General features: G+C 68.5%; 29 protein-coding genes and 1 pseudogene (1 of these 30 cut by a window edge). 18 read left to right on the top strand and 12 right to left on the bottom strand.

The window, feature by feature from the left end:
* Both TR33_RS26665 and rmuC read left to right on the top strand, forming a co-directional pair.
* A pseudogene (locus tag TR33_RS26665) lies at positions 1 to 538 on the top strand (IS5 family transposase); the annotation flags it as partial.
* A 23-nt stretch (positions 539 to 561) separates the two neighbouring features.
* Positions 562 to 2,253, top strand: coding sequence for a DNA recombination protein RmuC (rmuC, locus tag TR33_RS17815; RefSeq protein ID WP_042284259.1), 1,692 nt, complete (start codon positions 562 to 564; stop codon positions 2,251 to 2,253).
* Positions 2,254 to 2,449: 196 nt separating this feature from the next.
* Here rmuC and TR33_RS27270 read toward each other — a convergent pair whose 3' ends face one another.
* From TR33_RS27270 to TR33_RS17805, 3 genes are all read right to left on the bottom strand, one after another.
* Complete coding sequence (locus TR33_RS27270; protein WP_234305879.1) at positions 2,450 to 2,761, bottom strand: hypothetical protein; 312 nt, start codon at positions 2,759 to 2,761, stop codon at positions 2,450 to 2,452.
* 211 nt (positions 2,762 to 2,972) lie between these two features.
* Entirely contained in the window at positions 2,973 to 6,227 is a 3,255-nt protein-coding gene (locus tag TR33_RS17810) for a HelD family protein (RefSeq protein ID WP_042284257.1), read from the bottom strand.
* Positions 6,228 to 6,782: 555 nt separating this feature from the next.
* Positions 6,783 to 7,388, bottom strand: coding sequence for a hypothetical protein (locus TR33_RS17805; RefSeq protein WP_234305878.1), 606 nt, complete (start codon positions 7,386 to 7,388; stop codon positions 6,783 to 6,785).
* A 237-nt stretch (positions 7,389 to 7,625) separates the two neighbouring features.
* Here TR33_RS17805 and TR33_RS17800 point away from each other — a divergent pair, with 237 nt between their 5' ends.
* The 10 genes from TR33_RS17800 to TR33_RS17755 all read left to right on the top strand — a co-directional run bounded on the left by TR33_RS17800 (position 7,626) and on the right by TR33_RS17755 (position 28,133).
* Complete coding sequence (locus TR33_RS17800) at positions 7,626 to 9,692, top strand: hypothetical protein (protein ID WP_042284252.1); 2,067 nt, start codon at positions 7,626 to 7,628, stop codon at positions 9,690 to 9,692.
* A gap of 93 nt (positions 9,693 to 9,785) precedes the next feature.
* Positions 9,786 to 11,420 carry a class I SAM-dependent DNA methyltransferase gene (locus TR33_RS17795; protein WP_042284250.1) on the top strand — a complete coding sequence of 545 codons (1,635 nt, stop codon included), beginning with the start codon at positions 9,786 to 9,788 and terminating at the stop codon, positions 11,418 to 11,420.
* A complete protein-coding gene (locus TR33_RS26085; RefSeq protein ID WP_159068795.1) occupies positions 11,413 to 12,681 on the top strand; it encodes a restriction endonuclease subunit S in 1,269 nt (422 codons plus the stop codon). The genes TR33_RS17795 and TR33_RS26085 overlap by 8 nt, the downstream gene beginning before the upstream one ends.
* Complete coding sequence (locus TR33_RS17785) at positions 12,678 to 15,980, top strand: type I restriction endonuclease subunit R (protein ID WP_042284245.1); 3,303 nt, start codon at positions 12,678 to 12,680, stop codon at positions 15,978 to 15,980. The genes TR33_RS26085 and TR33_RS17785 overlap by 4 nt, the downstream gene beginning before the upstream one ends.
* 249 nt (positions 15,981 to 16,229) lie before the next feature.
* Positions 16,230 to 16,820, top strand: a complete 591-nt coding sequence (locus tag TR33_RS17780; protein WP_042284242.1) for a hypothetical protein — start codon at positions 16,230 to 16,232, stop codon at positions 16,818 to 16,820.
* Between the two features lie 134 nt (positions 16,821 to 16,954).
* Complete coding sequence (locus tag TR33_RS17775) at positions 16,955 to 18,607, top strand: DUF6119 family protein (RefSeq protein ID WP_052358184.1); 1,653 nt, start codon at positions 16,955 to 16,957, stop codon at positions 18,605 to 18,607.
* Positions 18,608 to 18,829: 222 nt separating this feature from the next.
* On the top strand, positions 18,830 to 20,968 hold the full coding sequence (locus tag TR33_RS17770; protein ID WP_042284241.1) for a UvrD-helicase domain-containing protein: 2,139 nt from the start codon (positions 18,830 to 18,832) through the stop codon (positions 20,966 to 20,968).
* A gap of 38 nt (positions 20,969 to 21,006) precedes the next feature.
* Positions 21,007 to 23,520, top strand: coding sequence for a DUF262 domain-containing protein (locus TR33_RS17765; RefSeq protein ID WP_042284238.1), 2,514 nt, complete (start codon positions 21,007 to 21,009; stop codon positions 23,518 to 23,520).
* Between the two features lie 576 nt (positions 23,521 to 24,096).
* Positions 24,097 to 26,196 carry a DUF262 and DUF1524 domain-containing protein gene (locus TR33_RS17760; protein ID WP_042284236.1) on the top strand — a complete coding sequence of 700 codons (2,100 nt, stop codon included), beginning with the start codon at positions 24,097 to 24,099 and terminating at the stop codon, positions 26,194 to 26,196.
* Between the two features lie 530 nt (positions 26,197 to 26,726).
* Positions 26,727 to 28,133, top strand: coding sequence for a GH1 family beta-glucosidase (locus TR33_RS17755; RefSeq protein ID WP_042284270.1), 1,407 nt, complete (start codon positions 26,727 to 26,729; stop codon positions 28,131 to 28,133).
* A gap of 423 nt (positions 28,134 to 28,556) precedes the next feature.
* Here TR33_RS17755 and TR33_RS17750 read toward each other — a convergent pair whose 3' ends face one another.
* Positions 28,557 to 29,702, bottom strand: a complete 1,146-nt coding sequence (locus tag TR33_RS17750; protein ID WP_042284233.1) for a DNRLRE domain-containing protein — start codon at positions 29,700 to 29,702, stop codon at positions 28,557 to 28,559.
* Between the two features lie 686 nt (positions 29,703 to 30,388).
* Between TR33_RS17750 and TR33_RS17745 the strand changes: the two genes are divergently transcribed.
* The 3 genes from TR33_RS17745 to TR33_RS17735 all read left to right on the top strand — a co-directional run bounded on the left by TR33_RS17745 (position 30,389) and on the right by TR33_RS17735 (position 33,778).
* Positions 30,389 to 30,994, top strand: coding sequence for a TetR/AcrR family transcriptional regulator (locus TR33_RS17745; RefSeq protein WP_017535652.1), 606 nt, complete (start codon positions 30,389 to 30,391; stop codon positions 30,992 to 30,994).
* Between the two features lie 130 nt (positions 30,995 to 31,124).
* On the top strand, positions 31,125 to 32,366 hold the full coding sequence (locus TR33_RS17740) for an MFS transporter (protein ID WP_234305877.1): 1,242 nt from the start codon (positions 31,125 to 31,127) through the stop codon (positions 32,364 to 32,366).
* A 146-nt stretch (positions 32,367 to 32,512) separates the two neighbouring features.
* Positions 32,513 to 33,778, top strand: coding sequence for a helix-turn-helix domain-containing protein (locus TR33_RS17735; protein ID WP_017535650.1), 1,266 nt, complete (start codon positions 32,513 to 32,515; stop codon positions 33,776 to 33,778).
* Between the two features lie 44 nt (positions 33,779 to 33,822).
* Here TR33_RS17735 and TR33_RS17730 read toward each other — a convergent pair whose 3' ends face one another.
* The 4 genes from TR33_RS17730 to TR33_RS17715 form a co-directional block, all read right to left on the bottom strand.
* On the bottom strand, positions 33,823 to 34,986 hold the full coding sequence (locus TR33_RS17730; protein WP_042284229.1) for a hypothetical protein: 1,164 nt from the start codon (positions 34,984 to 34,986) through the stop codon (positions 33,823 to 33,825).
* 14 nt (positions 34,987 to 35,000) lie between these two features.
* A complete protein-coding gene (locus TR33_RS17725) occupies positions 35,001 to 37,037 on the bottom strand; it encodes a hypothetical protein (protein WP_234305876.1) in 2,037 nt (678 codons plus the stop codon).
* Complete coding sequence (locus tag TR33_RS17720; RefSeq protein WP_017535647.1) at positions 37,034 to 37,870, bottom strand: TIR domain-containing protein; 837 nt, start codon at positions 37,868 to 37,870, stop codon at positions 37,034 to 37,036. Before TR33_RS17720 ends, TR33_RS17725 begins: the two co-directional genes overlap by 4 nt.
* A 578-nt stretch (positions 37,871 to 38,448) precedes the next feature.
* Complete coding sequence (locus TR33_RS17715; RefSeq protein WP_199806152.1) at positions 38,449 to 39,624, bottom strand: MFS transporter; 1,176 nt, start codon at positions 39,622 to 39,624, stop codon at positions 38,449 to 38,451.
* Between the two features lie 55 nt (positions 39,625 to 39,679).
* On the opposite strand from TR33_RS17715, the gene TR33_RS17710 reads away from it, so the two are divergent.
* On the top strand, positions 39,680 to 40,051 hold the full coding sequence (locus tag TR33_RS17710) for a MerR family transcriptional regulator (RefSeq protein WP_017535645.1): 372 nt from the start codon (positions 39,680 to 39,682) through the stop codon (positions 40,049 to 40,051).
* A gap of 51 nt (positions 40,052 to 40,102) precedes the next feature.
* On the opposite strand, the gene TR33_RS17705 is transcribed toward TR33_RS17710, so the two are convergent.
* Positions 40,103 to 40,984 (bottom strand): LysR family transcriptional regulator, encoded by an 882-nt coding sequence (locus tag TR33_RS17705; protein ID WP_234305875.1) that lies wholly within the window; start codon positions 40,982 to 40,984, stop codon positions 40,103 to 40,105.
* Between the two features lie 76 nt (positions 40,985 to 41,060).
* On the opposite strand from TR33_RS17705, the gene TR33_RS17700 reads away from it, so the two are divergent.
* A complete protein-coding gene (locus TR33_RS17700) occupies positions 41,061 to 42,032 on the top strand; it encodes a bile acid:sodium symporter family protein (RefSeq protein WP_017535643.1) in 972 nt (323 codons plus the stop codon).
* A gap of 72 nt (positions 42,033 to 42,104) precedes the next feature.
* Here TR33_RS17700 and TR33_RS17695 read toward each other — a convergent pair whose 3' ends face one another.
* Positions 42,105 to 43,172, bottom strand: coding sequence for an adenylate kinase family protein (locus tag TR33_RS17695; RefSeq protein ID WP_026125195.1), 1,068 nt, complete (start codon positions 43,170 to 43,172; stop codon positions 42,105 to 42,107).
* 176 nt (positions 43,173 to 43,348) lie between these two features.
* On the opposite strand from TR33_RS17695, the gene TR33_RS17690 reads away from it, so the two are divergent.
* A complete protein-coding gene (locus TR33_RS17690; protein ID WP_017535641.1) occupies positions 43,349 to 44,209 on the top strand; it encodes a DUF3592 domain-containing protein in 861 nt (286 codons plus the stop codon).
* A 120-nt stretch (positions 44,210 to 44,329) separates the two neighbouring features.
* Here the strand turns inward: TR33_RS17690 and TR33_RS17685 are convergent, their stop codons facing one another.
* Positions 44,330 to 45,295 (bottom strand): ornithine cyclodeaminase family protein, encoded by a 966-nt coding sequence (locus TR33_RS17685; RefSeq protein ID WP_017535640.1) that lies wholly within the window; start codon positions 45,293 to 45,295, stop codon positions 44,330 to 44,332.
* A protein-coding gene (locus tag TR33_RS17680) for an MFS transporter (RefSeq protein ID WP_017535639.1) crosses the window boundary here: on the bottom strand, positions 45,292 to 45,573 show its end. The gene runs 1,062 nt beyond the window's last position; 282 of the gene's 1,344 nt are visible here — the last part of the coding sequence; its start codon lies beyond the right edge, outside the window — the gene reads right to left on this strand; its stop codon occupies positions 45,292 to 45,294. The genes TR33_RS17685 and TR33_RS17680 overlap by 4 nt, the downstream gene beginning before the upstream one ends.

The raw sequence follows: 45,573 nt of genomic DNA, 5'->3' as shown, positions 1-45,573 counted from the left end.
AGAAGGGCCCTGCTGGACTGGTCCCGCGCCACCGTCGACTCCCAGTCGATCCGCGCCAAGAGAGGGGGAGAAGACAGGGCCAAACCCCACCGACCGGGGTAAACCCGGTTCCAAGCTCCATCTGCTGTGCGACAACCAAGGGCTGCCGCTGACCTGCGCGATCTCCGCGGCCAACGTCAACGACGGCGAAGCGCTCAAACCCCTGGTGCGAGGCATCCCCGCGGTGCGCTCACGCCGAGGACCCCGCAGGCGACGCCCCGCCAAGCTGCACGGCGACAAGGCCTACCACTCCCGCGACCGGCGCCGCTGGCTGCGCGAACGCCAGATCGGCGTGCGCATCGCCCGCCCCGGCGTCGAGTCGTCCCAGCGACTGGGCAGGCACCGGTACAAGGTCGAGCGCTCCATCGCCTGGCTGGGCTCTTACCGCAGACTGAACGTGCGCTGGGAACGCAAGGCCTCCAACTTCCTGGCCATGCTCGGCATCGCCTGCATCCTCATCTGCTACAAGCATCTGGCCAAGCACAGCGAGGACTTTTGAGATGAGCTCTTAGAGGAACCATCGTGAACACCTTTCTCATCATCGCTCTCCCCTTGGCGGCGGGTGCGGTCTGCGCCGTCCTGGGTTACCTGATCGCCCGGCACCGCGCCGGAGCCGAGAACCGCGGTCTCCGGGATGCGCAGATCCGCTCGGAGGCGGACCTGAGCATCGTCGAGGAACAGCGCGACCAGGCCCGCTCTCAATCCGAGAAGCTCCGCGAAGAGCGCGACGACGCCCGGCGGGCGCAGCGCGAGAGCGAGACCGCGGTGACCGAGCAGGCCACCCGGCTGAACACCGCGTCGGAACGGCTCGGGAGGTTGGAGGCCGAGCTGGAGTCGGCCCGCGGCGACCACCGGCGGATCGTCGGAGAGGCCGAGACCATGCGGGCCTCCCTGGACACCAGCGATCGGCGGACCCGCGACATGGAAGCCGCCCTGGCCAATACCGAAAAGGACAAGGCCGCCCTGGAGGCTCTGGTCGAGGAGCTGAAGCAGCGCTCCGGCACCTACGACGCCGAGCTCGCGAAGCTGCGCACCGAACGGGCGGAGTTGGAGAAGCGCCAGGCCGAGGTGGCCGCCGCGCAGAAGGAGCTGGACAAGGTCCGTGAGGAGCACAGTCGGCTCCAGACCGAGCAGGTCGAGGCGACTGTGGCCAAGATGCTGGAGTCCTCCCAGGAGAAGCTGACCGCCGCCGCGGACGAGAAGCTCGGGACGACCGCCAGGGCCGTGACCGAGAAACTCCAGGAGCTGGGCCTGCATCTGCGCGAGTTCGACGGCAGGCGAACCACGACCGAGGCCCGCCTGGACGAGCAGCTCAAGCACCTGACCCAGGAGAACGCCCGGGGTCGTGCGCAGACCGAGGCTCTGGTCAAGGCACTGCGCAAGCCCCAGGTCCGCGGGCAGTGGGGCGAGCTCCACCTCAAGAGGGCCGTCGAACTGGCGAACATGCGCGAGCGCTGCGACTTCGATACCCAGGTCACGGTCACGGACGAGGAGAGGACCCAGCGACCGGACATGGTCGTCAACCTCACCAGCGGCCGCCGGATCGTGGTGGACGCCAAGGTCTCCCTCGACGCGTTCATGAACGGCGTGGAGGCGGACGACGACGCCGGATACGAGCGCTTCATGGACGAGCACGCCGCGCAGATCCGCAAGCACGTGGACGCGCTCGCCACGAAGGAGTACTTCGTGAAGGTCGCGGGCAGCCCGGACTTCGTCCTGATGTTCCTGCCGAACGAGGCCCTGCTCCAGGCCGCTCTGGACCGGAAGCCGGACCTGTACGAGCACGCCCTCGCCAAGAAGATCATCATCGCGACCCCCACGGTGCTGATCCCCATGCTCCGTACCATCGCCCTGGCCTGGGACGAGAAGGCGATGCGGGAGAACACGGAGGTCATCCACGGGTTGGGCCGAGAGATCTACGACCGGCTCACCAAGGTGGGTGAGCACCTGGGAAGGCTGAGGAGTTCGCTGGACAAGTCGGTGGAGCACTACAACGCGGCGATCGGCTCGTTGGAGGCGCGTGTACTGCCGACCGCCCGTGAATTCCCCAAGCTCGGTATCCGCCCGAAGAAGGAACTGACCGGGTTGCACCCGGTGGAACGTCAGACTCGGGCGCTGGTCGCCCCGGAGCTGCTGGCCTCCACCACCGCAGAGGCCGGAACCGGTGCCCCTGAGACGGACCTGGTGGAGGTCGTCCCTGACCAGCTCGACTGAGGAGAGCACTTGATCTCCGCGCGGCCGTTCCCCGAAGACTCTTCGGAGAACGGCCGCATCGTGTACGGACCCCTGCCGGCGATCAGGCCAGGGCCGGTATGCGGGGGCTGCCCGGGTTCTGGGCCCAGGGGCGGGTGGTGGGTGGGTCGGTGTGCGGCCAGAGCAGGAACAGGAGGGCGTCGATGTCGGCGGCTTCCTACCGGCCGTTGGGGGTGGCGGCCCAGAAGGATCGGGTGGCCTCTCCCCACCAGATCACCAGGTGCCGGTAGCGGGCCTGGATGTGGGCGGCCTGGGTGTGCTCGCCGGCGTACTCGGAGCGGTGACAGCCCAGGCAGGGCAGGCGTTCGGCCCGGCGTTCCCGGCAGGAGGGTGCGTGCAGGTGGCGCAGGCGGGCCCGCCCATCGGCCGGCGGCGGGGCGAGGAGATGAGGTTCTGCATCAGATCCTCTTTTCCTTACATATGCGTTGTCGGGTTTTCGGGGGTTCAGGGCCCAGGGGAAGCGCTGCAACGCTTTCCTGGGCCCATCTCATGTCCTGGGTGACATGTCGGCCAGCGGTGCTGGTTGCTGGTGCTCCAGCGGCTGCCAGCCAGGTCGTAGGAAAGGTAGAACCAGACACTGCGGAAGCCGGCGCGGCCACAGTCTCGTACCGTGGCAGGGTGTGCGCGTGTGCTGAGGGCTCCGGCACGCACCGGCCCCGAAGCCCTCCGCAGCCACTCCCCTAGCCCTCGGTCCCCAGGGCCAGGTCCACCCGAGCCCCCTCCCAGGTGTCCCCGGACCGCCAGATCACCTCGGTTCCGAAGGCCTCGCTCACCATCGTGGCCGCTTCGGGAGGTTCCGGAGACTGTGGCAGCACCAAGAAGGCCCGATCAGCCTTCGTGCCGGTCGCGTACTCGACCTCCATGATCCGCAGGACGCCTTCACGCATCCGGGCGTACGTGTGTCCATTCACGCCCAGGACCTCGTACAGGTAACTGCCCTCGGGCCCATCGCACTGCACGTCGACGAACTCCGACGCCCCCGGTGTCCACTGCTTCTTGAATAGGTCCGCCATAAGCTGGTGTCGGAGGCTCTCGTGGCCATGGTCCTGTCTCTCCCGCTGCACCGCCGCACGGATGACGGTCAGGAATCCGTCTTCCACAGACTCACTCGTCTCGGACATGCTCTGCTCCCTCGTGTTCGGTTTCCGGGGTTGGGGAAGCGGGCCAGCGGGCGCCCCCGCCGGCTCCTGCGTCGAAGGATCCTCCTGCGGGTCGGTCCCCGACCCTTCCCCCGCACCCTCGGGGCGGTTCAGCCGGTACCTGGAAGGCACCCCCGCCAGGAACTGGGCGTAGCTCCGTTCCAGGTGGACGGTCTGGTAGTCCGTCACGGACCGGACGTCCGGGCTCAGCACCAGCCGGTATCCCCGATCCTCCAGCAGCCAATAACCATCCCTCTTCCGGGACCAGGTACCGCTGGTCCACAGGTGGGTCAGCATGTCGCGGAGCTCCACCTGAGCATCCCGCGCGCTGGCCCGGTGCCGCGCCGCGAACCGGGCCCGCGCCGCCGCGGAGACACGGACCGCCTCGGGCCCCTCCTCCGGCAGGTCCGGGACGGCCCCGCGGGTGGTGCCCACGGGGCGGGACAGAACCCCGGGCGCCTCCGAACGGGGAAGGGGAACTCGCGTCCGGTAACCCCCGCACCCCTCCTGACGGCACCACCTGTCAGCAGTGGTGGTGGAGTTGCGGCAGCGGTCGCCGTCGGTCCGGAACCGGGTGCACCGCACCAGTCCCCCGTGGTCCGCGCCGCTACCCGGAGTCTGCTCGGGGTCGACCAGGACATCGGGCAGCGGCCGCGCGTACACGATGCTCAGGGACTGGGTGCACCTGGTCAGGGCGACGTAGAGCTGGCCAACGCCGTTGGCGTCCGACGCGGTGATCTCGCCCGGCTCCACCAGGACGACGTGGTCGAACTCCAGACCGTTCACCCGGGACACCGGCAGGACCTGGACCTCCGGCCCCTCCTCGGCACCCCCCGATTCCTTTCGTTGTTCCCCCACCCGCTCCAGCAGGGACGAGTCGTCAGCGGTGATGACCGCGATCGACCGGCTCCGTCCGCCCGTCTCCCGCAGCCGGTCCACCTGTGCCGCCACCTCGGCCAGGAGGTCGTCGGGGACGGTCCAGCGCACCGTGACGTCCCCCTCCTCCGGGGGACGCACCGGGATCGGCTGGCGCACGGTCGGCGCCACCGCCACCGCGGCGGGCACGGAGACGTGCATGACCTCGTACGGCACCCGGTAGCCGACGGTGAGTTCGTGCAGGTGCCACCCGTCCCGCAGCGTCAGCAGCTCCACGAAGTCCGACCACTGCTCGTAGCGGTGCTCCCCGGTGGACTGGGCCAGGTCGCCCAGGACGGTGAGCGACCCGCTGGGACAGCGCCGGGCCAACCCGCGTACCTGCATCGGGGTGAGGTTCTGGGCCTCGTCCACCACGATGTGCCGGTAGCGCACCGGACCGTCGCCGGTGAGCAGGACCCGCAGTTCCTCCAGGCAGACCAGGTCGGCGCGGGTCCAGGGTTCGGCGGCCTCGGTCCGGGACCTGGCGCGGTTCAGGACCCGCTGCTCCTCCTCGGTCAGGATTCCCTCGGCCGCGGCGGCCAGCGCCTCGGGGTCGTTGAGCAGCCTGCGCATCAGCCGCTTCTCGGACAGCTGCGGGCACACGGCCGTGATCAGGCGGGTCACGGCACGGCTCTGCGAAAGCCTGCGGCGGACTCCCCCGTCCCGGCCCAGGTGACCACTCCGCTCGGCCAGCTCGGCGATCAGGTGGTCGAGGAGGGAGTCCAGGAAGTACTGCCGCCGGTCGGCGTGGGTGCCGGGGCGCTGTCGGGCCTGCTCGACCAGCCCCTCCAGGTCGTCCCCCGCCACGACGAGTTGGCGGCTCTCGTCCTGGAAGACGAGGCGCCCGTCCGTGAGGAGACCGGCCAGCCCCTCGGGTCGGATCAGCCCGCGGACCGCCCGCTCCAGCACCGCCGCCATCCTGGCGTCGGACTTGATCCGGGCCTGCTCGGGGTTGTCCTCGGCTCGGACCTGCCCCTCCCACAGCCCGTCCAGGGCCTGTGCCCGCACCCCGCGGGTGCCGAGCGAGGGCAGGACCTGGCTGACGTAGTTCAGGAACTCCGGGTGCGGCCCGACCACCAGGATCTGCTCGGCCTTGAAGTGGTCGTTGTCCAGCAGCCAGGTCACGCGGTGCAGCCCGACCGCGGTCTTGCCGGTTCCCGGTCCGCCCTGGATGACCAGGGTCCCGGGGCGCGCGTCGGAGACCAGTTCGAGCTGGTCGCGCTGGATGGTCTCGACGATGTCCCGCATCAGGCCCTTGCGGGCGCGGTTGAGTTCCTCCAGGAGGAAGGGGTCGACCGTCTCCCCCTGCTCCCGGGCCCTGCGGCGGGTGGCCAGGGCCGCGACCTTCTTGGGGGAGGGAACAGCGGGGCGGGCGGGGGCGGCGGGATCGGAGGTGTCGGAAGTGCCGGAGGTGTCGGAGGCGTCAACGGGGACGGCCGCGCTCTGGTCCGGCTCGCTGATCTCGTCGAAGTAGGAGAGGACCTTGCTGTCCTCGCACTTGAGCCTGCGGCGCAGGCGCACTGTCCCCGGGGAACTGGGGCTGGCCAGCCGCCACTCCCTGGCCAACGGCGCCGTCCACTTGATGACCAGGCGGTTGCCCTTCGCGTCCTTGACCCCCTCCCGCCCGACGTAGAAGGTCTCGCGTTCGCTGCGCTCCTCCACGTCGGCGCGCATGAACACCAGAGGTTTGCCGTCCAGTTGGAGGGCCTCCAACCTCTCCTCGGACTGCCGCTTCAGGTCAGCGTTGTCCTTCGTGCTCGCACCCAGCGGGTGTCGAGCGATCCTGCGGAGGTCGCCCTTCGCACGCTCGAAGTGGCGGTAGGCGCGGTCGACCGCTGCCTGCTCCTGCGCGATGACCGTGTCCCGGTCTCCTTGGTTCACGTCTACTCCGGCTGTTGTACTGCGGGGGTATGCACCTGTTACTGCGGGGGTGTGCACCGTCGGACGGGAGCCGTCGGGTGGTGCGGGGTGTCTGCCAGACACGGAAAAGGGGCCGCGTCCTGAGGGGGATGTCGGCTCTCGTCGGGGCCGGGAGAGGCACGGCCGAGAAGGAACCGACGGGGTGGTCGGTGCCGGGCGCCGTTCGGGGGAAGGCGGGGCCGCGGGCAGCGGTCGGGGGTGGTCGGGGTCCACCAGCGGGACCCGTCCCCGCTTCGTGGGCGCATCCGACCGGGGGTTACACCGGGGTTCGGGACGAACCTGCGAATTCCACGACCTCACTGCCCATGTCAGCCGAAAAACCCGTCCGTGATCATGACGCGGGGATTGGCACAGGGGTTGACGCAGAAACCGGCCCCTCAGCCTGCCCGCCGCCAGACCCGCCCGGAGCATCCGCCCCGGCCGAGCCCTCCGTCCCGGCCCGCCCTCGGCTGATACCCCGGACACCGCCCGGACCCGGCTGTTCTCAGCGCTGTCTCGTGCTGCCTCAGTGCTGCCTCAGTGCTGCTCGCTCCGGTGGTTGTCCTCCGAAGGAGGTCCCTCCGCGGTCCGGGGCGCCGCGGGCAGGAGGTGCGGGCTCGCGGGTTCCTCCCGCAGCCACCCCTGGTCCACCAGGTACCTGATGGCCAGCGCGCCCTCCCACTGGTTCCAGCCGAACACCGCCTCCAGCTCACGCCAGGTGGGGCCGCGCCCGTGCTCGGCGAGGTGCTCCTCCACGTGCGCGGCCACCCACGGCTCCAACCCCTGGACGACCCGCCAGGCGCGCATGGTCTGGCCGGTCCGCAACGCCCGCTGTTCTCCCGCTCGCCCGGGCTCGGCGCGTCGGGGCCGGGGAGCCCCGGGCCCCCTCCCCTGGACCGAGGACGTACCCGCGCTGCGGGTCCGCCCCTCCTGGGAGGTCAGGTGCCATCCCTTGCAAGCCGGGCACTCGTAGGCCCGGCGGGGCATCCGGTCCGAGCGGTCGGAGCCGTGGTGGCGGATGGCGGCCAGGGCCAGTTCAGCGCTGATGCTGTCCCTGAACCAGCGCTTGCCGCACCTGCGCGGGCGGGAGGCGTGCGGCGCTCGGGCGGGCTTCCGGCCGGAGTGAACGTGGTGTCGGCTCATGGGGGGCTCCTCGAGGTCGGCCGGTACCTGTGGGGTACCGGAGTGCGTGCTCCGGGAAGCGAGCGGCTGACCGCTCTGGATCATGCCGAGGACACTACCCAGAAACACTGACTCGATGAAGGTCAGACTTTGATAAGGGGAGTTATCAGATTTCCACTACCAAAAATCCTCGCCCTGCCCTACAGTGGCCTCACACCCGCACTCCCACCCCCGACGCAGAGAGCGAGGAAGCGGCCCATGTCTTCGTCACCCCTGCTGCTCTCCCTGTCCGACATCGCGGGGCTCGCCCGCGTCCAGCGCCCGGTCGTCTCCACCTGGCGTCGGCGTCACCCTGACTTCCCCTCCCCCATGGCGGAGAACGACAGCCGGTCATGGTTCGACGGCCACGCGGTCGCCGACTGGCTGACCAGCACCGGGCTGGGCAACACCCCGGCGGACGAGATCGGCCCGGAGCTGGTCGCGCACGGACTGGTCCGCGTGGCGGAGGGGGTAGGGGCGCAGCGCCTTGTCTCAGTACTCGGAGCGCTGCTGTGCCTCCAGTACATGGACGAGAAGCCCCTCGCCGACACCACGAAGGACGCTCTGCTCACCCGTGCGGAGCACATGGACCCCGACGACGAGTTCTTCCTGCGCGAGCTGAGCGCCGACCCCGGGCTCTCCGCCCGCCTCGCACCCCTGGCCGAGGACCTGGTCGAGGCCGCCTACACCCCCGGTGGCGCGCACGAACACCTCATGCGGCAGCGGCACCGCCTCGGGCTCGCCGACCCCGAGAGCGGTTCCCTCGCCCCCGAGCTGCGCCGCCTCATCGTGCAGGTGGCGGACCCGCACGAACGGGCCTCCGCCAACGACACGCTCACCGTCGCCGACCCGCACGCCCTGTACGGGGACCTGCTCCACGACATGGTGTGCGCCCTCGACGACCCCGCGGACAGCCGGACCCTGGCCGCCGAGCGGCGCCCCGACCTGGCCCGGCTCACCCGGCGCAGACTGCTGCTGACCGGGGTGCCCGAGCTCGACCTGGACGTGCAGGAGGGCACCGAACTGGAGGAGGGCATCGCCGACCCCGACCTGGTGGTCACCCTGCTGCCGTACCAGGCGGGCGAAAGCCGTTCCCAGGCTCGGGTGTTGGAGGAGATCGAGGCCATCGGCGACCTGCTCGGCCCCGGTTGCACGGCGGTCGTCATCGGCCCCGCCGACGCGCTGGTCGGTGCTCTGGACACCCGCGAGGCGCAGATCCGCTCCCGTCTGATCCGGAGCAAGCTGGTCGAGTCGGTCACCACCCTGCCCGGCGGGGCCGACCCCTCCCGCCCCGGGTACGAGTGCGCCATGTGGACCCTGCGCAGGGGCCAGGTCGCCAACACCGAGGGCCGGGTGCTGGTCAACGACATCAGCGCACGGCCCCTGGGCGACCAGGTGATGGGGACCCTGGCCGAGGACATCCTGCTCTGGCGGGCCGAGGGCCATCACCTGGGCGGGCACGACCCCCGGTACGGGATGTCGGTGACCATCAAGGACCTGGAGGACCGGTTCGGCGAGGCGCTCGTTCCACCGGGGCCGCCGGTGTCCCGGCTGCTGTCCCAGGCGGTCCGCGACCGCCCGGCCCTGATCGCCGAGGCCGAGACCCGCCTGACCGAGGCCGACAACCGGGCCCGTGCGCACACGGAGTCCGCCGGCCCTCTTCGCGGCGGTCTCCTCCGCCGGGTGGGGCCCACACCGGAGCGGGCCACCGTCAACACCCTGATCCGCCAGGACCGGCTCGTCCCGGTCAAGGGGCACCGGATCGCGGACGAACACATCGACCCGGCGGGCCAGCTGGACCTGATCGGCCCGGACGAGGTTCTGGGACGGTCCCCGCGTGGGAGTCGTCGCATCGACCGCCTGGTCCTGGCCGCGGAGTACCAGCACGCGGCCCTGACCGAACCCGGCGACGTGGTGTACACGACCGCCACGGGCTTCGGGGTGATGGTCGACCACGAAGGGGCCTCAGTGGTCTGCTACCCGGCCCGGGTCCTGCGGGTGAACCGCAAGGCGAGACGGGCGCTCACCCCCCGGGTTCTCGCACTGCTCCTGGAGGGTGCGGTCTCCACCAACAAACCGACGGGCTCGGTCCGCGCCCCCCGCGGCATCGGGGAGGCCTCCCTGCCCGACCTGAACCCGAAGGAGGTCGAGCGCCTGGACACCTTCCTGGCCGAGTCGGACCGAAGACGCGCGCTGCTGGACGCCCAGTACACCGAGCTCGACACCATACGACGGCTGAGCGCAGCTGGTTTCGGCGACGGGACCCTGGCTGTCCCCACCGACTGACAGACTTTCCCTACCTCTCCCCTCTTCCCGGTTCCGTTGTCCCTGGACAGCCGCGCTACCGGGTCATATCAACACCGAAGGAACACACCGCATATGCCGCCACGCAAACGCGCCAGCACCCAGCAGGGGGAGCTGTTCAACGCCTCCACCCCGCAGGAGATCCGGGCGATCCTCTGGAAGGCCGCCGACCAGCTGCGCGGCTCCATGGACGCCGCCCAGTACAAGGAGTTCGTGCTCGGGCTGGTCTTCCTCAAGTACGTGGCCGACGCCTTCGACGAGCGCCGCCGCGAGATCGTCGTCGAGCTTGAGGAGGACGGTGTCCCCGAGCACCGCTGGGACGCCTTCCTGGAGGACCAGGACTCCTACACCGAGGAGAACGTCTTCTGGGTGCCCGGAAAGGCTCGCTGGAAGCACATCGCCGAGAACGCTGCCAGCACCCCCGACGGGGTCGGCAAGCTCATCAACGACGCGATGGGCGAGATCATGGCGAACAACAAGGCGCTGACCGGTGTGCTGCCGCAGATCTTCAACCGCGACAACGTCGACCAGAAGCGGCTGAAGGGGTTGGTCGACCTCATCAGCGACGCCCGGTTCGCGGGTAACGACGAGAAGACCGCGCAGGACGTCCTCGGTGAGACCTACGAGTACTTCCTGGAGCAGTTCGCCCGGGCCGAGGGCAAGCGGGCCGGTGAGTTCTACACACCCAAGAGTGTGGTTGAGCTGCTGGTGGAGATCCTGGAGCCGTACGAGGGCCGGGTGTACGACCCCTGCTGTGGTTCCGGCGGCATGTTCGTCCAGGCGCAGAAGTTTGTCGCGCATCATGGGGGCCGCGACCACACCCACGACATCGCGGTGTATGGCCAGGAGGCCAACGAGCGCACCTGGCGTCTGGCCAAGATGAACCTGGCCATCCACGGCATGGACCCCGAGGGCGTGGGCAAGCGCTGGGCAGACACCTTCGGCGACGACAAGCTGCCCGACCTGAAGGCTGATTTTGTCCTGGCCAACCCGCCGTTCAACCTCCACCCCTGGGAGCGGCGGACAGACGACAACCGCTGGCGTTTCGGTGTTCCGCCTGCGAACAACGCCAACTACGCCTGGTTGCAGCACATCGCTTCCAAGCTGGGTGACCGGGGTAAGGCCGGTGTGGTCCTGGCCAACGGGTCGATGTCCACACAGACCTCGGGTGAAGGTGAAATTCGCAAGGCGATGGTGGACGCCGATCTAGTGGCGTGCATGGTGGCGCTACCGGGCAACCTGTTCCGCACCACCGCGATCCCGGCCTGCCTGTGGTTCCTGATCAGGGACAAGGGCGCCCAGGGAGCCGACGCGACCAACGACCGCCGCGGAGAGGTGCTATTCATCGATGCCCGCGAAATGGGCGAGATGATCAACCGCACCGAGCGAGTGTTCACTCCAGAAGACTTGGAGAAGGTCGCCGACACCTTCCACGCCTGGCGCGGCACAGCTTCTGCAAGGAAGAAGGGGCTGACCTACGAGAACGTGCCGGGGTTCGCATACTCCGCCAAGCTTCAGGAAATCGCCAAGCACGACTACATCCTGACCCCTGGTCGCTATGTGGGAGCGACCGAGATCGAGGAAGACCCGGACGCCGAACCGCTGGATGAGAAGATCGCCCGCCTGACGAAGGAGCTCTTTGAGCAGTTCAACGAGTCCCAGCGCCTTGAGGGCGTCGTCCGCGAGCAGCTCGGGAGGATCGGTGGCTAAGAGCAACACCAAGACGGGGGGCCGAGTCGCCACGACCGGTGTCATTCCCGGACGTTGGGCCCTCAGCGTCGGCAACCCGGAGAGCCCCACGCCCGAAGGGTTCTCGTGGACTCTTCTCTCTGACGTTGCCCGTCTGGAGAGCGGCCACACCCCCAGCCGCAAAAAAGACGAGTACTGGAACGGAGAAATCCCCTGGATCGGCATCCGGGACGCCACGGAAAACCATGGCCGTGTCATCACCTCAACCAAACAGTGGATCTCCGAAGAAGGTCTCAATAATTCCTCGGCAAGGCTTCTCCCCGCAGACACGGTCTGCTTGTCCCGAACCGCGTCCGTCGGCTATGTAATCACCATGGGAGTTCCCATGGCCACCAGCCAGGACTTCATCAACTGGGTATGCGGACCACAGCTCTCAGCAAAGTATCTGCACTACATTCTCATGTCTGAACAGGAGGCCATCCGGCGCTTCGCTCACGGAACGACCCACCAAACGGTCTATTTTCCGGAGGCGAAAGCCTTCCACGTGTGCCTACCCAGCCGCACGGAACAGGATTCAATCACCGCAGTCCTCAGCGCACTGGATGAAAAAATTGCAACCAACGAGCACATCGCCAAAACCATCGGGGAACTATCCTCAGTCACATACAGTTCAGCGCTTTATAATTCTCCGGACAGTTTCACAGAAACCCCACTGTCCGATACATCCGACTTCATCAACGGACGAGCTTTCACCAAAGACGCAACTGGCTCCGGCAGGATGGTCATCCGCATCGCTGAAATGAACTCGGGCCCTGGGAAGTCTACAGTTTACAACGAAATTGAAGTTCCAGAGAAACACCTCGCCAATCCGGGCGACATCCTCTTCTCCTGGTCGGGATCCCTGATTGCACAAAGGTGGTATCGCCCCCAGGGGATTATTAACCAGCACATCTTCAAGGTCGTCCCCAAGAGCGGACATCCCGTGTGGCTGTCTTTCGAACTAGTCAAGCGAAAGATCACTGATTTCCGATCCATCGCTGCCGACAAGGCCACTACCATGGGCCATATTCAGCGACGCCACCTGGATGAAACGGTTCCCGTACCCAACGCAGAGATTATCTCCAAGCTCGATGCTTCACTTGGACCGTTGTGGGACCGTGCACTCGTCGCTGAGCAGGAGGGCCTCAAACTCGCGGAGTTGCGGGACACCCTTCTTCCCCAGCTGATGTCCGGAAAGTTGCGCGTCAAGGACGCTGAGAGAATCGTGGAGGACAACGTATGACACCCCCCAGACCCGGCGATTCCAACTTCTCCGGTGTCCCTGCTGAGTCCGGATTCGGTTCACTCTCCTCGGGGCGGATGACCGAGGCTGATTGGGAGAACTACGCCCTCGAAGAACTCGGCGAGCTCGCCTGGCGGACCGCCCATGGCAAGGAGATCGCCCCCGGTTCCGGGCAGCGCCGGGTCTGGGATGACCTCATTCTTCATGAGGACCTGAGTGAGGCGGTGTGGCGCCTCAACCCCGGGCTCACCCCCTCCGCGGTAGAGCGCGCCCTGACCATCGCGACCACGCCCGCCTCGCGCGAGCCCCTCCCCGAGAACCGGCTCGCGCACGGCTACCTCACCTCCGGAATCCGGCTCACCTACACCGACGAGTTCGGCGCCGAGCACTCCCCCACCGTCCGGCTCGTCGACTTCGCCAACCCCACCGCCAACACCTTCCGCGCCGTCAACCAGGTCCGCCTGCTCGACGGTGACCACGAGCGCCGGTTCGACGTCGTCCTCTACGTCAACGGCCTCCCCCTGGCCGTGGTCGAGCTCAAGAACGCCTCCGACCCGCGCGCCACCCTCGCCGGGGCGCACGCCCAGCTGGGCACGTACGCGGAGGAGTTCCCCGCCGCGTTCCGCTACAACTTGCTCTGTCTGGTCTCGGACGGGGTCACCGCCAAGTACGGCACCCCGTTCACGCCCTTCGAGCACTTCGCCCCGTGGAACGTGGACGGGCAGGGCGAGCCCCTCGACAGCCCGGACTCCGAGTACGCCGAATACTCCGAGGTCGAGCAGCCCGACGCGCTGGCCCTCGCCCTGCGCGGGTTGTTCAACCAGCACCGGTTCCTCGACCTCACCCGGAACTTCGTCAACTTCACCAGCAGCGGCAGCAAGCACGGCAAGCGCGTCGCCAAGGCCCACCAGTACTTCGCGGTGAACAAGGCCCTCAAGGCCGTGGTCAGGGCCTCCCAGACCAACGGGCAGGCGGGCGTGGTCTGGCACACCCAGGGGTCGGGCAAGTCCGAGGAGATGGTCTGCCTGAGCGGGTTGGCGACCCGCGAGCCGGCGCTGAACAACCCCACCGTCGTGGTCGTCACCGACCGCAACGACCTCGACGACCAGCTCCTCGGTACCTTCCAGGCCAGCCGTGAACTCCTGGGCACCGACCCGGTCCAGGCCGACTCCCGGCAGGAGCTGCGGGACGTCCTCACCAACACCAACACCGGCGGGATCGTCTTCACCACCCTGCAGAAGTTCGGGCGCACCAAGGCCGAACGCGACTCCGGGGCCGACCACCCGCTGCTGTCGGAGCGGCGCAACATCCTGGTGGTCGTCGACGAGGCCCACCGCAGCCACTACGACAGCCTCGACGGGTACGCCCGGCACCTGCGCGACGCGCTCCCGCACGCCACCCTGATCGCCTTCACCGGGACCCCGATCTCCCGCGCCGACGCCAACACCCGCGAGGTGTTCGGCGGCGGCGAGGACTACATCGACGTCTACGACCTGCACCGCGCGGTCAAGGACGGCGCGACCGTGCGCGTCTACCACGAGCCGCGGCTGATCGAGATCTCGCTGCCCGAGGGGGTGGACCCCTCGGTGATCGACGCCCAGGCGGACAGCCTCACCGCCGCGATGGACGACGCCGAACGCCGCAAGGCGCTCAAGGCCGCCCTGAAGATGACCAACATCTACGGCGCCCCCGAGCGGGTGGCCGCGCTCGCCAAGGACCTGGTCGAGCACTGGGAGAAACGCTCGGAGCTGGTCCGCCCCTACCTGGGCGGCCCGGGCAAGGCCATGCTGGTGTGCGCCACCCGTGAGGTGTGCGTCCGGGTCTTCGACGCCCTGGCGGAGCTGCGCCCCCAGTGGGTGGGCGAGGGCCCCGACACCGGGGTGATGAAGGTGGTCTTCCACAGCGACCCCTCGGACGCCGCAGAGCTCAAGGCGCACGCGATGCGTCCCTCCGAGCACAAGGTCGTCCAGGCCCGCGCCAAGGACCCCGACGACGAGCTGCAGCTACTCATCGTGCACTCCATGCTGCTGACCGGGTACGACGCCCCGCCGATCCACACCATGTACATGGACCGGCCGATGCGCGGCGCGAACCTGATGCAGGCCCTGGCCCGCGTGAACCGGCGCTTCCGGGACAAGCAGGACGGGCTGCTGGTGGGTTACGCCCCGCTCACCGACAACCTCCGCAAGGCACTCGCCGAGTACTCGCCCAGCGACCAGGAGGACAAGACCCTGGGCCGGGGGGTCGACCGCGCCATCACCGAGGTCCGCAACGAGTACGACACCATCTGCGGTCTGCTGTCGGGGGTCGACTGGCGCAGGCTGCTGGTCTCGGGTGAGGACGACGCCCGTCGGCGCGCCCTGCGCGTGGTCTCCAACCACCTGGTCTCCCCGGAGGCCCAGCGCGTTCCCGAGGGTGAGGGCGCCAAGTCCCTGTCGCAGCGCTTCCGGGAGAGCGCGACCCGCCTGGAGCGCTTCTACCAGCTGTGCTCGATGAGCCGCCAGATCAGCGAGCGGTTCGAGGACCTGGAGCACTGGCGGCGCGACATCGCCTTCTTCGTGGAGGTGCGCGCCTGGGTGGTCAAGATCGAGGCCGCCAACCGCGAGGCGCGCGGCGAGACGCTGCCCGCCGAGATCAGCATGTACCTGTCGCAGCTGGCGGCCTCGGCGGTGGACGCCGAGGAGATCACCGACCTGTACGCCGAGGCGGGCATGGGCCGGTTGGACATCACCCGGCTCAACGAGGCCCAGCTGAAGCGCCTTCAAGAGTCGAAGACCCCGCACCTGGCCGCCGAGGCGCTGCGCCGCCTGGTTCAGGAGAAGATGCGCGAGGTCACCCGGCACAACGCGATCAGCCGGGAGCTGTTCACCGAACGTCTGGAGAAGCTCATGCTGCGCTACATGCAGGAACAGCTCAGCAGCGCCGAGGCCCTGTCCGCGCTGTTCTCGCTCGCCGGGGAGGTCATGGCCGAGGCCCGCCGGGGCGAGAAGTTCGACCCGCCGCTCAACGACGCCGAACTGGCCTTCTACGACGCGGTGGCCTCGCACGGCACGGCCAAGGAACTGATGGACGATGACGTCCTAGCGAACATCGCCCGTTCCCTGGTCCGGGACATCCGCAAGAACCTGAGCACCGACTGGCTCTCGCGCGAGCCGGTGCGGGCCAAGCTGCGCAACCGGGTGCGTCGACTGCTGGCCAAGTTCGACTACCCGCCCGACCAGGAGCAGAAGGCGATCGACTCCGTCATCAAGCAGATGGAGACCTTCGCCCACGAGTGGGCGCCCGCCGCGCGCGGCTGATCCTCCTCCGAACGCCACAGGGCCGGGGAACCGCTGGGTTCCCCGGCCCTTCGCGCGCACGAGACCGATTCCCCGCGCGCGCATTCTGTTCTTTGATTATCTGACAACCCCCCTTACCAAATCAGAATATGGTCGAATCCCTGTTCCGGGCAGCATGCTGGTTCCTGCCGGCGCACGACGGCCCGCCTCCCGAGACCGCGCGGCGAACACCTGTCCCCGGCCGCGTCCCCGCCCCATGGAGGAAGACCCGTGAGCACTCTCAAGCCCGCCCTCACCACCACCCTGTCCCTGACCCTGATGGCCCTGCTCTCCGCCTGCTCCAGCACCCCCGACGACAGCCAGATCGTGGGCCTGGAGCCCACCCAGAGCGACGACGCCACCGTCGAGGAGGCCGCGCAGGAGGAGACCACCGAGGACGAGACCCCCACCAGCGTCGAGGAGGAGTTCGGTTCCGAGTACGTCTACGCCGACGACCTCACCGTCCTCCTGACCAACCTCGAGCGCCGGGTCTCCGGCGAGTGGTACATGCCGGAGAACACCCCGTACGTGTACTTCGACATCCAGTTCGAGAACGGCACCGGCAGCCCCGTCGACCTCTCCTATCTGTCGGTCTACTGCCAGATCGGCGAGGAGGGCCGCACCGCCGAGGACGTCTACACCGACGACACCGGCAGCGGCTTCACCTCCGCCGTCATGGACGGCCGCACCGCCACCGCTGGCTACGGCTGCGCCCTGCCCGAGGACGAGTCCTACCTCCAGGTCGAGCTGACGCTCAGCGACTGGGAGGAGATGGACGACTACGTGCGCGAGACCGTCTACTTCGTCGGCGACGTCGCCTGATCCGCGTTCCGGTCCGGTGACGGGGCACCCCGCTTCACTCCGTCGTACCGGCCCCCGCATGGGGCGGCCCCTCCCCCGGAGAGGTCGGCCGCCCCGATCCGCCGAAGCCCCCCACTGTGAGGACCCGAACCGCCATGGCCGACCCCAAGAACAAGAAACCGCCCACAACCCGCAGGACCTCCCTCTACCGGCTCACGGACGACGGGGACCCGGACCTGCGCTCTCTGATCCGCCCCCGTTACCTGAACCAGGAGGGGTTCCAGGCCCGCCCGGTCCACCAGGGCCCTCTGCGGGGCCTGCTGGTCACCGGAACGACCGCCCCCGGCCCCGCCGACTGGTGCCAGGCCCTCGCCGACCTCACCGGGCTGGCGGTGAACGAGGAGAACCACACCGCCTTCGGTCTTCTGATCGTCCGCACGGAGAAGCACGTCTACGCGCTCGGCCACGGCATGGGCCACCTCATGATCGAGCCCGCGCGCATCGATCCCGGCTTCGGCATCCACTTCGCCGTGCGCTGCCTGGAGAAGGACCGTGTCACCAAGGTCCGCCGTCAGATCATGGACGCGCGCGGCCGCAGCGACGAGAACTCCGTGACCTCCGGGGAGCACATCCGCGGCTTCGGCATCGAGGAGTTCGGCGAGATCGTCAGCCACATCGCCGGAAAGGTCCGGGGGATCCCGCTGACGTACACCGGTGGCGATGCCACCGGTGCGCACATCACCGGCAATGACCGGTCGGTCAAACTGCACCTGGGCCGGACGCCGGAAGACCTGATGAACGACCTGCTCGCCGTCGAGGAGGTGTGCGAGCGGGACGACCCCCTGCCCGAGTTCGACTTCATCACCCAGGTCCGCCCACTGGAGTCGGTATCGGATCTGGTGCGGCACCTGGACGCGCGGCTGGACGAGATGCTGGGCGTCGGGGTCCCGGGCCGCATCGGCCTGGCCGTGCCATCAGAGTGCCGTGAGGGGTTCGACTCGGCCGAGACCTTCCGGGTCAGGATCGCCGGGCGCACGCGGACCATCTCCGAACTCGACGCGCAGGCCCTTCTCGGCCCCGTCGCCTCTTGCGCTCCGGGAGAACGGCTGGAGACCCTCCGCAAGGGCAAGGTCCAGATGTTCGCCGACTCCGACGTCGAAGAGGTGATCAGCGGCAACGTCTCCGCCGGGCGCTGGCTCACCGCCGAACTCGCCGAGGACGGCGTCCACTACTTCCTCTGGCAGGGGAAGTGGTACGAGGTCGGTGCCGAGTACCTGGCGACCGTGAAGCGGCGGGTCACCGAACTCCTCGCCCGGCCCAGCCGTGTCACCCTGCCGCCCTGGCCGAAGGGAGAGGACGAAGGGCCCTACAACAAGAAGCACGCCGCGACACAGGCGGGCTACGTACTCCTCGACAAGAAGAACGTGTACACTGCACGGCTCAACGGCGGCGGCTGGGAGGTCTGCGACGTACTCGGACCCGACGGCCAGCTCATCCATATCAAGAAGGCGCCGAGTGGCACCGCTCCGCTCAATCACCTCTTCGCCCAGGCGAGGATGTGCGTCGAGACACTGAAGTACGACACCGAGGCGCGTCGGAAGTTCATCGAAAAGCTCGATGAAATCGCTCCCGGGCACCCCACACGGGATTTCCGAGAGCCGACGGTCGTCCTGGGCATCCTCCTCAAGGACGGAGAACCGGTCACCCCGGATTCCCTCTTTTCCTTCGCCCAGATCTCCCTGCTTCATACCGACAACGTGTTCAAGGGCCTGGGGGCGCGGCTCGAAGTCGTCTCCATCGGCAGGTGACGCCGACCGTCACGGCGTCGGGCAGCGCTTCCCTGACAACCCACACACCTCCTGAGCACCGGGAAACGGACCAAATTGGCCGGTTCCGGCCGCGGTGGCGATTTTCGGTACCCGGTGCCTCCATCAACGCCCCAGGTGACGTGATCATCCATATTCTGGAAACACCGAACCCGGTCAAGGACGCCTCCCCCCTCTTCCACCCCCTGTCCCGGAAAGGTTCCCTTGCCTCAACTCGCGATCGCCCAGGACTTTCTCAGCACCTACGCGAACCTGGAGAAAAAGCTACAAAAGGCCGTCGATGAAGCACTCGACAAGTTCGCCGCCACCTACTACGCAGGCGGGCACCTGGAAAAGCCGACCGACCTCCGCGATCCCCGCTGGCGGACCCTGCGGATCAATCTCGGCTACCGGGGCGTCGTCCTGGCCCCGGACTCCGGAGAGGCCTTCGTTCTCGTCACCGTGCTCCCGCATCAGGAGGCCTACCGCTACGTCCGGAATCGGCGCCCTTCGGTCAACCAGGTCCTGGGGGTCCTGGAATTCCGGGACGAGTCCGGGCTCGACCACATGAGCTCCGCGCTCACCCGGGCGGCGGGCGCTTCCGACACCACCCTGTTCCAGAAGGTGCCCGACAAGCACTTCACCCAGCTCGGCATCGACGAGGGCATCATCCGCATCGCCCGTCTCCTGCCGGACGAGAGCCATCTCGACGCGCTCGGCCCAATGATGCCGCGCGCCCAGCACGACGCCCTGACGGCATTGGCGTCGGGGATGACGCCCGAGGAGGTCTGGTCCCTGCTGAGCCGGGACCTGGTGGAAGAGGTCGCGGCGGAGGACGTCGACCCCGACGACCTGGTCACGGCGATCCGCCGCACGCCGGCCCAGGCCGTGTTCGTGGAGGGCCCCGAAGAACTCCGGGACCTGCTGGCGCACCCCTTCGACGTGTGGCGGACCTTCCTGCACCCTCACCAGGAACGCATCGCGCGGCGGGACCACTACGCGGGACCGGCCATGGTCACCGGCGGTGCGGGCACCGGGAAAACAGTGACCGCGCTGCACCGGGTCGACCACCTGGCCAAGCGTTACGTTCCCGAGAACGAGCCGCCACCCGTAAACGGTCAGGACGGTCCCAGCCCCGGACCACCGATCCTGCTCACCACCTTCACCACGACACTCGACGCCGCCCTGCGGAGCCAGTTGGAGCTGCTCGTCCAGGACGAACAGCGCCGCTCCCTCGTCGACGTGCGCAACCTGGACAAGATCGCCCACCAGGTGGCTCGGCAGGTGCATGGCAAGCTGCACTTCCCGCGTATGCCCGAGCTCTCCACCCTGTGGACCCGCCACGCCGAGGACGCGGGCGTCTCCGGACGGTTCCTCCTGGAGGAGTGGGAGCACGTCGTCCTCGCGCAGAACCTGCGCACCGAACGCGGCTATCTGAAGGCCCGTCGGCGTGGACGCGGTCGGGGTCTGCGGTTGGACCCGGACCGAAAGCGCCGGGTCTGGAGGGCGGTTCTGGCCGCCACAGAGGAGATGCGCGCGGCCGGGCAGTGGACGTTCACGTGGCTGGCCGCGGAGGCCGCCGACATCCTCGACCGAACCGGGGAGCGCCCCTACCGGCACGTTGTGGTGGACGAGTCCCAGGACCTGCATCCGGCCAAGTGGCGGCTGGTGCGCGCACTGGTTCCCGAGGGGCCGGACGACCTGTTCATCGCAGGCGACCCGCACCAGCGCATCTACGATCACCGGGTGTCCATGGCAGCCGTCGGCATCAACGTACGCGGCCGCAGCCACCGCCTGACCGTGAGCTACCGCAGCACCCAGGAAACCCTCTCCTGGGCCGTGCGCGTGCGGGGTACGGCGCCGGTGGAGGGCTTCGACGGAGTGCGATCGCACCTGGCGGACTACACCTCGCCTCTGCACGGGCGTGAGCCGGTCGTGTGCGCCCATTCCACGGAAGAAGCCGAGACGAGCGGACTCGCACAGGTGGTCTCGGAGTGGCTGGACGAGGGGGTGGAGCCCAACACGATCGCGGTGACCGCCCGCACGGAGGCCCTGGTACGACAGGCCAGGAAGGCCCTGGAGGCTCAAGGGATCACCACCTGCGGTCTAGCTCAGGACTCCGGGGTGCGCGTGGGCACCATGCACTCGATGAAGGGGCTGGAGTTCCGGTGTGTAGCGGTGTTCGCCGCAGGCAGGGAGCACCTGCCCCTGCAGTCTCAGATCACCGATATCTCCGAGGACCCGGTCGCGCACGCCCATGATCTGCAGCGGGAACGCAACCTGCTCTTCGTCGCCTGCACTCGGGCCCGGGACGCCCTGTACGTCTCGTACTCCGATGAACCCAGCCCATTCCTGCCGAAGTAACCCCTTGCTCTGACCGCACCGTCACAGATTGCCGAGACATGAAGGCTTACGAAACGACATTCCAGAAGATGGTCGAGGGGACCAAGCAGTTCCGGGTGCCCTTGTACCAACGTCCTTACTCGTGGAGCAAGAAGGAGCTCCAGCAGATCTGGAGCGACATCACCGAACAAATGGCCGAGGGGGAGGGTTCAGAATCGCCCTGGGCCGCAGGGACCGGACACTTCCTGGGGTCGGTGGTCCTCGCTCCCGCGACCATGGCGGCCAGCGACCTGACTCGTTGGCTGCTGATCGACGGACAGCAACGGCTCACCACCCTCACCATCGCCTTCGCGGCGATCCGTGATCGGCTCCGTGCCGTGGAGTCCGGCGAGTCCGAGGAGCCCGGTGAATCCGACCGGATCCACAACACCTACCTCGTCAACCAGTACAAGAAGCGCCTGGACCGTTACCGGGTCCTGCCCACCCAATCCGACCTGGCGGCCTTCCGGGCGATCATCGACGGCGGAGCCGAGGCCGGCGGCAGTGACCGGATCGGTTACTCCTACAACTACTTCGCCGGCAGGATCCGCTCCTACTCGGAGGAAGAACTACTGGCGCTCGAAGCGACCATCGGACGCGGTCTGAGCCTGGTCGAGATCCAGGCGGACCGGAGCGACAACGTCTTCCGCATCTTCGAATCGCTGAACAACACCGGCAAGAGCCTCAGCCAGACCGACCTGCTGCGCAACTACATCTTCATGCTGCTCCCGGAGACAGGCCAGGAGGTGTACGACGAGGTCTGGCTACCCATGCAGGCGGAGCTGGGACCGGAGAACCTGGAGGTGCTGGCCTGGCTGGACCTGGTTCTGCGCGGCGACGAGAAGGCCAAGCAGCGGGAGGTCTACCGCACGCAGCAGCAGCGCCTGGAAAAGGTCGCCAGAACCGGTGGGGAGCAGGCCGTCCGGGAAGAGCTGGAGGAACTGCGGCACCTGGGCGGGCTGCTCCTACGCATCGTGGAACCGGAGCACGAGGACGACCCCGGGCTGCGCACCGCTCTGACACGGCTCGCCGAGTGGGGCAACACCATCTACCGGCCGTTGGCACTGAAGCTCATGGTGCTGCGCGATGAGGGTCACGCCTCCACCGAACAGGTGGAGCGCGCCCTGGGCCACATCGAGAGCTATCTGGTCCGGCGCATGCTCGTCCGCATCCACGCGCAAGGGCTCAACGTCGCTTTTCTCAGGGCGCCGGCGAAGCTGGTCCCGGGCGAGCCGGTGGACGAGTTCGTCCACCGCTACCTGTCGAATCCGCGGCTCCGATGGCCTTCCGACGACGAGGTCACCGACATCATCATGACGGGAAGCTTCTACTGGACCGGACGCAGCCACCAGCGCCTGTACATCATGCGTCGGCTCGAAGAGACCTACGCACCGCCGGGGCAGGCCGCGTTCCCGCGGGTGAAGATGACCATTGAGCATGTCATGCCGGGCAGGCTCACTCCTTCCTGGGATGGTCTACTGGCGAGCCAGACGGATCGCGATGAGACCGGGAAGGAACTCCAAGAGCGGCTCTGCCACACCCTGGGCAATCTCGTGGTGGTGCCGGACGGCACCGCGCTGTCGAACCACATGGTCGAACGCAAGCAGCAGATCTACGCGGCCAGCACTCTGCGCATGAACCAGGAGATCGCCGATGCCGAGAGCTGGGGAAGGCCGGAGATCGAGGAACGGAGCCTCCGCCTGGCCGAGCGTGCCATAAGGGTGTGGCCATCACCCCGTCGGTCGGTCTCCATGACCGAGGAGACCCTGTTCAGCACCGAACCCATCAGCCAGGTCACCGCCATGATCCCGGCAGGCCGGTGGACCACCTGCCAGGCCATCGCTCAGGTGGCCGGGACCGCGCCCATCGCCGTCTCCTCCTTCCTCCGCGACCACCCGGGCATCCCCAACGCTCACCGGGTGTTCAACAGCAAGGGGGAGTCGACGATCGGAACCCATCTGTCGCAGCACAAACTCATGAAGGAAGGGCTCGGTTTCCACCCGGACGGACGGCCGCTGCCGGGGCAACGCCTCTCCTCCGAGGAACTGGCACAGCTCTTCGGGTTGGACGTGGATCCGAGCCAGAGCCGCCGGGAACGGTTCCTCACCCTGCTCAACGAGCACCGTTCCCCCCTGGTCGCACAGCAGGTGGAGTTCCTCCTACGCGAGTGGGAGGGGCTGGGGGGCTTCCTCTCCTGGGGCGACGGACAGGAGACCAGCTGCTCCCTGACCATGTGGGGCCGGGAGACCTCCAAGGAGGAGCGCTGGGCCCTGGTCTTCTATCCGGTATCCGGTGTCGCCGAAGTGGTGTTCCAGCACCTGGCCCGGCGTCCTCCGTTCGACAACGAGGAGATGCGTCGTGAGCTGCTCAAGCGCCTGAACAGCGTGTCTCGTATCGACCTGTCGGAGGACGCGATCAGCCGACGGCCCAGTTTTCCGCTGGAGTCTCTTCTGGGGAGCGGCGGGAGCGAGCTTCACAAAGTACTGGCCTGGTTCCACGAAGTATGCCAAACCTGGCAGACCAACCGCAGGTAACAGCAGGGGACGCTTCCAAGGCTCCACTGCGTCGAGCGAAGAACAGCAAGCCGCGGTCCGCATATGAAGTTGATCCACACCCACCTGATATGCCCGCTTCACCGGCGATTGCATCACCCGGAAGATGCCGGCGCAGCAGTGAAGACCAAGCGAGTGCGACGTGACCGGCTTGTCCCGTTGTGAAACCGAACCGGCTCAGTGGTCGTGGTGGTGCACCTCCAAAGGTGCACCATGGGCGTGGCCGGCGTCCACCCAGAGGGTGCACGCTCCCCAGTAGGAGGTGAGGCGACACGGTGTAGCCGAGGGACCACCTCCCCCACCACCTGCGAATTCTCGTGTTTTCGCAGGTCAAACCATTCCCCCCACCAGCATTCAAGTCCCGTCACTCATCCAGAGCCTGAGGGCCCTGATCCGCTGGATCAGGGCCCTCAGGCGTTTCCATACCTTCCGTTCGAAGCACCCGCCGCGCCACCTCTCGGAGAAAGCATCTGAAGAGATCGGCTTCACGGCCAAGGCGAAGCCGTGGCAGGGTGAGGACACGCATCCCCCATCAGATCAGAAGGACACCCCCACACCGTGAAGGCCTCTGAGACCCAGCTGCTCAAACTGCTCGCGAAGGGCAGTCGGTTCGTGATTCCGATCTACCAGCGCGCCTACTCCTGGACGGAGGACGAGTGCGATCAGCTCATGGATGACATCGAGCGGGCCGGACGTGATCCGGAATTGAACTCCCACTTCACCGGGTCGATCGTGCACGTGGAGAACGGGCTGTCCAACCTGACCGCGGAAGAGCCCAACCTGGTCATCGATGGCCAGCAGCGCCTGACGACGGTGACCCTGCTGATCGCAGCACTGGCCGCCGTGCTGGATGAGCTACCCGAGGGGGAACGCGAACCGTGGAAGGAGTTCTCACCTAAGAAGTTGCGCCACAGGTACCTGGTTAACAGTGAGGAAGAGGAAGGAAGCGACGAGTACTTCCGACTCCTGCTCAGCGCGAAGGACGAGGCGACGCTGAAAGCCATCGTCGGCCGAACCGAGCCTCCGTCCGATTCCTCGGAGAGAGTGCGGCAGAACTTCGAGCGGTTCCGGGAGCGGCTCGCCAAGCCCGGCAAGGACCTGGCCGTGGTCTGCCGAGGGCTTGCGAAGCTGGTAGTGGTCGACATCCGGCTGGACCGCGCCCACGACAACCCTCAACTGATCTTCGAGTCGATGAACTCGACCGGCCGGCAACTGACCCAGGCGGACCTCATCCGCAACTACGTGCTCATGGGACAAGAGCCCAGGACGCAGAAGGTGCTGTACGACAACTACTGGCGTCCCATGGAGACGGACTTCGCCCAGGCCGCCTATGAGAAGCAGTTCGATGACTTCGTACGGCACTACCTGACGGTCGTGACCGGGGAGATCCCCCGCTTCGGAGACGTGTACGGGGCGTTCAAGGACTACTCGAACGTCCGTCGCGGGCGCGGAGAGACGACCGAATCACTGGTCAAGGAGATGCGCTCCTACGCGTCGTGGTACTGCGCGGTCGCCTTGGACCACGAGGAGGACAAGGAACTCGCTGAGGCATTCCAGGACCTGCGCGAGATCAAGGCGGATGTGGTCTACCCCCTGCTGTTGGAGCTTTACGCCGACTACAGGAACGGGACGTTGGACCGCGATGACCTGCTCTCCATCGTCGGTATGGTCACGTCCTACATCTTCCGCCGAGCCGTGTGCCGTGTTCCGACCAACTCCCTCAACAGGACGTTCAGCACCTTCACGAAGTCGATCGACAAGTCCCGATACGTCGAGAGCGTGCAGGCACACCTAGCGGGGCTGACGAGCTACCGGTCGTTCCCCACCGACCAGGAGTTCACCGATTCCCTGATCAACGACAACATGTACAAGTTTCAGCGCAGGTCGCACCTGCTGCGGAAGCTGGAGAACTTCGGACGCAAGGAACGGGTATCGATCGAGGAGTACACGATCGAGCACATCCTTCCGCAGAACGAGAACCTCTCACAGCGATGGCGTGAGGAACTCGGCCCGGACTGGGTCGATGTCCGTGCGCGGCGCCTGCACACCCTCGGCAACCTGACTCTGACCGGCTACAACTCCGAGTATGGAGACCTCCCGTTCACCAGGAAACGGGACGTGAAGGGCGGGTTCCGGGAGAGTCCACTCCGTCTGAACCAGGGGTTGGGGACCTTGGAGGTCTGGAACGAAGAAGCGATCGTTCATCGGGCCGAGACATTGGCGGCCCAGGCCCTGGAGATCTGGCCGCGCCCGGTTCTGCCTGCGGATTTCCAACAGTCCGAGCCCCGACCTGAATCGGCCTACACGATCGACGACCACCCGCACCTGTCACGCCCCGTCCCCCGCACCCTCTTCGAGAGGTTCAGGGGTGAGGTCCTCGCTCTCGACGAAGCCGTCAGTGAGACGTTCCTGAAGAACTACGTCGCTTACAAGACCGAGACCAACTTCGTCGACGTGGTCCCCCAGTCCAAGCGTCTGAGGCTGACCCTGAACATGCCCTTCGAGATGCTGCACGATGCCCGGGGGTTGGCCGTCGATGTGACCGGCAAGGGCAAATGGGGGAACGGCAGCGTCCAGATCGACCTGACCGAGGACACCGACCTGAGCCAGGTCCTGGGGTTGGTGCGACAGGCCTACGAGTTCCGAACCGCCGAGTAATCTGACTTAGGACCGGCACCCGGCTACGACGAAGCCTGGGGTCCGTACTCGCCGGCCACCGCGGTGTGGGCCCTTAGCTCACTCTTCCGGGCCCGCCCCACACCGGCCCGGACGTCCAGGCCACCCGTATACTCCAGGATCCGGATCGCCTCCCGGATCGAATCACGTCCGACCTGGAACCGCTCGGTCCATACGCGCTCGGCGTGGATCGGGTACCCGCTGGGAAGGCACCGTAACGCACCCCGGCGCGGATCCGGTCCACGATGGAGGGGGCCTTGGAGCGTTCGACGGCTCGGAAGGCCGGGCTCCCCCTCGTGACATCCCGCGTCCGCCGTCCCTATACTCACCGGATCGGTCGGACCTCGAAATCGCTCGTGTCCGAGCACGGACCAGTACCGGCGGACGGTTCGGGCTCGAGGAAGAGAAGGCGACCCGAGGTGACCCGAACTGGGCGAAGGCGCAGTGCGAACATTTTTGGGAGCGCTTCCATGACGGTGGACCGGCCGAACCCGACGCGAACGGAAGGCATCATGACCGACCAGTCACCGCCCCGGTTCCCCCCGGACTTCCTCTTCGGCACGGCCACGGCCGCCTACCAGATCGAGGGTGCCGCCCGAGAGGGCGGACGAGGGCCCTCCATCTGGGACACCTACTCCCGCACCCCCGGAAAAGTGGCCCGAGGCGAGAGCGGCGACGTCGCCTGCGACCACTACCACCGGTACGAGGAGGACGTCGCCCTGCTCAAGGAGCTGGGCGTGGACACCTACCGCTTCTCCATCGCCTGGCCTCGCGTCATCCCCGACGGCGCCGGCGAGGTCAACCCCGAAGGCCTGGCGTTCTACGACAGAGTCGTCGACGCCCTGCGGGAGGCGGGCATCGAACCGGTGGCCACGCTCTACCACTGGGACCTGCCCCAGGCCCTGGAGGACGGCGGCGGTTGGAGGGTCCGCGAGACCGCGCACCACTTCGCCGCCTACGCGCGCGTGGTCGCCGACCACCTCGGCGACCGCGTCGAGCGCTGGATCACGCTCAACGAGCCCCACTGCACCGCGTTCGTCGGCCACGCCGTGGGACGTCACGCCCCCGGGACCCGTGAGGGCACACCCGCCCTGGCCGTGGCCCAGCACCTGTTGCTGGCCCACGGGCTCGCGGCGAGGGAACTGCGGGCCTCCGCCGCCGAACACGGACGCGAAGCCGAGGTCGGCATCACCCTCAACCCCGACCGGCTACTGCCCGCGACCGACTCCCCCGAGGACGCCGCGGCGGTCGACCGCGCCGAGACCCTGCACAACCGCGTGTGGCTGGACCCCCTGTTGCGCGGCGTCTACCCCGACAACGAGGAGGCGACCTGGGGTCCGATGGCCGACGGCGGCTACCGCGAGCCCGGAGACCTGTCGGTCATCGCCCAACCCTTGGACTTCCTGGGTCTGAACTTCTACCGGCCCATTCGGCTCCGCGACGCTCCGGTCCCCGAGGGGCCCGACCGCACCGCCGTGGACATCGGGGTGGAGGAGGTGCCGATCGAAGGGGTGCGGCACACCACCATGGGTTGGCCGGTGGTCCCCTCCTCCTTCACCGACCTGCTCGTGGACCTGCGCCGCCGATACCCGGAACTGCCTCCGATCCACATCACGGAGAACGGCTCCGCCGAACCGGACGAGCCCGGCCCCGATGGGGTCGTGCACGACACGGACCGCATCGCCTACCTCCGGGACCACCTCTCCGCCCTCGCGGATGCCATCGCGGCCGGGGTCGACGTGCGCGGCTACTTCGTCTGGTCGTTGCTCGACAACTTCGAGTGGGCCTATGGCTACGAGCGCCGCTTCGGCATCGTCTCCGTGGACTACGACACGCTGACACGCACCCCCAAGGACAGCTACCACTGGTACCGGGACCTGATCCGGGAGCACAAGCGGCGCCGCGCCTCGATCGGCTGACCCCCGGCCGCGATCCCGGTCGGACGAAGAGCGCGCACGCTCGACGCGGGGACGCCGAACCGAGGACCGGCGGCCCTTCGCGCGGACGCGCCGACGGCGGTCCGGAACCCTCCTGTGCGGTGCCCGTGCGCACAGGTGGTTCCGAACCGCTACGGCCTCCCGCGGTGGAGCCCCCACCGGGCTCCGTCGCGGGTGTGTCCGGCTTCGGGACGCGCGTCCCTCGTACCGGCGTGGAAACGTGCCGTCTCCGCGTGCGGTCACTGCGCCCTGCGACCGGCGCGCGGTGACGGTACGGCCTCCTCGACCGCCTCCGAGCCCTTCCCACCCTGGGGGCTCGGGGTCGGTCGGCCCGTTCTCGCCTCGGGCCGCCATCGACACGTCGCTCCGCCCGACCGGAGGGCGCGTCGTAGAGGGGGGATGCCGTCATCCGTCGACCGTTCTCCCTCGATCCGTGGATCGGGAGAGGTCTGTGTGAGGCCCGGGTCTCGGGGGGCCTCGTGCACAAGGGGAGGACGGCTCGTCCTGGACCCGCTCCGCCGTCGGAACGATCGGGCCGCCGACCCGTTCGTACCGCCGGAGAGCGGACCCACCGTGCGACCGGCCCTCGTCGGCGACGTCCACGACACGAACGCCGTCGACTCCCCCACCTCTGAGGACGACGACGTCCGAGAGGGCCGGGGACCGCACGGTCGAGGGGGATGAAGGGGTGGAGTGGCTCTCGTGCGAGGCCGCGGCCTGGTGGACGACCGGTGCGGTGTCCACCGCCTCGTCTCGCGTCCTGTCAGTGGCAGGGCCTCGAGGCACGTCATGGTCGACCAAGAGTGTCGGCGCGGCCTCCTCGACGTCGAAGCGGCGCCATGCCTCGCTCCGTTCCTCGTCGCGTTCGCCGAGTCGAAGATGGAGGTGGTCCTCCCCCGCCTCCGCCGCCCGGCGATAGGCCCCGGTCACGTCGAACTCGACGCCACCGTCCACGGAACAGGCCTTCCGCCCGCCCTGGAGAGTCCGGGTGTCGAGCAGGGTGCGGGCCTCGGGCTGGTCGTTCCAGGTGACCCCGGTGTCGAAGGGGTCGACCCGGTGCAGCTCCATGGAAGAGGCGCCCGCGCAGTCGTAGGACCACACCACCTCGGCGCGGAGCACGACCGAGTCCGCCACCGCTCCGAGGTCGGGGTCGACCGGGAAGCGGAAGAGGACCCTGCGTGTGTAGGAGCGGTCCCATTCGAGGTACCCCATACCCACACTGGAGATCTCGGCGTCCTCGTAGGAGCGGTCGGGAAAGGCGCGGTCCACGTAGGTCCAGGAGGAACTCTCGACCTCGGTCCGGCCGGTCCCGGTGCCCTCCGAGACCGACGTGTCGGCCGCGTGGGCGACGTCAAGGTCATCGGATCTCCGAGCCTCTCCGTGGTGGAGAGAGGTCCTCGTCGTGTCGACGGCCCGGTTCTTCGAGGCCGCCGTGACGTCATCGAGGGTGGATGGCTGTTCGGTCGCCGTGGCGGGGGCGGTCGCCCCCAGCGAGAGAAGCAGGGAGCAGGCCGACAGAACCGCCGTCGCGCGGGTCAGGGAACGACGCATTACGGATGGTGCCTACACATTCAAGCTATGACCGAAAAAGAATTCGGGTGGGGCTCTTCCGCCCCCTTCCAACTGCAAAGAAGTTATCAAATTCCCCCAGCGGACGACAAACGATGGCGACATAAACACCGACCAAAAAACACGATGAGCATCAACAGAAACCCGGGCCCATCAAGGCCTCGGAGACGCCGTGAAAGATCGAACACATGAGCGAATTTCATTCGGCGATCGCCAAATAAGGATTCCCATCCGGCCGAAAACCCTCCCCCTCGAGCTCCGACCGAACCGCCCGCACAGCGGCGGCTCTCGAGTCGATCCGGCACACGAGCCCCCCTCTCACTCGAACGCCGACCCACCTCACCCCCACCCCGACCATGAAACAAGGGAAATCTCCCCATAACCGACAAAAGCCATCGAATGAGACACCCCCATTCCCCACCGACCCCCCATTCCGAGAAGAAGGAAACCCCATCCCCGCGAGAAGGGGTTCGAGCACGCGACCCCCACCCGCGATAAGCACCGAAGGGGAATCGAAGAACGAGACGGGATCCACCGGTGGACACACGCGCCCGTTTCGACCATGACCCGGACGAGCCCCGACAGGCCGACACGAGGAACGCCCTCGAAGGACACCACCCCGACCCGGTTATGGACGATTCGTTCCAGAACCGTGTAGGGTGACGCCCATGGCGAGACCACGAGCCTTCGACCAGGCGGAAGTCGTACGCTCCGCGACGCGACAGTTCTGGCGGCACGGCTTCCACTCCACGAGCGCCGAGGACCTCTGTCGAGCCACCGGCCTCGGACGCAGCAGCCTCTACAACACCTTCGGCAGTAAGGACGGACTGTTCGCCGCGTGCCTGGAGGGCTACCTCTCCACCACCGGCGCACGCACCGCCGAGATGTTGGGCGACCCCTCACGGGGCCCGCTCGAACGGATCGAGTCCCTGCTCACGATGATGGCCGAGGAGGAGGCCGACCGCGCCGAGAACGGTGACCCGAAAGGCTGCCTGGCGGTCAACACCGTCGCGGAACTGGCCGACGATCCGGACCGCGCGGCCAGTGTGCGGAGCGTTCGCCAGGACACCGAGACGCGCCTGAGCCTGTTCGCCGACGTCCTGCGCACGGGGCAGGCCACCGGAGAGGTCACCACCGCCTCCTCCCCCGAGGGACTGGCGGCCTACCTCAACGCGGCGATCGCCGGACTCCGGATCTCCTCCCAGGGCGGGGCCTCTCCCGAAGCCCTGCGGGAGATCGTCCACACCACGATCCGCGGCCTGCGCCCCGCCTGACCTCCACTTCGACCACTCGTCCCACATCTCACCCTCGTTCTGGCCATTCCATTCCAGAACCAGGGTGCCCACTTCGCGCGCCTCCGTCGCTCGATTTTGAACCGATCATTCCAGAACTGGGGAACCCCAAGTGACCACCACACCGACCACAGGGCGCGTGCCCACCGCGGTCTACGTCCTCGCCGCCGGCATCTTCGCCATGGTGACCAGCGAGTTCGCCGTCGCCGGACTCATGCCCCAACTCGCCGAGACCCTGGGCACCGGCATCGAACAGATCGGTTACCTCGTCACCGTCTTCGCCGTGGCGATGTCCGTCGGCGGCCCGATCATGACCCTCGTCCTCCTCCGGCTTCCACCGAAGAGCGCCCTCATGGTGATCTTCGGCGTCTTCCTCGCCGGCAACGTCCTCGCCGCGCTCGCCACCACCTACCCCGTCATGGTCATCGCCCGCGTCATCGGGGGCATGGCCTCCCAGGCCTTCTTCGGTCTCTCCCTGTCCCTGTGCGCCCGACTCGTGGACGAGCGCATGCGCGGCCGCGCGGTGGGGGTCGCCATGAACGGCCTGATGCTCGGCACCCTGCTCGGTCTACCCTTCGCGACGTTCATCGGCGGCCGCTTCGGCTGGCAGTCCGCCTTCTGGACGATCTCCCTGATCACGGTGGTGGCGGCGATCCTGACCCTCGCCTTCGTCAAGACCCCCGCCCCCGAGGGCACCGCCGCCCGGCCCACCGCCTCGGTCGCCGAGGAACTCGCCGTACTGCGCCGACCGCGTTTCCTGCTCGCGATCGTCTCCAGCACCCTGATCATCGGCGCGACCTTCTCGGTCTTCAGCTTCTTCACGCCGATCCTCACCCGGGTCACCGGTTTCTCCGAGGGCACGGTGCCGCTCCTGTTGCTGGCCTACGGCGCCGCCACCCTCATCGGCAACACGGTCGTGGGCCGGCTGGCCGACCGGCACACCATCTCCACCCTGGTGATCGGCACCGGACTCAACGTCCTCTTCCTCACCGGGTTCGCCCTCTTCACCGACCTTCCTCCGCTGGCCCTGGCCTTCATGCTCGGTATCGGCCTGGTCGGAGTGACCATGAACCCGGCGATGGCGGTCCGTGTCCAGCGGGCGGGAAGCACCACACCGCTGGTCAACACGGTCCACAGCTCGTTCATCACGCTCGGTGTCATCGTCGGTTCGGCCTTCGGATCGGCGCTGATCCCGCACTACGGCCTTCGCGCGCCCATCGTCCTCGGTATCGGGCTGGCGCTACTGGCCGTCCTGGCCATCCTCCCGGCGCTCGCCGACCCCTACCTGCGCAACGGAACCCGGCGTGAGGAGACCGAGAGCGCTCCGGTCGAAGGCGAACTCGTCGGCCGTTGATCGCTTCGGCGGGGCGGGGACGTTCGCCGTTCGAGGGACCATCGGCCCGTTTCCCCGCTCCGCCTCTCGGGCACCCCCAGCGTCGTCCGTTTCCCCCCGCGCGGGCACCGGACAACCACTCCCCCTCCCCTAGGAAGGCGACGAGAATGTTCGGTGCCGAGCTCCGCCGACGACGGCAGGAGGCCCGGATGTCCCTGGCCGATCTGTCCGGGGTCACCCACTACAGCAAGGGGTACCTGAGCAAACTGGAGACAGGGGCCAAACCACCGACCTCCGAGACCGCCGTCATCTGTGACAACGCGCTCGACGCGGGCGGAGCGCTACGCGCGCTGGCCCCTTCCCGGACCCCGTCCGGCGACCCCGAGCCGAAGGTGCCCTCCCACAGCCAGGAGGTGTGGATCCTTCGCATGGAAGCCGATGGCAGTACCGAATTCAGTGGGATGGACCGTCGTACCGTGTTGTCCGCGGGGGCCGCGTCGTTGGTGACGGCGGCGGCCGGGCCCTCCCCCGTCTCTCCCGCCTCCCCCGAGACCCTGGTCTGGTTCCGCGAGCAGTTCGCGGCGCTTCGCGCCCTCGGGCAGCGGGCCGCGCCCCGGGTCGTCCTTCCTTTGGCGGTGGCTCAGGCCAACGCGTTGCGCCAACTGGCGGCCGGGACGAACGGACGTTCGGCGGAGGAGGCCCTGGGCCTGGCCGCCCGGTTCGCCGAGTACGCGGGTTGGATGGCGCAGGAGGCGGGCGACGACTCGGCGGCGTTGTGGTGGACCGACACCGCGGCGACGATGGCGGCGACCGCCGGCGATCGTGAGATGTGCGCGTATGTGCACGTGCGCCGGGCTCTGGTCGCGATGTACGCCCACGACGGGGCCCGGACGATCGGACTCGCCGAGCGGGTGCGCTCCGAACCGGGGGCCTCGGCGAGGGTCCTGGGGTTGGCCGCCAAACGTGAGGCCCAAGGGCACGCTCTCGTGGGCGACCTCGTGTCGTCCGAACGTGCCCTCGAACGCGCCCGCGAACTGTTGCCGGTACCGAAGGGAACGCCCTCTCCCCATGTCCTCGGCTCCTCCCACGTGGCCGACCCCGTGGGGGTGGCCCGGGGGTGGTGCCTGGTGGACCTGGGCCGTTTCGAGGAGGGCGCGCGGGTCCTGGACGAGGAGGTGGCCCGGCTGCCGGGGTCGGCGGTGCGGGCACGGACCAGGTTCGGGGTACGTCGGGCCCTGGCCCACGCCCTGGCCGGGGAGGTCGACCACGCGTGCGCCCTGACCGGAGAGCTGCTGGACGGTGTGGCGGCCTCCGGTTCGGCCACGGTCACGGCCGATCTCCGCCGGCTGTCCCAGGCGTTGACCCGCTATCACGGGCACGGGGCGGTGCGCGACCTGGGCCCTCGGCTCGTGGCCGCCCTGCACCGCCCCTGAAAGGGGACGCCCGCCCATCGTCGATGGGCGGGCGCGGTCCTCGTCTAGAACGGAGGAACGGACCCCGCCTCCTCCGGAGGGTCGTCGTCCTCGCGAGGTTCGGACCGCTCTTCGTTCCCGGCGGCGCCGGGCAGACCGAACCTCTCGCGCAGCCGAGGCGCCATGGGGGCCAGGGGGCTCTGTTCCAGGACACGGGTGATCCGGTCGGCGGTCATGGTGCGCTTGTCATCGTCCTCGATGGAGGAGATCAGATCGACGAGGGTCTCTTCCGGGTCCTCACGGACGACGGTGGTCCCCGGGATCTCCTCCTCGACGTACCAACCTCCGGGGCCCCTGTCCCCCTCCGTCCTGAGGCCCGAGCCCTCCTCCGCTCCGATCCCCTCCAGGGCCGAGGCCAGATCGGGGTCCCATCCGCGCAGCCGTTCACGCAGGTCGTCCAGGTCCTTGCCCTTGCCCGCCTCGGACAGGTGGGCGAGCGAACCCACCCTCCTCATCGTGGTCTCGACGTCGGCGTCGTTGCGCACCAGGTCCCAGATGACCGCGTTGCCCGGCGTGGAGAAGACGTCCTCGGCGAAGTAGGTGCGTTTGGTCCGTTCGACGAAACGCTCCATCTCCCACCGGTTGTTCTCCTTGCGCATGTCGGCGATCCGCCTGAGCCGTTCGGCGTCCTCCTCCATGAGGCCGAGCGTCACGTCGTCCGCCCACACCTCCAAGAGGCCGTTGTAGACCGACGCCGCCTCGCCCAACCTCGCGGCCAGGGAGTGCAGGGCCATGTCCACCTCGTCGGCCCGGTAGCGTCCCACCTCGGCCTGGGCCTTCGTCACGATCACGTTCGCCGCGGCCCGTTCCGGGTTGCGCAGCCTCTCGTCGGGCTCACCGACCCATCGCCATCGCACGTCGGCGGAGAACACGAACTCGTAGTCCTCGGTCAGGCTCGCCATTCGTGTATCGCGTACCCGGATCGACCGGGTCTCCCGCCGTTCGTCCGGGCGGTCGGGTACGGGCGGGGGTCCCATCGTCATGGCCGTCGAGGTCAGGCGGGGGTCCTCTCCGCCGATGGCGGTCATCAGCAGCACCAGGGCGAGGAGCATGAGCAGCAGCGGCGCCCACACCCACGTCCATGGCCCGGCCAGCGGGTGGACGGCGAGGGGGACGACCACGGCCGCCACCACCATGATCAGGAGGCGGTTGCGCGCTTTGGGGCTCACGAGGGGGGTTCCTTTCATGCGAGGGGTCGGGGGGACAGATCGAGCCCTTGTGCCGCGTCGATGTGTCGCAGGAGCGCGTCGGCCCGGGAACGGCGGGAACCGGACTCGCCGCCGGAGGCCCAGCGCAGGGCCGCCGCGTAGAGGGAGGAGAGCCGTCCTGAGTCCATCGCCGCCGTGACCAGCCACCGGGCGAGGATGTCGGCCAGGGCTCCGGGATGTTCCAGGAGCCGCTCGCAGTAGCGGGAGGCCGCCGCGGCATCACGGAAGAGCACGACGGGAAGCCCCGCGCGGGTCCACGCTCCGACGTCGGGTCTCCTCGCCTGCGGTCGAGGACCGTCGACGAGTCTGGCGGGTGTGGTCAGATCCTCGAACAGGTCCCCGTCGATCGGCCTGTTCCTCCGGTCGGGGCCGGCCAGTTTGTTGCTCACCCGGCGCAGCAGCCGTCGGTACAGGAAGGGGTCCTCGGCCAACCGGAGCAGCGCCGAACGGGCGGCCGCCGCGGCGTCGGGGTCCTTGTTGCCCGCCAGGTGGTGCAACCGGACCAGGGCCTGATCGGGGTGGGTGGTGACCAGGACCTCCGAACAGACCGCGACCAGGACGTAGGCCGTGGCGCCCGGAAGGGCCTCGGTCCGCGCCCACCTGTAGATCTGCTGCCGCGCGGCCCCTCCGTGCCGGGTGTCCTCCAGGACCGAGGAGAGCAACAGCGCCGCCTGCGGACCGTGTTCGAAGGACCACTTGTAGACGCGTTCGAAGAGCTCCTCCAGCCGTTGGGCGCGCAACGCCTGGCCCGCCCAGCGTTCGGCGACGGCGTCCCGGTCGACCGGGGACAGCCCCGAGTCGTCCAGGCAGGTGTCGATCCACGCGGCGAACTCGCCCTGGAGGTGCGGATAGGAGTCCCAGAAGGCCTCGCGGACGGCACGACCGTAGCCCGGCGAGGAGAACCCGATCCGGCGTTCCTCGTCCAGGGTGACCCCCACACGGGCGATCTCCTCGGTGAAACCCGCCCTCTCCAGCGGAGGGGTCTCGTTCTCGGGGGTACGGACGATCGGCAGGAGGCGTTCGACGGCGGCGGAGTGGCGGTCGAGCTCGGCTCCTTCGAGGAAGGCGGCGGCCAGCAGGATCGCGCGGCCCCGCCCCTCGGCCTCGGCCACGGCCTTGTCCGCGGCCGGATGACCTTGCCCGAGCGCCCGTTCGAGCCGCTCCCCGAGGCCGACTCTCCCGCCCTCGCTCTGGTGGTCCTCTCCGGCGCGACGCGCCAGACCTTCGATCTCCGACATCGAGGCCCGGCCGAGCCACTCCACCACCGGTCCGGGGAGCAGGGGGAGCTCCAGGGGAAGAACGGTGCTCTCGTGCCGGTGATCGGGCAACAACCCGTATCGGACCAGGTGCCGGTACAGGACCTTCGTGCCGTGGGGACGGCGCAGGGTGACCGACCGTTCCCGCAGCTCGTCGGGGAGGTCGCGGACATCCTCCTCCTCCGCGAGGAGGATCAGCCGCGCCTTCACGTTCTGCGCCTGGGAGGCGAGGGAGACCAGGCTCGTCCGTAGTTCGGAGACCGAGCAGGTGAGCCCGGTCAGCTCCACCATGAGCCGTTCGCCTTCTTGGATCTCTCCGGCGTCGAGGGTGGGACGCGGATCGACCTCCACCTGGACCTCGCGCAGGTCGACGAGGCCTTCGCTCCCCTTCGGCACGAGGGTCAACTGGGCGCAGGTCCGTTTGCCCACGCCGGGAGGTCCGGTCAGGACCAGGACCCCGTGCTCCTCCAGCTCCCTTCGACGCTTCTCCTCGTCGTATCCGGGCGGGGCCACGTAGTGGGCGCGCAATTCCTCCAGGCGTTGCGAGGCGACCACGGTGCGGGGGCGCCGCAGTCGCCCTCGGTCGTCCATGGCGAACCTGGCGGCCTCGGCGGAGCCGGAGAAGTAGTGGTGGTGATTGATGTCGCCGGTGCCGTGGTGCACGGAGGCATCGTTGTACTGAGACCCCTCGCCGGTGTTCACCGCACCGTCGTTGCCCGAGATGATCCTCGTGGGGGGCGTCTCCACCGGTTTCACCCGGCCTCCCCACGGTGACGCGGGGCGTGGAGGTTCTGGACCCCGATCTGGTCACCGGTGCCGTGGTGCACGGTGGAGCCGTTGTACTGGTCGCCGCTTCGGTTGTGCACGGTGGAGCCGTTGTACTGATCGCCGGTTCCGTTGTGCACGGTGGAACCGTTGTACTGGGTTCCGGAGCCGGTGTTCACCGCCCCGGAGTTGCCGAAAACCACGTCGCGGGTCGTCCCGCTGATCTCGTTGACGCCCTGGAACTCGCGGGCCTGGGCGACCGTTCCACCGCTCACGTCGCGCATGGTGTTGGCCACCTCCGCGATCGGAGAGGAAACGGACCCCTCCTCAGCGGGCCGTTCGCCGATCTCGCCGAGCCGGGGCACGACCACCTCCACCGCCTCGATGACCTCTTCCAGATCGCTGTCGACCGAGCGGTGGTGGAACCGGCGGTACTGGCACCGGGCCAGGCCCCGCATGTCCTCGGGCAGATCCGCCTCGCGCAGTCGAGGGGCGTCGTCGAACAGGACGGGGATCACCGGGGTGCCCAGGGACAGGGCGGTGGCGATCTCACGTCGGGTCCAGTCGTCGGGGTCGTCGAGGGCCCGACCCACCCCGTCGGAGCGGTGCGGGCTGTCCAGCCAGGCCGGTCCGATGATCGCGATGAGGACGTCGCAACGGCGTACGGCCGCGTCGAGGGTCCGTACATAGTCCTGTCCGGCCTCGATCGAGCGGCTCGCGCGGAACGCCTCGTCCGGCCCGAAACGCCGGCCGAGCTCGCGGTCGATCAGCGTGGCCACGTGCTCGCCGTCGCCCGTCCTGTAGTTGATGAAACATCCCGGCATGGAGAACCCCTTCCGATCGGTCACCGGGGCACGCGGGCCGCGTACCCCGGTGACCGATCCTGGAGTGCCTTCGGCGGCCGGAAAAGGCCCAGGGACCCGTTTTCCCGAGGCCCGTCCGGTGGGAAACGGGAAACCCCGCGAAAAATCCTTCCGGGGAGCTCGGTTTCACCCGTGAACGGCCACATTCGGCCACCGGAAAAGTTGTGCCCCCGTTCGGAACACGAGATCCATCGAATGCACGTTCGACACGAGAGGGGTAGATGTCTCCAAGAGCATCACCCCTTCGGAGAGGCGACCCCACGGCGTTCATCTCCCGGTTCATCCAGAGGAGAGCCGATCGTCACCGGAATAGTGCGCACTCCCGATAACGCGCCCCTCCGCACCGGCGATCCCGAAAGGGTTTTTCGCCCCCCCCCGAGGAGGAAACCATCGAACCCTTCACCCGATTCATCGTCGACGCCGTCCACGGGTTCGGGTCGGAACCGGTGGCCCCGCCGTACACGGGGAGAGAATCGCCCTCGCCGGCGGAAAGGAACGTCGATCTCGGGAAACGCCCGCGGGCACCGGGGGCGGTGATGTCATCGGGCTCTCAGGGAACGGGCGATGACCAGAGCCAGAAGGAGCGGCGCGACCCCGAGGAGAGGGAGCGTTCCCGGCCCGAGCGGGCCGGACGAGACCACCCCGCCGAGCCGGCCCGCGGCGGCGATGCCGACGTTGAAGGCGGAGCTGTTGACGGCGAGCGCGAGGGCGGGCGCGATGCCCTCGGCCTTGGTCGCGATCCAGGTGTTCAGGGGCGGAAGGGTGGAGAAATAGGCGAACCCGACCAGTGCCAGACCCATCGCCGCTCCCGGCCCCGTCCCCGAGACGAGGGCCGCGATGACGAGGGCGATCGCGGTCATGGACAGGGAGAGGGTGAGCGCCCGAGGCAGGTTCCGGTCCGCGAGGCCCCCGCCGACGAGGTTTCCCGCCAGGCAGGCCGCTCCTTGGAGCAGGAGGATCGGGGCGACGGCCCGATCGGGCACACCCGCGCCGTCGGTGAGGAACGGGACGGCGTAGGCGAGCAGTGTCATCGCGCCGAGCCCCGCCGCCGCGCTCATCGCCACTCCGCCCAGGACCGACCCTCGGGTCAACACGCGAAGGGAGCGCGGACCGGTGGAACCGCGAGGGGCCTCGTCGCGGGGGAAGGAGATGAACACGAGCACCAGAGTGACGAGGATGGACAGCGTGATGAGACCGAAGGCCCACCGCCATCCCAGGGTCTGGGCCAGCAGGTTTCCGAGCGGAACCCCCAGAACCGTCGCCACTCCGAGGCCCAGGGTGATCCGGCCGACCTCGCGCCCCCTGCGGTCTTCCGGGGCGAGGCGGACGGCGGAGAGCATGAACGTCACGAGCACCGTGGTGTGCAGGGCCCCGGTGATGATCCGCGCGGCCATGAGCGTGGTGTAGGCGGGGGCGATGACCGCCACCACGGTGCCCGCTCCGTACAGGGACAGCGCGAGGAGGGCCAGACGTCGTAGTGGGAGTCTCCCCGTCACCAGGGACAGGAGCGGTCCGGCGACGACCGCCGTGGCCGCGTAACCGGTGACGAGCAGGCCGATGGTGGAGACCGGGACCGCCAGGGCCGTCGACAGGTGGGCGAGTACCCCGGCGATCACGTTCTCCGAGGTCCCCAGGGCGAACGCGCCGAGTACGAAGGCCCCGGCCAGAGGACGGGGCACACCCGTGGCACGGGGTGTATCGAGGGTTTGCGACATGCCGCCGACGCTAGACTCTGACATCGATGTGAGAGTCAAGTCGAAGGGCGGGGTCGTGCGTATCGGTGAGCTGTCCCGACGGTCGGGGGTGAGCGTTCGTTCCCTGCGCTACTACGAGCAACAGGGGCTGCTGCGTCCGGAACGTCTGCCCAGCGGGTACCGGATCTTCGATGAGCACGACGTGGTCCTGGTCCAACGCGTTCGTTCCCTCCTCGAAGCCGGTCTGAGCACCCGCAAGATCGTGCACATCCTGCCGTGCCTGGCTCAACACGAGGACGGGATCGGTCTGGCCTGCGCGGATCTGTACGACGAGCTCGTGACCGAACGGGACGGACTGTTGGAGCGCATCGACACGCTGCGCGCCTCGGTGGAGGCCCTGGAGGCCGTCATCGCCGCGAGCCCGCGAAGGACCGTCGAACCACTGTGAGCGGCCTTCGCCACGCTCGTGAAGACGCCCTGCGGTGGCCTTCGAACGGGGTCAGCGAGGGTCGACGCGTAGTTCCCGGTGGTCGTCCTGGAGCGCGTCGACGAGCGCCCGTACCGCCGGGGAGAGGGAGGTGCCGCGGGTCATCAGGACGAAGGTCGTCTCCGGAAGGACGGGCAGACCGTGCTCTCGGTCGACGAGCCCGTCCGGGGTGAGCGAACGCGCGAACGGCATCACGCCGAGTCCGGCCAGGGCGGCGGCGCGAAGCCCGCTGAGACTTCCCGAGGTGCAGACCACACGGTGCGCGCGCCCGACCGACATCAGCGCGTCCAGTGCCGCGTCCCGGGTCAGGCTCGGCCTGGGGTAGAGCACCAGGGGCACCGGCTGATCCTCCTCGATCTCGACCCCGGGCGCCGAGACCCACACCAGAGGGTCGCGGAACAGGGTGCGCGGCCGAAAGGCGTCCACACCCGTGGTGGCGTTCAGGCGCATCGCGAGCACCGCGTCGAGTTCCCCGGCCCGGAGTCTGCGGTGCAGCATGACGCTGAGCTCCACCGTGAACTCCAGATCGATGTGCGGGTGGCGGGCCCGGAACCGGCGTAGGAAGTCCGGGAGACGGGTCAACGCGAAGTCCTCGGAGACACCGAAGCGTACGCGCCCACGCGGTTGTGAGGAGGCGACCGCGCCGATCGCCTCGTCGTTCAGGTCGAGCATGCGGTGGGCGTAGCCGAGGAAGGTCTCGCCCTCGGCGGTCAGGCGCACGGTGTGGGTGTCGCGTTCCAGGAGGGTGCGTCCGATCTCCTCCTCCAGACGCCGCACCTGCTGGCTGACGGCGGACTGGCTCAGGCCCAGGCGTCGCGCGGCCCCTGAGAAGCTGAGTTGCCCGGCCACCGCGACGAAGGTGCGCATCCGGGTCAGGTCGAGCTCGTTCCGCATGGTCATCACGATAGGTGCAGACAGTCAGTACGGTATCCCCGTTTCCGAATGAACACCCTGCCGGCACAGTCGAAGGATGCTCTCCCGTCTACCCCGTTTCCTGGATCCGTTCCTGCTCCTGCTGGTCCTCCTCCCCGTCGTCGCGACCCTGGTCCCGGCCCGAGGGACGGCGGCCGACGCCCTGGAGTACATCACCGTCGCGGCGATCTGTCTGCTGTTCTTCCTGCACGGGGCGAAGCTCTCCCCGTTGGAGGCGCGTCGCGGTTTCTCCCGGTGGCGGTTCCAGTTGCTCGTCCTCGGCTGCACGTTCCTGGTGTTCCCGCTCCTGGGGCTGGCGATCGTCGCGTTGCCGTCCTCCGTACTGAGCCCGGTGATGGCTACGGGGTTCCTGTTCCTGTGCATCCTGCCGTCGACCGTGCAGTCCTCGATCGCCTTCACCTCGATCGCCCGGGGCAACGTGGCGCTGGCCGTCAGTTCGGCGTCCGTCTCGAACGTGCTCGGCGTGGTCCTGACCCCGCTGCTCGCCGCGATCCTGCTGGGGTCGACCGTCGAGATCACCACCGAGTCCCTCCTCGGGATCTTCGGACAGCTCGTGGTGCCCTTCGTCGCCGGTCAGCTCCTGCACGGCCGGATCGGACCGTGGTTGAAGGAGCACCGCCGGATCGTTTCGGTGGTCGACCAGGGGTCGGTGCTGCTCGTCGTCTACGCGGCGTTCAGTGTGGGCGTGACCCAGGGGCTCTGGCAGGTCGTTCCCCCGACCCAGCTGCTCGTGGTCATCCTGGTCTCGTGCGTGCTGCTGGCCGTCGTGCTCGGGCTGTTCACCGGCCTGGGCCGGCTGGTCCGGATGGAACGGGCCGATCGGGTCGTGCTGATGTTCTGCGGCTCGAAGAAGAGCCAGGTCAGCGGGCTCCCCATGGCCATGTTGCTCTTCCCGTCGGAGCAGGTCGGGATGTACGTGCTCCCGTTGATGATCTTCCATCTGATCCAACTGCTCGTTTGCGCGGTGATCGCCCGCCGGGCGGCCCTCTCCGTTCCGGAGACCGAGTAGGCGGACGAGGCCCCGGCCCGCTGAGTCTCGCCCCGGCCGCCCCCGTCACCGCGGCCCGGGTTCGCCCCGGGCCTAGAGGATCGCCTCCACCAGGGCGGACGGTTCGACGCCGTCCGTGGACAGCGTCCGAGCCTTCGGAAGGCGGGCCTCGATCGAAGCGCCCTCCTCGACACTCCTCGCGATCGCCCGTCGCAACCCCTCTCCGCCGATCCCCTTCCGCGGGTCGCCGGGGAGGGGCGGCCCCACGCCTTCGGAGCGCAGTCGGAGTCGTTCCTCCAGTGTCGCCGGACGGGCTCGCAGAACGACGCTCTCGGTCTCGTCTCCCAGCGACCGCGCCGTGTCGGGGTCCGCACCGACCACGACCGTCCTCGCACCGCCCGCCGTGAGAGTACCGATCAGTGCCCGCGCGTTGTCCGCGCGCAGGCCGGACAGGTGCCTCCCGTGCGGATCCGCGCCGAGCAGACCGAGTTGTCGTGTGTCGACGTAGGCGACCGCGCGCCCCTCCCCGGCCATCCTGGAGAAGGCCCCGAAGCCGATCGTGGACGTTCCGACTCCGCCGGGCCCGGTCACCAGGAGCACACGCCCATCGCTCCTCGCGGTGTCGGCCGCCCTCTCCGAAGGCGCGGCCTCCGCGAGCACGGGTCCCAGGCGTTCGAGTGTCACGGCGGCCAGGTGGTCGACCACCCTCTCCCTGGTCATCCCGCCGGTGTCCAGGTGAAGGTCGACCCGACCCGTATCCACCCGCTCGGCGTACGCGACGGCCTCATCGGCCCGCTCGACCGCCCAGCCGCGGTGGTGGATCCGTTCGCGGAGCGTGGCGGCGTCGGCGCTCAGGTGACAGAGGAGGATCCGTTCCCGGTCCGCCCCGGGCAGAAGGCGGGCGAGATGGCCGGGGCCGTCGACGAGACCGGCGACCAGCAGCAGTCGTGCCCCCGCCTCCCGATAGCGAGGGGCGAGAGCGGCCAGACCCGAGGCGACCAGCTCGGTCTCCTCGGCGAGGACGCCGGCGGCCAGACGTACCTGGTCGGCGTCCACGAAGGCCGCGGTCACGCCCCGTTCCGCCATGGCCCGCAACATCCCATGGCCGGCCGTGGACTTTCCCACGCCCGACGTCCCCGACAACCACACCACCGGCATCATGCCGTCACCCTAGGGGGAGGTTCGGCGGCCCCTCCACCCGTTTTCCCGATCCTCGCGGGCAGGCGCTCCCACCAGGGGTATCCCCAGACAGAGGCGGGTCGATCGCGAATCATAGGATGTCTCGAATCAGGAGAAACGGGACACTTACGTGCTCCCCCGACGCCCGGAGGACCCTTGTGAGCACCGTCGATCCCGCCGCCGCGCGGGAGGCCCGCCTACGGCGACTGATCGGAAGTCCCAAGGCCCTCGTCCTCACCCTCATCGGCGGGCTGACACTCGTCCTCGCCGGCGGCGCCGTCGGTTACGCCGTCGCGGCGATCATGGACCGGGTCCGGGTGTCGACGGTCAACAGCGTCTTCTCCGACACCGAGTCGACGATGGCCTACTGGGTCACCCCGATCGCCGCCATCGGCTCGATCATCGGTTTCCTCGCCTACAGCCACTGGAGCCACCGATATTCGGGCGGGCGTTCCATCCACCCCCGCCCGGTGACCCTCTGGTTCCTGGGTATCGCCGTGACGATGTGGTGGGCGACGACCTACCTGTGGGCTCCGGTCGACATGGTGGGCACCGCGGTCGATCCGGTCTTCGGTGAGCACGAGGCCTGGGGCGCCGGCGCCTGGTTCTCCTACGCGATGCGCTGGTGGGCGCCGGGCCTCGCGACGATGCTGTTCGTCCTGTCCCTGCTCTTCGGGGTGCTCTCACGGGTCCGGGAACGAAGAGGGCGGGAGCTCCTCGATCGGCTGCTGCGCGAGGGGACCCGCACCAACGGTGAGGTCACCGAGCTCACCCTCCCCGTTTCGAACGACTCCGGCCCCTCCGTGACGCATTGGACGTTCTCCTTCACCGACCTTCAGGGACAACGCCGTTGGGTCCAGCGGATCCAACGTCTCCCCCGGGGCCGTGTCCTCTCGATCGGCGGCCCGGTGACCGTGCTCTACGACCCGTCCCGGCCGCACGACACCTCACGGATCTTCGTCGCCCTCGAAGGCGGGGACCGGGCCGAGGACTATCTCGGCCCCGGCCTCCGCCCCTAGGAACACGGCGAAGGGCCCGGCCGGCGCTGGAAGGCGCCGGGCCGGGCCCCGGGTGACCCGTCCGGAGAGGGAGGACGGACCCTCCCGGACGGACGCGGCGGACGGTGCCGCTGGGAAGGGTCAGTCCGTGGGGGCCACACCCACGGCGACCGCGAGGTCCTGCCAGGACATGCCCGATCCCTTGAACACGTTGGGTCGGTCGGTCCGTCGTGAGAACTCCCCGCGCACGAGCGGGGCGAGGCCGAGCAGATCGTCCTCGGTGAGGGTGCCCTCGTCGATGGCGATCACCACGTCTCCGCATTCGCGCAGCGCGGCGCTCCGCTCCTCGACCACGACCTGGGAACGCCCCATGAGGGCGGCGTCGAGTTCTCGGCGGTCCGGTTCGTGCGAGCCGATGGCCACGACGCACGCCCCGTCGCGCACCATGGACCCGTCGAACAGCGGGTCGGCGCTGGAGGTGGCGCACACGACGAGGTCGGCCTCGGCTACGTCGGTCGCGGTCCCCGCCTCGACGGTGACACCGCGTCCGGCGAGTTCCTCGATGGCCGCCCTCACTTTGTGCGGGGTGCGGCCGACGAGTCTGATGTCGGTGAACTCGCGGATCCCGGCCATCGCGACGGTGTGCTCCACGGCCTGGGGTCCGTTGCCGAACACCACCAGGCGGGAGGCCTCCGGCGCGGTGAGGTGGTCGGCGGCCACGGCCGAGGTGGCCGGGGTGCGCAGCGAGGTGAGGCTGACACCGTCGACGAACAGGCGCGGGGTGAGGGTGCGCGCGTCCATCAGCACGTAGGTCGCCTGGATACGCGGCAGTCCGAGTTCGGGGTTGCCGGGCGCCACGGAGGCGACCTTGACCCCGACCCAGTCGCCCAGGGTCGAGGGCATGAGCAGCAGATGGCCCGATCCGGCGTTCGCGTGGGAGCGGGCCGGGTCGTCCGCCGGGTCGAACCCGTCTCGCAGGGCCTGCTCGATGAGCCGGCGGGCGCGGTCCGGGTCGATGCGGCGGTGGACCTCCTCCGCGTCGACGAACGGAAGTCCGTTCACGGTCGGCGGCGTGGTCTGGGCCGTCGTGTTCGTTTCGATGCTCATGCGTCGACCTCGGTCTTCTCGGTTCCTTCACGTCGGGCGATGGCCGCGGTCTCCTTGCGGACGACGCGTCCCGAGACTGCGACGGCGGCGAAGGAGATGACGGCCAGGACGACCAGATAGGAGGCGATGGGCCACCAGGCGCCGTCGAAGCGGGCGAGCAGCCAGGTCGCCAGCAGCGGGGCGGTACCACCGGCCAGCGCGGCACCGATCTGGTAGCCGAGGGTCACACCGGTGTAGCGGACCCGGGTCGTGAAGATCTCCGAGGTCAGGGTGCCCAG

It is taken from the genome of Nocardiopsis alba (assembly GCF_000710955.1).
Taxonomy (GTDB): domain Bacteria; phylum Actinomycetota; class Actinomycetes; order Streptosporangiales; family Streptosporangiaceae; genus Nocardiopsis; species Nocardiopsis alba.
The sequence above is the reverse complement of the archived record's forward strand: the minus strand, read 5'-3'. Positions and strand labels throughout refer to the sequence as shown.

What these genes read in the sequence shown, in the direction of transcription:
- TR33_RS17765 (WP_042284238.1), top strand. Translation starts at nt 21,007, where the DNA reads ATGAAGGCTTACGAAACGACATTCCAGAAGATGGTCGAGGGGACCAAG.
- TR33_RS17720 (WP_017535647.1), bottom strand. Translation starts at nt 37,870, where the DNA reads ATGCCGGGATGTTTCATCAACTACAGGACGGGCGACGGCGAGCACGTG.
- TR33_RS17700 (WP_017535643.1), top strand. Translation starts at nt 41,061, where the DNA reads ATGCTCTCCCGTCTACCCCGTTTCCTGGATCCGTTCCTGCTCCTGCTG.
- TR33_RS17755 (WP_042284270.1), top strand. Translation starts at nt 26,727, where the DNA reads ATGACCGACCAGTCACCGCCCCGGTTCCCCCCGGACTTCCTCTTCGGC.
- TR33_RS17715 (WP_199806152.1), bottom strand. Translation starts at nt 39,624, where the DNA reads ATGTCGCAAACCCTCGATACACCCCGTGCCACGGGTGTGCCCCGTCCT.
- TR33_RS17775 (WP_052358184.1), top strand. Translation starts at nt 16,955, where the DNA reads ATGGCCGACCCCAAGAACAAGAAACCGCCCACAACCCGCAGGACCTCC.
- TR33_RS17805 (WP_234305878.1), bottom strand. Translation starts at nt 7,388, where the DNA reads ATGAGCCGACACCACGTTCACTCCGGCCGGAAGCCCGCCCGAGCGCCG.
- TR33_RS17800 (WP_042284252.1), top strand. Translation starts at nt 7,626, where the DNA reads ATGTCTTCGTCACCCCTGCTGCTCTCCCTGTCCGACATCGCGGGGCTC.
- TR33_RS17685 (WP_017535640.1), bottom strand. Translation starts at nt 45,295, where the DNA reads ATGAGCATCGAAACGAACACGACGGCCCAGACCACGCCGCCGACCGTG.
- TR33_RS17785 (WP_042284245.1), top strand. Translation starts at nt 12,678, where the DNA reads ATGACACCCCCCAGACCCGGCGATTCCAACTTCTCCGGTGTCCCTGCT.
- TR33_RS17745 (WP_017535652.1), top strand. Translation starts at nt 30,389, where the DNA reads ATGGCGAGACCACGAGCCTTCGACCAGGCGGAAGTCGTACGCTCCGCG.
- TR33_RS17695 (WP_026125195.1), bottom strand. Translation starts at nt 43,172, where the DNA reads ATGATGCCGGTGGTGTGGTTGTCGGGGACGTCGGGCGTGGGAAAGTCC.
- TR33_RS17735 (WP_017535650.1), top strand. Translation starts at nt 32,513, where the DNA reads ATGTTCGGTGCCGAGCTCCGCCGACGACGGCAGGAGGCCCGGATGTCC.
- TR33_RS17750 (WP_042284233.1), bottom strand. Translation starts at nt 29,702, where the DNA reads ATGCGTCGTTCCCTGACCCGCGCGACGGCGGTTCTGTCGGCCTGCTCC.
- TR33_RS17705 (WP_234305875.1), bottom strand. Translation starts at nt 40,984, where the DNA reads ATGCGGAACGAGCTCGACCTGACCCGGATGCGCACCTTCGTCGCGGTG.
- TR33_RS17795 (WP_042284250.1), top strand. Translation starts at nt 9,786, where the DNA reads ATGCCGCCACGCAAACGCGCCAGCACCCAGCAGGGGGAGCTGTTCAAC.